This window comes from Polynucleobacter sp. AP-Sanab-80-C2, from assembly GCF_035012965.1.
GTDB lineage: Bacteria > Pseudomonadota > Gammaproteobacteria > Burkholderiales > Burkholderiaceae > Polynucleobacter.
The window spans coordinates 1-57,671 of sequence record NZ_JAYGQS010000006.1 but is presented as its reverse complement, the minus strand read 5'-3'; the positions used below and the strand labels follow the sequence as shown (position 1 = coordinate 57,671).

Below are 57,671 nucleotides of genomic sequence, written 5' to 3'. Positions count from 1 at the left end.
GGGCTCCATCACCACAACTACCCCGTGGACCAAGGGGCCAACAGAAGTCAAAGTCGACTTCGTTCACCATCTAGGTGGGCAAGCAGGAAATTGGCACGACTGGATTGGCACAATCACTTGGAATCTTACTGACCTAAATCTGAAGCAGATATCTCAAGAGTTCAAACTCGGCCTCCATACCTTAGAAGGGGTGCTGAGCTCAAAAGGAAGTCTCAAGATTGATAACGCCCAACCTGATGGTGGTGAATTTTTTGTCGCGGTTGATGACCTAGTGGTGCAATCTTCAAAAAGCGAAGATGCTATTGCACTAGGAAGACTCGAAGCCAATCTTCTACAAGAAACCAATGATGGCTTAATCGCCATCTCGACCAAAACATTCACTTGGCGCGATATGGATAGCCCAAAATCTGCACCCTTGGAAAATCTGAGTCCGATGACGTTTCGCTGGCGGCCTCCAGGTGCGGATGGAGAAATTAAAGAATTTGAATTTTCATCGCCAAAGATTTCAGTTGAAGATGTCGCATTATTTGCACTCAATTTACCGCTCTCTAAAAAAGTTCATCAATGGATTAAGACTTCTCAGGCTGAAGGAGATTTGGAAGATCTAAATATTCGTTGGTCAGAAAGCAAATCCCCTTTATCCGCTCTTAATATTCCTGGTGGCTGGTTTAAATCTAATAAATTAGACTTCACCGTGAGCGCCAAACTCATCAACCTCAGTTTTACTGGTATCAATAAATCGATACCTTCTGTTTCCAATTTATCCGGCTTTGTTACTGGCAACCAAAAAGAGGGGAGTTTTTCCTTAGATTCAAGTGATCTTGGTCTAGAGATTTATGACTTTCTGGAAGACCCCAAAATTCATTTGGAGCGTGCCAGCGGACAAATCAATTGGTCAAAGCAAAAAGGGCATTGGGTTGTTAATACCAAAAAGCTTACTTTGAGCAATTCAGAACTCACAACTAATCTGAGTCTGAACTATATCCTCGGCAATCCCAAAGAGGCTGACTTCATGACCATGGACATGGAGCTTGTCAAAGCCAATGCAAAAACTGCCTATCGCTATTTACCGCTTGGCATGGGTAAGGACGCTAGGGTATATCTCAGCAAAGCATTTGATGCAGGTGTCATTCAAAATGGGCAAGTGCATATCAAGGGGGATCCTAATCAAGTGCCCTTTCCCGATAAGCAACAGGGTGAGTTCAGCTTGACGCTTCCGATTGCAGGCGCAGCGTTTAGTCCAGTTCCGCTATTACCAAACAATCAAGGAACTTGGTCTACCTTCACGAATGTGAATGGTAGTGTCGCGATGACAAACTCAAACCTGACGGTGGACATTGCAAAAGCCAATTACAAACAAATTGCCCTGAATACATTTCACGCAGAAATTCCGAATGTCAGTGCAAAACAACTAACACTCTCAGTCACTGGTAAAGCAACCGGTGAAGCGCAACAGATGCTAGAGTATTTTTATGCTTCTCCTGTAGGCAAAAGACAGGCCAAAATGGAACAAAATCTCCGCGTCAGTGGTCCAGTAGATATAGGTCTTGGTCTCAAGGTTCCACTCTCTAACTCTGCCGATACTAATGTTGATCTCAAATTAACACTACCAGGCAATAAAGCCGAATGGGCTGGTATTCCACCTTTTGAAAACCTCAAGGGCAGTATTCGTATCACCGAAATCAATCCTGAATTTGAGGATGTATCAGCTAATTTCTTGGGTGGATCCATCAAAATTAGCAGTGCCGATCAAAATAGCAATAAGCAAAACTTCAAAATTGCTGGCGACATTCAAGCAAATTTTATAAAAGAATATTTTGCAAAATCTGCTCGTTCAGAGCTTAGCTCAATACTGAATGCCATGAATGGCTCAGTTAAATATGACGGCACTCTCAGCTTTAATAAACAAGGCAGTGACTCTAATATCCACTTTGATCTTCGGAACTGGTCCATGAATTTACCAGCACCAACTAGGAAATTAGCGGGTACTTCCATGGCTGGCGATATCAACGTTAAAACTTTCGCCAATGACAAAACAAATCCTAATCGACTGAGCTGGTCTGGAAAGATTGGCGATCTCTATACCATTCAAGGAGCGCTAGGTCGTGATGACGAATTGCGTTACAGCCTGGGAGTTGGCGCAGCGCCGAATCTACCTCAACAAGGGTTTAACTTAAATCTCGTTAGCAATGAACTCAATCTTGATGTCTGGCAAGATTTCTTGGGGGGTAAGAAGGGGTCACGTAGTCAAGAAGCAGAAATGAGTTCAAGCTTTCAAGTCACAGCGCAAGTTAAAAAACTGACCTTATTTGAACGTCTCTGGCAGGATGTGAATGTCCTTGCAAACAATAAAAAGAATGTTTGGGATATACGTCTTGAATCACAACAGGCTACTGGACAAATTCAGTACTATGAATCCGACAAGACTCATACTAGCGGCCTTGTTAGTGGGCGCTTTGCAAAGCTCAAAATCGCCGGGTCAATTCCACAGCCCCCTGCAAAAGCAAATGCTCCTGTCAAAAAGGCACTGAGTCCTGAATCCATTCCCAGTTTAGATATCAGTATCGATGACTTATCTTGGATGAAAGCCCAGCTTGGTCAAGTCAAAATCAAAACCAAAACAAGTGACAACACTCTAAAAATTGATTCCATCCAATCCAACAATCCCCAGGGCTCGAGCACTATCAACGGTCAATGGAATGGCGGCACGAAAAATACCATGAATCACAGCGTTCTCAGTATCGATATGAACGTAAAAGATGCTGGCCAAATTATTGCGCATTGGACCCCTCAAAAATCGATTGAAGGTGGACAAGGAAAAGTTACTGCCAATATGGAATGGGATGGTTCACCCTTCAGCCCGAAATTCGAAACACTTTCTGGCAAGGTAGGCATTAATCTTGAAAAGGGTCGATTGTTAGAGGTAAATACTAGTGGCGCCAAAATATTAGACGTACTTAGTCTGCAAAGTTTATTCCGCTTTGCTACGCTCGACCTGCAAGGCAGTCTTGGCAACATTGTGACCAAGGGGACACCCTTTAACTCGATTAACAGTAACTTCGATATCAGCAATGGTGTTGCACAAACTCAGCAATTCAATATGAATTTAGACCAAGCTCGTGTGGCGATGAGCGGTCAAATTAATATTCCAAAACAAACGCAAGATCTGCGGATCACAATCTTTCCAACGATTGATGCCACAGCTGGCTCACTGGCTGCTTTTGCAATCAACCCCATTGTTGGCTTAGGCGCTCTCGTTGGGCAATATCTCCTCACGAGCCAGATCAACCGTAGCCTGCAATCAGATTACTTAGTCCAAGGATCTTGGGATGACCCTGAAGTCATCCCCTTAGATCAAAAGGGTCAACCCATTGACACCAAAACACTCAATTCCATTCGCAGCAAAGAATTGCTGAAAGAGCAGAGCAAACCGAACTCCAATGCCACCCCAAACTCCCCACCCCAAAATAATTTGGGCAATCCTACTAAATCCTCCAATTAGATTCTTATGAGCACCTCAACGACACTGAAGATCGCATCTATTCAGATGGTCTCCTCTCCAGATCTTCAAGAAAATCTCAATACTGCGGGCAGACTCATTAGCGCAGCTACCCAAGATGGCGCACAACTCATCGTACTTCCGGAATACTTTTGCATGATGGGCCTGAAAGACACTGACAAAGTACGTGTTCGAGAGCCTTTTGGCAGCGGCCCTATTCAAGAGCAGCTTGCCAGCTTTGCCAAAGACAATCAAATTTATCTTGTTGCAGGCACAATCCCGCTGGAGTCCAAAGACCCAGGCAAGGTACTCAATACGATGCTCGCATTTGATACAGCAGGCCAACATATCGGACGCTACGACAAAATTCATTTATTTGGTTTTCAAACTAAAACCGAGCGCTATCAAGAATCCGAAACGATTGAAGCTGGTATTACGCCAGGGATTCTCATCATCACTCACAATCAGCAAGATTGGTCTTTTGGGCTGAGTATTTGTTATGACTTGCGATTTCCCGAACTATATCGAGCAATGGGTGCTGTCGATTGCCATATCATTCCTGCAGCCTTTACTTACACTACCGGTAAAGATCACTGGGAGATTCTCTTGCGCGCTCGCGCCATTGAAAATCAATGCTATGTTTTAGCTTCGGCACAAGGCGGTATTCATCTCAATCAACGACGTACATGGGGTCACAGTATGCTGATTGACCCTTGGGGCACCGTATTAGCCGACCTGCCCGAAGGAGAAGGCTTTATCTCAGGGGTTTTAAGCAAAGAAAAATTAAACGAGGTACGCTCTCAGTTACCAGCTCTTGCGCACCGCAAGCTTTAAAGAAAGATCTGCCGAATCACATGAATGCACCCGAAGCACTATTTCCAGCCAATTGGACAAAAACCAAAAAGCAGGCAGACCTCATCAAAGTAGCCAAATCCATCTTGCTTGAGCCAACCGGTTTATCAGAGCAAGATCTACATCGCACCTTTGGCAATATGTTTTCTCATCGGCTAGACGATGCTGACCTCTATTTTCAACATACTCGCAGTGAAAGCTGGAGCCTTGAAGAAGGAATTGTGAAGTCTGGCAGCTTCAACATTGACCAAGGTGTTGGGGTACGCGCTATCTATGGTGATAAAACTGCTTTTGCCTATTCTGATGAAATCAATTTAGAGGCTTTAAGCAAGGCTGCAAAAGCGACCCGCGTGATTGGCCCAGAGGGTGGCAAACAAGCGGTGGCAAGTAAGTTATTCAACCCCCTATCAAATAAGCTGTATTCCGATCTAAATCCCCTTGATTCATTACAACCTAAAGAAAAAATTGCTTTGCTCGAAAGCATTGAGCGTCGCGCCAAAGCTCGCGACCCTCGCATCATTCAAGTCATGGCTAGCCTTGCTGGTGAATTTGATGTCGTCTTAGTTGCAAGAGCGGATGGATTACTTGCAGCCGATATTCGCCCGCTAGTGCGTGTCTCTGTTCATGTCATTGCGGAACAAAATGGCCGACGTGAATCTGGCTCTTCGGGTGGTGGCGCTCGCCATGACTACCTCTACTTTAATACTGAGTTGATCAATCGTTATGTTGATGAGGCGGTCGATGGGGCGCTAGTCAATTTAGAATCGCGCCCTGCACCAGCTGGCCCAATGACAGTCGTTATGGGTCCAGGCTGGCCGGGCGTACTCTTACATGAAGCAGTAGGTCACGGTCTTGAGGGTGACTTTAATCGTAAGGGCTCCTCTGCATTTGCAGGACGCATTGGTCAACGCGTCGCAGCCAAGGGCGTCACTGTAGTGGATGATGGAACATTATCTGGGCGTAGAGGTTCTCTCAATATTGATGATGAAGGCACTCCGACGCAGTGCACTACATTGATTGAAGACGGTATTTTGAAGGCTTACATTCAGGATAGCCTCAATGCACGACTCATGAATATGCCTTTAACAGGTAATGGGCGCCGCGAAAGTTTTGCTTCCTTGCCCATGCCGCGCATGACGAATACCTATATGTTGGCCGGCAAAGATGATCCCCAAGAAATTGTGGCCAGCATTAAGCGAGGCCTATATGCAGTCAATTTTGGCGGTGGCCAAGTAGATATCACCAGCGGTAAATTTGTATTTTCAGCTTCAGAAGCCTACTGGGTAGAGAATGGAAAAATTCAATATCCCGTGAAAGGCGCCACTATCATCGGTAGCGGACCAGAGTCCTTAAAACAGGTCTCCATGATCGGTAATGACCTCAAATTAGATGGCGGCGTTGGGGTTTGTGGCAAAGAAGGTCAAAGTGTGCCAGTTGGGGTTGGACAGCCCACTTTAAGAATCGACAGCCTGACTGTTGGTGGCACTGCCTGATATTGGCAAATTACGGCTTAAAATAGCCAGATGAGCCAACAAAATACTAATCCCGCTAATTGGTACTCCGCCGTTGATAAAACGTCGGATACTGACGATCAACGCATTGATAACATCTCCGTTCTGCCACCTCCAGAACATCTGATTCGTTTTTTTCCGATCTCCGGAACGCCGACTGAAGCATTAATCAGTAAAACTCGGAAAAAGATTCGCGACATTATTCACGGTAAAGATGACCGCTTACTCGTCATCATTGGGCCTTGCTCGATTCATGATCCAAGGGCAGCATTGGAATATTGCCAACGACTCTTAGCCGAGCGTGAACGCTTTGCTGGTGAATTAGAAATCGTGATGCGGGTCTATTTTGAAAAACCTCGCACTACTGTTGGCTGGAAGGGTTTAATTAATGATCCCTACCTCGATGAGTCCTATCGCATTGAAGAAGGTCTCCGCCTTGCTCGCCAAGTACTCATGGAAATCAATCGTCTTGGCATGCCTGCTGGCAGCGAATTCTTGGATGTGATTTCTCCGCAATATATTGCTGACCTGATTTCTTGGGGCGCTATTGGTGCGCGTACAACCGAGAGCCAAGTACATCGTGAGCTCGCTTCCGGTTTATCTGCACCCATTGGGTTTAAAAATGGCACCGATGGCAACATCAAAATTGCAACAGATGCGATTCAAGCGGCAGGTCGTCCACACCACTTCTTGTCAGTTCATAAGAACGGTCAAGTCTCTGTTGTGGAAACTAAGGGCAATAAAGATTGCCACGTTATTTTGCGCGGTGGTAAAGAGCCTAATTATGAAGAAAAATATGTTCAGGCAGCCTGCTCTGAGCTAGCAGCTGGCAAGCTTCGCGGTAGTTTGATGGTTGATCTGTCTCATGCCAATTCTAGTAAACAGCATGAGCGTCAAATCCTGGTGGCAGATGACGTTGCCAAGCAAATTGAAGCTGGTTCTCAACAAGTTTTTGGTGTGATGATTGAAAGTCATCTCAACGATGGTGCTCAGAAATTTACCCCAGGAAAAGATGATCCTAGCAAGCTGGAATACGGCAAGAGTATTACGGATGCCTGTATTAATTGGGATGATTCAGTTCAAGTACTGGAGCGTCTTGCTGCGGCCGTAAAAAAACGCAGAAGTAAGAAAAAGTAATGCTTTAAAAAATAATTAGGGCAAGTAGAAGAGACTAATTTACTTAGTCTCTTTTTTTTCGTGCTTCCACAATACATCGGTACCGCCCGCAGCTCTATTGAGAATACGTGCGATGACAAACAAAAGATCTGATAAACGATTGACGTACTGTCGTGGCGCGTCATACAAAGGCCCTTCCCAACCTAAACGTACAATCGAGCGCTCCGCTCTTCTGCATACCGTGCGGCATACATGAGCTTGTGCAGCAGCACGAGTACCACCCGGCAGAATAAATTCTGTTAGCGGGGGTAATTGCTGGTTGTATTTCTCTAGCCAGATATCCAATTGAGCTACGTGCTCCGGATTGAGTAACTTGTAATTCGGAATGCAGAGTTCGCCGCCTAAATCAAACAAATCATGCTGTATTTGTAAAAAGAGGGGTTTTAACTCATTGGCAATGCTTTCTGGGATCTCTTCGGTCATCAAAACACCGATTTCGGAGTTGAGCTCATCGACATCACCCATAGCGCAAATACGTAAATGATCCTTTTCAACGCGACTGCCGTCTCCAAGGCCAGTCATGCCAGCATCGCCCGTTCTAGTAGCGATTTTTGATAGTCGATTTCCCATGAGCTTAATTATAGGTAAATGGCTAAAATGGTTGTCATGAATATGGTGACCCCGCCCCCCGATCTTGCTGCGATTAGCGCCCTTCAGTCCAAACTGGTTTCGGCTCTACGCCCAATCCTCCCAGAACATGCCCTCCTTTGGGAGCCTGAAGACACCATTCCCTATGAATGTGATGGTTTAGCAGCCTATCGGCGTATGCCCTTAGCTGTTGCCCTTCCAGAAACGGAAGCGCAAGTAGCCCAAATTCTGAAGATTTGCTCTGAGATGCAAATCCCAGTAGTACCTCGGGGATCTGGTACCGGTCTGTCTGGGGGAGCCATGCCGCTTTCTCAAGGTCTTGTACTTTCGCTAGCGAAGCTCAAAAAGATCATCAGCATTGATCCATTTACTCGAACTGCAGTGGTTCAGCCGGGCGTTCGTAATTTGGCAATCTCAGAAGCAGTAAGTCATTTAGGTTTGTATTACGCTCCAGATCCGTCATCTCAAATTGCTTGTTCAATTGGAGGCAATGTCAATGAGAACTCTGGGGGAGTGCACTGCCTTAAATATGGCTTGACTCTTCATAACGTCTTGCGTGTTCGTGGCGTACTCATGAATGGCGAGATCGTAGAGTTCGGTAGCTTGGCTCCAGATTCTCCTGGCTTAGATTTACTCGCGATTGTTCTGGGCAGTGAAGGCATGCTAGCGGTTGTCACGGAAGTCACTGTGAAGTTAGTTGCTAAACCAAAACTAGCCCGCGTGATCATGGCTAGCTTTGACGATATTGAAAAAGGTGGCAATGCTGTTGCGGCAATCATCGCTGCCGGCATTATTCCTGCCGGTCTTGAGATGATGGACAAAGCCACCACTCGTGCAGTAGAAGAATTTGTGCATGCAGGCTATGACCTAGAGGCTGAAGCCATTTTGCTTTGCGAATCTGATGGCACGCCTGAAGAAGTCACCGAAGAAATTGAACGCATGACTAAAGTGCTTGAGCAATCTGGTGCTAGTGGTATTAGGATCTCCAAAGATGAGACTGAACGCTTGAAGTTTTGGAGTGGTCGTAAGAACGCCTTTCCCGCTGCTGGTCGCATTGCTGCTGACTACTACTGTATGGATGGCACGATTCCGCGTCGTCACATTGCAACCTTGCTCAAGCGTATTCAAGGCATGGAAGCCAAATACGGTCTTGGCTGCTTAAACGTATTTCATGCGGGTGACGGCAATATGCACCCTCTCATTTTGTTTAATGGTGCAGATGCAGAAGAGTGGCATCGCGCAGAAGAATTCGGTACCGAAATATTAGAAGCTTGTGTTGAGCTCGGTGGCACAATTACAGGCGAACATGGTGTGGGCATTGAAAAAATTAATTCGATGTGCGTGCAGTTTGGCGAAGGTGAGCGCGAATCTTTCTGGGGTGTCAAAGCAGCATTTGATCCTAAAAAACTTCTGAATCCTGATAAGGGCATCCCAACACTGAGTCGCTGCGCTGAATATGGCCGCATGCGCATTAGTGGAGGCAAACTACCGCATCCGGAACTGGAGCGCTTCTAATGACCAGCTCCAACAGCCAGATTGATGCATTCCGCGAACAAGTCCTGAACGCAGCAAAAAATAAAGCGCAACTCTCCATTGAGGGCGGCGGTTCGAAAGCTTGGTACGGCAACCCAAATCAATTTACAAAATTAAATACGCGCAGCTATTCCGGTATTTTGGAATATCAGCCTGAAGAGTTGGTCATTACCGCTTGCGCTGGTACCCCTCTGCAAGAAATTGAAGCAGCTCTCGAGGAAAAAAATCAGGTACTCGCCTTTGAGCCACCTCACTTTGGTGAGTATGCTACTTTTGGCGGTGCGATTGCTGCAGGGCTCGCTGGGCCCGGTCGCATCAGTGCCGGTAATTTCCGCGACTTTGTTTTAGGCGCCCGCATTCTAGATGGCAAGGGACAAGATTTATCCTTCGGCGGCAAAGTCATGAAGAATGTTGCCGGGTATGACATTTCTCGTTTGCTACCTGGATCTATGGGTACATTTTCTTTGTTACTAGAAGCGTCAGTTAAGGTATTACCAAAACCTGCTGCAACAGCAACAATACGTTGCCAACTCTCTCAAGAGAAAGCGTTGAAAGTTCTAAATGAGTGGGCAGGACAACCCTTTCCTCTCTCAGCTAGCTGCTGGATTGGGAATAGCAAAGATGGCGATGGCGAACTGACGATTCGCCTAGCAGGCGCTGCAGCAGCAGTGAAAGCTGCCATTCCTTTAATGAGCTCTCTAGTGCTTGCCAAGGAAATGGATCCTGAAACAGCTGAGCTTTTTTGGAAAGATTTACGTGAGCAAAAACTTGCAGCATTTACCAATCTTGGCGTAGACCAAACTCTCTATCGCTTAGCGCTTCCAGCAGCCTGTGGCCCACTTGCACTACCCAACTCCAGCGATGATTTCGTGCTGGAGTGGCATGGGCAGCAACGCTGGATGAAAGCTGCTGGTGATGAAGCTACATTTACCGCTATTAAGCAATTGGCTAATAGTCATGGTGGTCATGCAACGCGCTTCAGGCAGGGTAGCAAGGTTAATCCCTCTTTTGAGCGCTTCACCTTGCTAAGCGAGCAAGCGTACTCTAAAGCTCTTGAAGCAGTACAAGCACGCCTGAGATCTGCATTTGATCCAGCTGGTGTATTTGCCACTAACCGTCTTCCATAAGTATTGCTATGTACACTCAACTTGCTCCTCAATTTGCCAATACACCAGAAGGTATAGAGGCAGCGCGCATTCTTGGTAATTGTGTTCACTGTGGTTTTTGTACTGCCACTTGCCCAACCTATCAAATACTGGGTGACGAACTCGATGGTCCTCGCGGTCGCATCTACCTCATCAAGCAAATGGCTGAAGGGCAAGCGCCAACTGAAAAGACCCGCTTACATTTGGATCGCTGCTTAACATGCCGTAACTGCGAAAGCACTTGTCCTAGTGGCGTGCAATATGGCAACTTGGTAGATATTGGTCGTAAATGGGCAGAAGAAAATACTCCCGAGCGCCCTTTAGGTGAGCGCCTTACTCGTTGGGCTCTCAAGGAAGGCTTAACGAAGCCAGCATTGTTTAATTCCGCGATGGCATTAGGTCGTTTAGTACGCCCCCTCATGCCAAGTAGCGTCAAACGCAAGATTCCACTCGCTAAAAATAAAGCCTTAGATCAAACAACTGATCCTTATGCAAGACCCAGCACACAACATACGCGCAAGATGCTGATTCTGGAGGGCTGCGTTCAACCTGGCATGCTACCCAACATCAATTCAGCAACAGCAAGAGTATTAGATGCACTCAAGATTCAACTCATCAGCGCTCCCAATGCAACTTGTTGTGGTGCGCTACGCTATCACCTAAATGATCAATCAGGTGGACTAGAGAATGCCAAGCAAAATATTGATGCTTGGTGGCCCCTCGTTGAGCAAGGCGTTGAAGCTATTGTGATGACTGCATCTGGATGTGGTGTGATGGTCAAAGATTATGGCCATCTCTTGGTGAACGATTCTTTATATGCTACCAAGGCAAAAAAGATTTCTGAGTTAACTAAAGATATTGCAGAGATTTTGCCCTCGTTACAAAATGAGCTAGTTCAACTCATTGGCTCGGATCAAAAACCAGACGTGGTCTATCACCCGCCTTGCACCTTGCAGCATGGCCAACAAATACGTGGCAAAGTTGAAGGCTTGCTTTCTGGCCTGGGAATTGGTGTGCGCTTGTGTAGTGACAGTCACCTTTGCTGTGGCTCGGCTGGAACCTACTCAGTCACTCAGCCAGAGCTCTCGGAACAATTACGCAAGAACAAACTGACCCACCTAAATGCAGCATGTGAAGAATCTGGTGCACAAGTCATTGTTTCTGGAAATATTGGGTGCATTGCCCACCTCCAACAAGACGACACACCAGTACTTCACTGGATTGAGATCGTAGATCAACTAATTAGTAAATCATCTAAGGCCCGATGAATTCAATTGTTGTTAATCTCATGCAGGTTCGGCAGCGTATTGAGCTTGCAGCCCTAGCTGCAAAACGTGAGCCTGAAGAGATTGAACTCTTGGCAGTTAGCAAAACCTTTCCAGCATCTGCTATTGAAGAAGCGATGCATGCAGGTCAATCGGCTTTTGGTGAAAATTATGTCCAAGAAGGCGTTGAAAAAATTATCCAGCTTGAAAAGCTACGTCCTTGGCTGGTGTGGCATTTTATTGGGCCACTCCAAAGCAATAAAACCAGGGAGGTCGCTGAGCATTTTGACTGGGTGCATAGCGTGGATCGACTCAAAATTGCAGAACGCCTATCAGCGCAGCGAGCAGAGTTTCCTCACTTGGCAGAATTACAAGTTTGCGTACAGGTCAATGTCAGCGAAGAAGATAGTAAAAGTGGTGTTCCGCTTGCAGATGCACAGGCTCTTTGCGACGCCATCAGCAAATTGCCGAACGTGATCCTGAGAGGCTTAATGGCCATCCCAGCACCCAACCCAGACCCCAAGATTCAGCGGGAGGCATTTGCTGCCGTCCGCGCTTGTTTTCAAAGTATTCAAGCGAGTCATTTGGTTGATCCAGGCTATCAATTCTTCGACACCTTATCCATGGGGATGTCCGATGATTTAGAGGCAGCCATAGCCGAAGGCAGCACCATGGTTCGTATTGGAACTGCTATTTTTGGGAAGCGCGATAAGATTAGCAAATGAGCCAACAAAAGAACCTGCAAAAGAATAGTAATGCACACATCACCTTTATTGGTGGTGGCAATATGGGTCGCGCCTTAATTAGCGGTCTATTGGCAAATGGGTTTGAATCTAAGCAAATTTCAGTGGTTGAAACAAATGCAAGCACTGCCTTAAAGCTATATGAAGATTTTGGTGTTCAAGGTATCGGTGCCCTGGAACAAATTGCATTCGATTTTTCAAAAAATAATGTAGTGGTTATGGCCATCAAGCCACAAGACTTTAATGTCGTTGCCAAGAACTTAGCCTCCAAACTCAAACATGCCAGCGCACCTGGCCCACTGATTCTGAGTATTGCTGCAGGCATTCGACTCAAAGATATGAGTCGCTGGCTCGACCATACGCGTTGCGTGCGCGCTATGCCCAACACGCCTGCTCTGATTGGTAAAGGCATCACAGGTTTATTTGCAGATGCTGCAGTCAATGAATCTGATCGCGACCTAGCAGAAACGATTTGTAATGCTGTTGGTCAAGCGGTTTGGGTTTCTGAAGAAAAATTAATGGATGCCGTAACAGCAGTCTCTGGTAGCGGCCCTGCTTATGTGTTTGCATTTTTAGAAGCCATGCAATCCGCTGGTGAAAAGCTGGGGCTTGACGCACAAACTGCTCGTCAATTAGCTTATGCGACCCTCGAAGGCGCTACCCAGCTAGCGCACAACTCTGATGAGCATGCTGGCATCTTACGTGAACGCGTCACCTCCAAAGGCGGTACAACCGCAGCTGCACTTGAGGTCATGCAGCAGCATGGCTGGCATGAGATCTTGGAAAAAGCGATTGATGCAGCAAGTCAGCGCGGCAAAACGATGGGCGATGAACTAGGTAAAAACTAGCTTAGTGAATACCGAGTCCCAACACAATTCCCAAGAATAAAAAACCGCCCAACCAATTGTTGTGACGGAAAGCCAAAAAACATTCTTCTCGTCCTCTAGTAGAGATGAGTTTAAGGTGATACATCGAGCAGCCTAAAGCTATAAACCATCCGACTAAAAAATAATTGCTTAAGTCCGCTAGTTGCGCCACCCAAAGTTGACTTACAAACAAGATGCCATAACTTACAGCGATTGCTAGCACGTCATACTTTCCGAAAGTAATCGCCGAAGTTCTCAGACCTAAACGCAGGTCATCATCTCGATCGACCATTGCGTATGCCGTGTCATAGGCAATGGCCCAAAAAATATTCCCCACAAACAAGACCCACGCTTCCAAAGGAATGAAATTCAAAATCGCTGCATAAGCCATGGGAATCCCAAAACCAAATGCAATCCCTAGCACAGCCTGCGGCATGGCAAAGAAGCGTTTGGTGAATGGATAAACAAAGGCTACCAATAAGGCGAGTACTGAGAGTTGCTTAGTAAAAGTATTGAGGGGTTGAATCAGCAAAAAAGCAATTAGGGCCAAGCTAGCCGCTACAGCAACTGCTTCTTTCCCAGAAATTTTTCCACTAGTGACAGGGCGCCCTTTCGTTCTCTCTACATAACGGTCAAAGCCACGATCTGCATAATCGTTGATGGCGCACCCCGCACTACGCATCAGAAACGTACCGACTATAAAAATAAACAAAATAGTCAAATCCGGAATGCCCGAGCTTGCCAACCACAGCGCCCATAAAGTGGGCCATAAGAGCAAGAGCGTACCAATCGGCTTATCTAGGCGGATTAAGTAGGCGTAAGCTTTCAGACGTTCAGTGAGTGGCATAGCTAGAATTATGCCTTCAGAAACTCTGCTCGAGAGCCTAGCCAACGCTCTAAATGACGCTCAACGATATCAGCATGGTCCGCCAGCAAACGTTCTGCTGCCTGCTGAGCCAACTCAATCAGCCAAGCATCCCGTTGCAAGTCTACAAAGCGCAACATGGCATCACCAGATTGCTTTGCACCCAATAGCTCACCAGGACCCCGAAGGGATAAGTCGCGCTCGGCAATCACAAAACCATCAGAGGTCTCGCGTAGAGTTTGTAGGCGCTCTTTAGCTGCTAAAGACAAAGGTTCTGCATACATCAAAATACATACTGAATCCGCAGAACCTCGGCCTACGCGCCCGCGCAACTGATGAATCTGGGCATAACCAAATCGTTCAGCGTGCTCAATCACCATTAAGGCCGCATTAGGAACATCAACACCCACTTCAATCACGGTGGTTGCTACTAGCAATTGGATTGCATTGGCTTTAAATGCTGCCATCACTGCTGCTTTTTCTTCTGACTTTAAACGTCCATGCACTAGACCGACTTTAAATTCTGGCAAGGCCTGAGTTAGCTGCTCAAAACTTTCCACAGCTGTTTGTAATTGCAAAGCTTCTGATTCTTCAATTAAGGGGCAAACCCAATAAGCTTGCAAACCTTTAGAGAGCCAGCTTTGTAGACCACCAATCACTTCATCACGACGGGTAACCTTCACAACTTTGGTAGTAATTGGCTTACGCCCTGGCGGCAACTCATCAATTACGGATACATCTAAATCAGCGTAATAGGTCATTGCTAAAGTACGAGGAATGGGTGTGGCAGACATCATCAACTGATGGCAGTAAAATAATTCAGAGCCTACCCGTTGCTGAATTTCTAAACGCTGACGCACTCCAAAACGATGTTGCTCATCTATCACCGCTAAACCTAATTTAGCAAAACTCACATTCTCCTGAATCAGTGCATGCGTACCAATAATGAGTTGAGCGCCACCACTCTCAATCATTTCTTGCGCTAATCTTTTTTCTTTTGCCTTTAAGCTACCTGATAACCAGGCAACTTGAACTCCCAAAGGCTCAAACCACTCTTTCATCTTCAGATAATGTTGCTCAGCTAATATCTCCGTAGGCGCCATCACTGCTGCTTGATAGCCATGATCTATGACACGCGCTGCTGCTAAGGCGGCCACGACTGTCTTACCACTACCAACGTCGCCCTGAAGAAGGCGATTCATCGGAAATGATTTGGATAAGTCATGACCAATTTCATCCCACACACGTGTTTGGGCAGTAGTTAATTCAAATGGCAAAGCCTTCAGCAATCCTACTTCAAGACTCTGAGTCTTTTCAGCTTGTTTAAAGCTCGGTGCATGACGCTCTTGACGTATGGCATGTGCACGCTTTAAAGAAATTTGTTGGGCAAGGAGTTCTTCAAACTGTACGCGGCGCCATGCAGAATGAGTCCGCTCTAGTAAAGCCTGTGTATCAGCATCTGCTGGTGGTTGATGCAAATAGGTGATTGCAGACTGTAAGTTAGGCCAATCGTTACTGGGCAGTAATTCAGCCATCAGTTTTTGAGGTAAAAACTCGGCCAAACTCTCATGCAAACTTGGATCACGTAATGCCTGAGTGACCGCCTTACGAATTGCAGCTTGTGATACTCCAGCGCTTGCTGGATAGACTGGCGTCAAACTGGTCGGCAGTGGTGTATCTGGAGTGACCGCTCGCACAGTTGGATGAACTATCTCGAGACCTTGAAAGCCCTCGCGCACCTCTCCTCGCACACGAATATGAGTGCCTACTGCCATTTGCTTTTGCTGACTTGGATAAAAATTCAAAAACCGTAGCTGCAAAGTTGCAGAGTCATCTTCAATAGTGACAAGCATCTGCCGTCTAGGTCGAAAAAGGACCTGATTTCTAATCACTACGCCCTGAGTTTGTACCGAGTGAAAGCGCCCTTGAATCAAGCCTTCTTCGATAGTGCATAACTCTGTCTCATCCTCATAACGAGATGGAAGATGCAAAGCAAGGGCCATTGGGCTGTCTAAACCCATTTTTTGGAGTATGTTTGGCGCTGGCTTAGTGGTCATCGTTAAAATCCAATACCTGATGGTAATGCTATGCAACTCTCCGACTTCAATTACGAACTCCCAGCCGAACTAATCGCCCAACATCCCTTGGCGAATAGAACCGACAGCCGCCTGCTTGAGCTCAAGCTTGATGGGGGAAATCATGTCCATTTAATAGATCGTCAGTTTAAGGACATTCTGAGCCTATTTAAGCCAGGGGACTTATTAGTATTTAACGATACCAAGGTCATTCCAGCTCGACTACACGGCAAAAAAGAGACGGGGGGTAATGTCGAACTCCTGATCGAGCGTATTAGCGGTGATAAACAAGCCTGGGTCCAGATCAGGGCATCCAAAGTTCCCAAGACTGGATCTATTGTTCATATCCATAATCAGGCTGGAGAGAGCTTTCCTGTTGAAATGATTGGCTACGACGGACGCTTTTATGAAGTTCGCTTTCCAGAGAATGTATTTGGATTGCTTGAGCGTTTTGGTGAACTCCCCTTACCGCCTTATATTGAGCATGAGCCCGACGGGGAGGATGTTCAGCGCTATCAAACTGTCCTTGCTAAAAATCCGGGTGCAGTTGCAGCGCCCACAGCAGGTCTGCACTTTGACGAAGATATTCTGCAGCAATTAAATGATCTGGGAGTTGAGCAGGCTACAGTTACCTTGCATGTTGGTGCCGGTACCTTTACCCCAGTTCGTGAAGAAGACCTCTCTAAACATAAGATGCACTATGAGTGGTTCTCCATTCCAGAGAAGACTTCACAAGCCATTGCAAAAACTAAGCGTCATGGTGGACGAGTCATTGCAGTTGGCACTACCAGCCTGCGCGCCCTAGAGAGCCAAGCTTTGAATGGTCAAAGCAGTGATGAAACCAATTTATTTATTACCCCGGGTTTTCAATTTAGGGTCGTAGATTGTTTGCTAACTAACTTTCATCTGCCAAAATCTACCTTATTGATGTTGGTTAGCGCCTTTGCAGGTATGAATCATATTCGTGCTGCATACCAACACGCTATTCATCAGAAATATCGTTTCTTCAGTTATGGAGATGCCATGTTTCTGTGTCGACTTGAGAATATAAAGCCATGACCAAACCTGTTCACTTTAATATTTTGGCGCGCGACTCCCAAAGTCCTGCGCGTCTTGGTCAGCTTGACCTGCCCCATGGCAGTGTGCAAACCCCCATCTTTATGCCGGTCGGAACCTATGGCACTGTAAAGGCGATGACTCCGCGTGACCTCAATGAAGCCAAAGCACAAATCATTTTAGGAAATACTTTTCATCTTTGGTTGAGACCAGGTTTAGATGTCATCAAAAAACATGGTGGCTTGCATCGCTTCATGGCCTGGGATAAGCCCATCCTGACTGACTCAGGTGGCTTTCAAGTATTTAGCTTAGGCGCATTGCGCAAGATCTCTGAAGAAGGCGTGACCTTTGCCTCCCCAATTAATGGTGACAAGCTGTTTATGTCTCCAGAAGTTTCAATGGAGATTCAGGCGGTTTTAAATAGTGATATTGCGATGCAATTTGATGAATGCACACCTTATGAAATCAAGGGTCAGCCTACCTCTGAGAAAACAGCGCGTGCCTCACTCGAAATGTCACTGCGTTGGGGAGATCGCTCACTCAAACGTTTTAGAGAACTTAATACAGGTAATGGGCTCTTTGGAATCGTGCAAGGTGGCATGTTTGAAAATTTGCGGGAATTTTCTTTAGACGCTGTCAGTCAGCAAGGTTTTGATGGCATTGCCATTGGTGGTTTATCTGTTGGAGAGCCAAAGCCTGAGTTTGAAAGAATTCTCAATTTCACAGCACCCAAATTGCCGGAACATATGCCTCACTACCTCATGGGGGTAGGAACTCCTGAAGATCTCATCTTGGGCGTAAGCCTAGGAATTGATATGTTCGATTGCGTCATGCCTACACGCAATGCTCGTAATGGCTGGCTATTCACGCGTTTTGGTGACCTTAAATTACGCAATTCTGGCTATAAGGACGATGATCGCCCGCTTGACCCCACATGCGCTTGCTATACCTGCCAAAACTTCACTCGCTCCTACTTAAATCATCTACAAAAAGCGAATGAAATTTTAGGCTCACAGCTTAATACCATCCATAACCTCACTTATTACCTTCAACTGATGACCGAGGTTAGGGAAGCCCTCAGCAAGGATCGTTTTAGCGCTTATCGCGAGGAATTCCATGCCAATCGCCAGCGGGGCGTCGAGCCTGGGCAGGATTAATCACCCTAAGAGGGGTATTGACCCCTTCAAATCACCTCTAAAGCCCCATACCGTTTAGAATTGCGGGTTTACGGCTTCTTTTTAAGGTCTAAAAATAAAGCAGTTTCCAATTGGTAATTAACGGAGGTTTTGTATGTGGATTAGTAATGCTTTTGCTCAGGCTCCAGCCGCGGGCGCAGATGCTGGTGGCTTAATGAGCTTCCTTCCTTTGGTGTTGATGTTTGCAGTGTTGTACTTCATCATGATTCGCCCACAAATGAAGCGTCAAAAAGAAACCAAGGCAATGCTTGAGGCTCTAGCAGTTGGCGATGAAGTGCTCACTGTTGGCGGCATTTTTGGCAAAGTAACGGCGCTAAAGGATGATGCAGTCACTGTTGAGATTGCTACTGGCACACAAGTGCAAATGCAAAAAGGCGCTATCACCACCGTCTTGCCTAAAGGCACTCTGAAGTCTGCTTAATACGTTTGTTTAAAAGTATCTCGATATGAATCGCTACCCTCTTTGGAAATATATAGTTATCGCTGTTGCATTACTGATTGGCGGACTGTACTCATTACCTAATTTCTATGGTGAGGCGCCAGCGGTTCAAGTCTCGTCCGCCAAACCAACCATTAAGGTTGATTTGGCGACACAGTCTCGAGTTGAAAAGATCCTGACTGATGCTGATATCAAGAGCACTGGGATATTTTTTGAGAGCACTGGTAATGTAGGCTCTATCAAAATTCGCTTTAACAATACCGATATTCAATTACGTGCACGAGATCTCTTGCAGCAAAAATTGAATCTTGATCAAAATGATCCTAATTACACAGTTGCATTAAACCTCCTATCCAATACACCTGGCTGGTTAAATGCAATTAACGCCCTTCCAATGCCGCTAGGCCTAGACTTGCGCGGTGGCGTCTATTTCCTTCTTCAAGTGGATATGAAGGGTGCAGTACAGAAGAAAGTGACTTCTTTAGCGACCGATATTCGCAGTCAATTGCGAGATAAAAATATCCGTCACCAAGGCATTGATCGCGGCCCAGATTCTATCTCCATTAATTTTGGCAGCACTGCAGATGCCGATGCTGCGCGTTCGATCTTGATGACTTCTCAACCAGAGCTCATTTGGCAAGTGAAACCAACTGGGCTTTCACCAAAATTGGTTGGTGAATTTAAACCAACAGCCTTAAAAGAAATTCAAGATAGCGCGGTTAAGCAAAATATTATTACCTTGAACAAGCGTGTCAATGAGTTAGCAGTAAAAGAGCCGGTCATTCAACAGCAAGGTGCTGAGCGTATCGTGGTACAGCTCCCGGGCGTTCAAGATACCGCACGTGCCAAAGATATTATTGGTCGTACAGCAACCTTAGAATCTCGCCTTGCCGATCCAATCGTTTCTTCGATTGGTCTTGGCGAAACGCCTCCTCCAGGTATGGATACCTTCCGCTTTGGTGAGAACCGCTTAGGTGTATTTAAAAAATCCGTGATTTTTAGCGGTGATCGTATTACTGACGCTAGCGCTGGCTTTGATCAAAACCAACGCCCTGCGGTCAACATCTCCTTGGATGCTGCTGGTGGTCGCGTGATGCAAGAAGTCACTCGTGAAAATATCGGCAAACCCATGGGCATGATTTTGTTTGAGAAGGGTAAGGGTGAAGTTCTCACGATTGCAACTATTCAAGGTGAATTCGGTTCTAAATTCCAAATTACCGGTCAACCGACTACAGAGAGCGCTAATGATTTGGCCCTGCTTCTGCGCGCTGGCTCTTTAGCAGCTCCAATGGAAATTATTGAAGAGCGCACTATTGGACCAAGCTTAGGCGCTGAAAATATTGAGAAGGGCTTCAAGTCTCTCTTAATTGGATTTGCTGCAATCGCGATTTTCATGATGGCTTACTACTTATTATTTGGCACTTTCTCAGTCCTTGCTTTGGCTGTGAACTTGCTATTGTTGATTTCTGTACTGTCGATGCTGCAAGCCACTCTCACCTTGCCGGGTATTGCAGCGATGGCATTGGCACTCGGTATGGCTATTGACTCCAACGTGTTAATTAACGAACGTATTCGTGAGGAGTTGCGTAACGGCGCACCTCCACAAACTGCGATTGCCGTTGGCTTTGATAAGGCTTGGGCAACCATCTTGGACTCTAACGTGACCACCTTGATCGCTGGCTTAGCGCTCCTTGCCTTTGGTTCTGGCCCCATCAAAGGCTTTGCAGTAGTTCACTGCTTAGGCATTCTGACTTCAATGTTCTCAGCTGTCTTCTTCTCGCGCGGTCTTGTCAATCTTTGGTACGGCAGAAACAAGAAAACTCAAAAACTCGCGATCGGCCAAGTTTGGCGTCCACAGGGGAAATAAGCCATGGAATTTTTTCGAATCAAAAAAGATATTCCATTCATGCGCCATGCATTGGTGCTCAATGCAATATCTTTGATTACCTTCTTAGCAGCAGTTTTTTTCCTTTGGCAAAACGGCCTTCATCTTTCGATTGAATTTACCGGCGGTACGGTAATGGAAGTTGCCTATCCTCAAACTGCTCCGCTAGAGTCCATTCGCTCTAAAGTCGAAAAACTGGGATATGCAGATAGCCAAATTCAGAACTTTGGTAGTTCACGTGATGTGATGATTCGCTTGCCTTTGCAAAAAGATGCTGAGGGCAAACTGATTTCCTCTGCAGACCAAAGTAATGCTGTGATGCAAGCGCTTGACCCAGCGACTTCTGGAGTGAAGCTGCAGCGTGTTGAATTCGTTGGTCCGCAAGTTGGTCAAGAGTTAGCGATTGATGGCTTAAAAGCCTTGATATTTGTGATTATTGGCATCGTGCTATATCTCTCCTTCCGCTTTGAGTGGAAGTTTGCTCTTGCCGGCATCATTGCAAACTTACATGATGTGGTGATCATTTTGGGCTTCTTTGCTTTCTTCCACTGGGAGTTCTCGCTCTCCGTATTAGCAGCTGTCCTCGCAGTTCTAGGCTACTCCGTAAATGAGTCTGTGGTGATCTTTGACCGAATTCGTGAGAACTTCCGCAAATATCGCAAGATGAATACCCGTGAAATTATTGATAACGCTATTACCAGCACCATCAGTCGGACCGTCATTACTCACGGCAGCACCGAGATGATGGTACTTGCTATGCTCATCTTTGGCGGACCAACACTGTTCTACTTTGCCTTGGCGCTGACTATCGGTATTTTGTTTGGTATTTACTCTTCAGTCTTCGTTGCTGCTGCATTAGCGATGTGGCTTGGTGTCACTCGGGAAGATTTGGTGAAGGGCGATAAAAAGCCAGATGACAATGCTCGCAATGATGACCCGAACTTCGGAGCACGGGTTTAAGCGAAACTAGCTTTAAGCAATTTTTTATTAATCAAGAGCAGCGAAGATTCTTTTGCTTGCCCCTTGATGCTCAATTGAGTACGTCTTCGCAGCCTCACTCATCTTGGTAAGTTCTGAGGAGTTTAAGAGCAAGCTCTTTAAAGACTCCACTAAAGCAGTCGTATCTCCCAAGAGCACATCACCCTTGATTCGCTTTGCAGCGCCAACCGCAATTGCATCTAAAGCAGCTTGCTGAAAGTTATAGGTATGCTCACCAAGCAATACTGGGCAACCAGCTGCACAAGCTTCAATGAGGTTCTGGCCGCCGAAGGGCAATAGGCTTCCACCCATCACCACTAAATCAGATGCGCTGTAGTACAGGGGCATCTCACCCATAGAATCGCCTAGGATCACATCTAATCCTGCACTATCTTTTGGTAAGCCAGACCACTCAGAACGGCGGCGAAACTTGAGATCAGCAGCATGAATTTGATTAGCCACTTCGGCAAAGCGTTCTGGGTGACGGGGCACTAACAGAAGTAAAGGCTGTGCTTCAAAAGCATTGCTCAGGAGCAAATCTTTCCAGGCATTGAGAATAAGCCCTTCTTCGCCATCACGCGTACTAGCAGCACATACCATGAGGCGCTTAGTAGCACGCAAATCATGTTGCCACTCTTTTCCTTTAGCAACTAGCTGAGGATCAAGGGGCACATCAAATTTCAAATTACCAGTGATGAGAACATTCTTTACGCCAAGGCTGCGATAACGCTGCGCATCAAATTCGGTTTGTGCCAGAACGCCTGCAAATGCCTGGAATAAAGCACGTCCGGCCTTACCAAAGCGCTTGATTCGACGAGCACTTCTTTCTGATAAACGGGCATTAACTAAAAATAAAGGCAAGTCAATTTCGGCACAACGAAATACTACGGTTGGCCAAGCCTCGGTTTCCATAAAGAGACCAAACTTGGGCTTGAATGTTTTTAAGAAATGTTCTACACACCAACAGAGGTCATAAGGCAAATACACCTGACGAATTTGTCCTGCGGCAATCGCTTTAGCAAAGAGTTGCTTACCAGTACGACGACCATTTAAAGTCATGTGCGTGAGCAAAATAGATTCGCCCCTCGCAAGGTAGGCATCAATCAATGGTTGAGCTGCGCGAGTCTCACCAACAGAAACTGCATGAATCCAAATCGAGTCTTTGGTAATTGGTTTGTCATAACCAAAACCAAGACGCTCTGGGATGTGATGCAGATAGGCAAATGAATGGCGTGCGCGCCAAGCTAAACGGACAAAAGCCAATGGCAGCAAGAGATGCCAGAGCAGTTGATAAACAGCAAACCAGAATAGAGGACGCGCCCCATATTCTGAATGGGAAGTCACACTCACTTTTTGAGACGTTCGGTCAATTCAACCGCCTTGCCTAGATAAGAAGATGGTGTCATCTCTAGTAAGCGCGCTTTTGCATCATCTGGAATCTTCAAACCACGAATGAAGTTTTGCAAATCTGCTTGATTAATCCCTTTACCACGAGTCAATTCTTTTAATTGTTCATAGGGATTCTCAATGCCAAAGCGACGCATCACGGTTTGTACTGGCTCAGCCAATACCTCCCAACATCCATCTAAATCAGCTGCAATTGCAGCATGATTAACTTCCAATTTGCCAAGACCGCGCAGTGCGCTGTCATAAGCCAATACGCTGTGACCAAATGCAGGGCCTAGATTACGCAAAACCGTTGAGTCGGTGAGGTCGCGCTGCCAACGAGAAATCGGTAACTTCTCCGCCAAGTGACGCAACAACGCATTAGCAACACCTAAGTTACCTTCAGAATTTTCAAAGTCGATAGGGTTAACTTTATGTGGCATGGTGGATGAACCAATCTCACCCGCTTTAGTGCGCTGCTTAAAGTAACCGACAGAAATATATGCCCAAAAATCACGATCCATGTCCAAGAGAATCGTATTCGCACGCGCAATCGCATCAAACAATTGCGCCATACCATCATGCGGCTCTATTTGAATCGTGTAGGGATTGAAAGTTAAACCGAGGCGCCTCTCAACAACGCTCTTGGAGAAATTCTCCCAATCAAAATCAGGGTAAGCAGACAAATGTGCGTTGTAGTTACCAACGGCGCCATTCATTTTGCCAAGTAATGGGGCTGCGACAATGGATTCAATTGCGCGCTCTAGACGCTTGGCAATATTAGCAATCTCTTTACCCAGAGTACTTGGTGAAGCGGGTTGCCCATGTGTGCGCGAGAGTAATGGCACCTTGGCATGCTCAATAGCCAAATCAGTCAATACTGAAAGTACTTTGCGAAGCTGTGGCAAAAGTACTTCGTCACGCGCACCACGCAACATCAAACCATGTGAGGTATTGTTGATATCTTCAGATGTGCAGGCGAAATGAATGAACTCGCTCGCTTTTAATAAATCAGGGCGACCAGCTACTTTTTCTTTTAAGAAATATTCAACCGCCTTAACGTCATGATTGGTTACTGCTTCAATATCTTTAATACGCTGTGCATCAGCATCAGAAAAGTTTTCCGGCAAGGAAAGCAAAAAGGCTTCATCAGCGGCATTGATTTTAGGTACATCTAGGAGGCCCGCCCCCGCCAAAGCCAGCAACCAATGAATCTCCACAAAAACGCGCTGGCGCATGAAAGCAGCTTCAGATAGCCATGGACGTAAAGCGTCTAGTTTTCCAGCATAGCGGCCATCTAGAGGGGAAAGGGCATTGAGGGTAGAAAGCGGCTGACTCACGAATATTGCCTTTGCATTGGATATTTCAATAAAACCTGATTTTAATGCGTTCTGTGCCCGGGTAAACCTGAGTTTGCTTGGCTATACTGTGCCCTATGAAACTGATCGGATCCCTTACCAGCCCCTACGTACGTAAAGTACGTATCGTTTTCTTGGAAAAAAAGCTTGATGTAGACCTTGAATTAGAGAATGTTTGGGCTGCAGACACCAAAATTACCAATTCCAACCCTTTGGGGAAGGTTCCGTGCCTGATTCCAGATGATGGCGAGCCAATCTATGACTCCCGCGTGATTGCAGAATATGCCGACGCCTTAAGCCCCGTCAGCAAGCTCATTCCTGCGAATAATCGTGAATGTGCGGCGGTTAAAACTTGGGAAGCCCTTGCTGACGGCGTGATGGATGCCGGTATTTTGGCTCGCCTAGAGCGCACTTGGCGCCCAGCGGACCAACAAAGCTCTGCTTGGGTTGATCGTCAAATGGGCAAAATTCAAAACTCGCTACGCCAAATGTCCGAGAAACTCGGTGGGAATGCATGGTGCCATGGCAATCAAATGACCTTGGCTGATGTTGCTGTTGGATGCGCAGTTGGCTATTTGTTACTGCGTTTCCCAGATATCAAATGGCAAGCACAATATCCAAACTTAGACCGCTTGTATCAAAAATTATTACAACGCCCTTCGTTTATTGAAACTGAACCACCCGTTGCGTAAATTCTATTTTTACAATTAGGCGGAAATAATACCGCCGCCTAAACAGATATCGCCGTCGTATAAGACAGCAGATTGTCCAGGCGTTACTGCCCATTGAGCCTCTGAAAAATTCAAACTGAAATTCAAGGACTCAGCGCCTGGATTCAAAGTGCAAGCTGAATCCGCTTGACGATAGCGTGTCTTTGCAGAGTAATTTCCAGGAGAGGGTGCAGTGCCCGCAATCCAAGTAGCATCGATGGCCTCAAGCCGATTGGCCAATAGCCACGGGTGCTCATGACCCTGAACGACATACAAGGTGTTATTGACTATATCTTTGCGCGCGACATACCAAGCATCTCCGTTGCCATCTTGGCTCCCGCCTAGTCCAATACCCTTACGCTGGCCGAGCGTAAAAAACGCTAAACCCATATGTTCACCCACTATTTTTTCTTCGGGAGTTTTAATGGGACCCGGCACGCGCGGTAAGTAGCGATTTAAAAATTCTCTGAATGGTCTCTCGCCAATAAAACATATTCCAGTCGAATCTTTTTTGCGGGCGTTGTGTAAACCAATTTTTTCTGCAATCGTGCGCACTTCAGTTTTTGGAATTTCCCCCAAAGGGAATAAAACATTGGCTAACTGCTGCTGAGTTAAGCGATGCAAAAAATAGCTTTGATCTTTGGTGGCGTCCAAGGCCTTCAATAATTGCACCCTGCCGCCCTCATGACGTACTCTTGCATAGTGACCTGTAGCAATCGCATCTGCGCCCAAGCTCATGGCGTGATCTAAGAAGGCCTTGAACTTAATTTCAGCATTACAAAGTACATCGGGATTAGGGGTTCGCCCTGCAGCATATTCGCGCAAAAACTCGGCAAATACCCGCTCACGATACTCGGCGGCAAAATTGACCGCCTCAACATCAATGCCGATCAAATCCGCTACAGAAACGACATCTAACCAATCCTGGCGGGCGGAACAATATTCATCGTTATCGTCATCCTCCCAATTCTTCATAAAAAGGCCAATAACCTCATAGCCTTGCTCCTTCAGCATCCAAGCAGCAACTGACGAATCTACCCCTCCAGACATGCCTATGACGACTTTCTTGGGCTTTTTAAGGGGGGTTTCAGAAGAATTAGGCTGGCTCATCAAAAAAATGCGAAAATGCTTTATAGACAGATAAACCCCATTGTAGAAGTCTCAACCAGACTTCTCATGATTTTAGGCAAAACCATAGCCGGCAGACCTGGGGTCCCAATAGATAGGTAAAACCTTCCCTGTTTATCTATAAAATAGATACTTTATAAATTTTGCTTTTGGAGACATGCCATGCGCATAGGAGTGCCGCTGGAAACTAAATCTGGGGAAACGCGGGTTGCTGCCACACCAGAAACTGTTAAAAAATTAATTGCTCAAGGCCATACTGTTGTCATCCAAAAAGATGCTGGTGTCCAAGCAAGCCAACCTGACTCTGCTTATGTAGCCGTTGGTGCATCTATCGGTAGCGCAGCAGATGCCTTTGGCGCGGAAATTGTTCTCAAGGTGCGCGCTCCCGAAGCTGCAGAGCTGAAGCAAATGAAGTCTGGCAGCGTGCTCATTGGCATGCTCGATCCATTTGATAACGACAACATTGCTGCAATGGCTGCGCAAGGCATTACTAGCTTCTCATTAGAAGCTGCGCCACGTACAACTCGCGCACAAAGTATGGACGTCTTGTCATCTCAAGCAAATATCGCTGGCTACAAAGCCGTGATGGTTGCTGCCAATGAATATCAACGTTTCATGCCAATGCTAATGACAGCTGCTGGCACTGTTAAGGCAGCGCGTATATTGATCTTGGGTGCTGGCGTTGCTGGTTTACAAGCAATTGCAACAGCAAAACGTCTGGGTGCTGTGATTGAAGCATCTGATGTTCGTCCTGCGGCGAAAGAACAAATTGAATCTTTAGGCGCCAAGTTTGTTGATGTTCCGTATGAGACCGATGAAGAACGTGAAATTGCTAAAGGTGTTGGTGGCTATGCTCGCCCAATGCCAGAAGCTTGGATGAAGCGTCAAGCAGCATTGGTTGCAGAGCGTGCACAACAAGCTGATATTGTTATTGCCACTGCCTTGATCCCAGGTCGTAAACCGCCTGTTCTCTTGCATAGTGATACGGTTGCCAATATGAAACCAGGCTCAATTGTGATCGACTTGGCTGCTGGTAAAGGAGATAACGGTTCAGGTAACTGCCCTCTCACTCAAGCAGACAAAGTAGTTGACGTTAATGGCGTGAAAATTGTCGGCTATACCAATCTAGCAAGCATGGTGGCTGCTGATGCCTCTGCACTCTATGCACGCAACTTACTTGACTTTATGAAACTCATCGTCGACAAAGAAGCGAAGTTAGTGATCCCAAGTGATGACGACATCGTGACTGCCTGCTTAATGTGTCGTGATGGTCAAGCCATCCGCAAAAACTAATAGAACATTCATACTAAGGAAACATCATGGATCTCGCTGCTTTTCAAAGCATCCTCACTGTTCAAAACATCACTGTGTTTGTATTGGCCATTTTTGTTGGCTACCACGTGGTTTGGAACGTCACTCCTGCGCTACACACACCTTTGATGGCTGTTACTAATGCTATTTCTGGAATTATCATTGTTGGCGCACTCTTGCAGACGGAAGTCATCGGCGGCGATGAAATTACCCTCACTAGCGTGATTGGTGCCGTTGCGGTTTTCTTAGCCTCAATTAATATTTTCGGTGGCTTTATGGTTACCCGTCGCATGCTAGAGATGTTTAAGAAAAAAGCACCTAAAGCAAATGCGGCTGATGTAGCCAAATAAATAGAACAAGATCTATAGAGACCAAAATAATGTCAAACATAACTGCTATTTCTTATCTCATTTCGTCGGTGTTATTCATCCTCGCATTGCGTGGCTTGTCATCACCAACTACCTCACGCCAAGGCAATACCTTCGGTATGGTTGGTATGTTGCTCGCCGTCATTACTACTTTCTTCATTCCGGACTTTAAGCCAGTCTTTTCGCTCATCATTGGCGCCGTTGTCGGTGGTGCCATTATTGGTACGATCGCAGCTAAACGTGTGCAAATGACCAAGATGCCTGAGCTCGTAGCATTGATGCACTCCTTTGTTGGTTTATCAGCAGTATTGATCGCGATTGCAGCAGTCTTTAATCCAGCACAAGACCATACTGGCGCGCAAAAGATTGAACTCTTTATTGGCGCATTTATTGGTGCCATCACCTTTACTGCATCGGTGATTGCTTTCGGTAAATTATCAGGCAAGGTCAGCGGTAAGCCGGTGACCTTCTCTGGTCAGCACTTACTCAACTTAGTCTTAGCTATTGCGATGGTTGGCGCTGGCATCGCTTATTACATGGGCGATAGCCATGCCGCTTTCTTGGCAATGTGCGCGATTGCCTTGGTATTAGGGGTGACCTTAATTATTCCTATCGGTGGCGCTGATATGCCAGTAGTGGTCTCCATGCTCAACAGCTACTCTGGTTGGGCAGCGGCAGGCATCGGCTTTACCTTGAACAACCCAGTATTGATCATTGCAGGCGCTTGCGTAGGTTCTTCAGGCGCAATTCTGTCTTACATTATGTGTAAAGCAATGAACCGCTCTATTGTTGCGGTATTGCTTGGTGGCTTTGGCGCTGAAGCAGCCGCTGGTGGCGGCGATGATGGTGGTCCTAAGAACTACAAAACTGGCTCCCCAGAAGATGCGGCTTTCCTAATGGAGAATGCGGATACTGTCATCATCGTTCCTGGTTATGGTCTCGCAGTTGCGCGCGCTCAACACGCCTTAAAAGAATTAACTGAGAAATTAACTCACCATGGTGTGACAGTGAAATATGCGATTCACCCAGTGGCAGGTCGTATGCCTGGTCATATGAACGTTCTTTTAGCAGAAGCTGAAGTGCCATACGATCAAGTATTTGAAATGGAAGATATCAACAGCGACTTTGGACAGGCTGACGTTGTCTTAGTACTAGGTGCAAACGACGTGGTGAACCCTGCTGCTCGCACACCCGGTAGCCCCATTTTTGGCATGCCGATTTTGGAAGCCTTTAAAGCTAAAACAATTATTGTGAATAAACGCTCTATGGCTGCTGGCTACGCCGGTTTGGATAATGAACTCTTCTATATGGATAAAACCATGATGGTCTTCGGTGATGCGAAGAAGGTCGTAGAGGATATGGTCAAGGCTGTTGAGTAAGAGTAAACAATGAGTAACTTCATAAACCGCCTACGGGCGGTTTTTTAATGCGCTAAGATACAGCAAAGAAGTGTCAACAGAATGCTTCATCACTTTATGAGTCGAGACAATATGCAAATCAAGTCAGCATTACGAGCTTTACTCTTTTCCATATGTAATCTATTGTGGATTGGGTTCGCACACGCACAAACCAACTATCCCACTCGTACTATCCAAACCATCATGCCACTTCAAGCTGGTAGCGGTGTTGATATCTTGATGCGCCCGATTGCGCAGAAAATGAGTGAGGGCTTGGGTCAAGCAATCACCATCGAGAATATTCCTGGAGGTGCAGGGTTAATTGGAACAGCCAAGGTCGCACAAAGTCCAGCTGATGGTTATGTTTTAGGTGCATTTAATGACAGCATCCTATCCATGTTGCCGAATCTTTATAAAAAAATTGATTACGATCCCGTACAAAGTTTTGCACCAATATCTGAAGTTGCTGCAATTACCTTTGTGATGGTTGCCAATCCGTCCTTTCCTGGCAACACTGCAGCAGACTTAGTGCGCATTGCCAAAGAGAAACCCGGCAAGATTGACTATGCCTCTGGAGGCAATGGCTCGCCACAACATATCGGCATGGAAATCTTCCGTCAATATACGGGCGCTCCCATTGTGCATATTCCTTATCGTGGTGCGGCTGCTGCAGTCACTGACGTCATGGCTGGCCAAGTGCCCGTAATGATTAGCGCCCTGTCTGTAGTACTTCCCCATATTCGCGCCGGGAAGCTAAAGGTATTAGGAGTTGCCAGTAAAGCACGGTCTCCATTGCTACCCAACACACCAACAATCAACGAAAGTGTGAAAGGGTATGAGTTCTCAACCTGGGGCGCTCTGCTAGCACCCAAAGGTACTTCACCAGTCATGATTGAAAAACTAAATGAGTCTTTAGCTACCGCTCTAAAGGACCCGAAAATACGGGAACAACTCATTCAGCAAGGCTTTGAATTTGTCCCGCTTGGCCCTGATCATCTAAAAGAAATGATTGCACAGGGATTGGTGAGGATGAAAAAGGTCATCAAGGATGGCGGCATTCAGCCTGATTAATAAAGAAGAGTAAGCAATAAAAAACGCCTGGTCTTTTGAACCAAGCGTTTTTACTTCAACGATCAGATGACCGCAGAAATGAATAGCTATTACATCATGCCGCCCATGCCACCCATACCGCCCATGCCACCCATATCAGGCATACCGCCACCAGCAGACTCATCTTTTGGTGCTTCGGAGATTGCGCAGTCAGTAGTCAACAACAAACCAGCCACAGAAGCTGCATTTACCAATGCTGTCTTAGTCACCTTAGTTGGGTCGATCACACCTTGTGCAACGAGGTCACCGTATTCACCGGTAGCTGCGTTGTAGCCATTATTGCCTTTGCTTTCTTGTACGGCATTCACAACTACACCAGCATCTTCACCGGCATTGCTGACGATAGTACGAAGTGGCTCTTGCATGGCGCGCAATACGATACTGATACCAGCGTCTTGATCAGCGTTATCGCCTTTCAAGCCCTTGATGCCTTGCATCGCGCGAATCAAAGCCACACCACCGCCAGGAACAATACCTTCTTCAACTGCGGCACGAGTTGCATGCAATGCATCATCAACACGTGCTTTCTTCTCTTTCATCTCTACTTCAGTAGCTGCACCAACACGAATCACTGCAACACCGCCTGCCAACTTCGCAACGCGCTCTTGCAATTTTTCCTTGTCGTAGTCGCTAGTCGCTTCGTCGATCTGAACACGAATATTTTTCACACGAGCTTCAATCGCTTTAGCATCGCCAGCACCGTCAATAATGATGGTGTTTTCTTTGCCTACTTCGATACGCTTTGCTTGACCTAAGTGCTCAAGAGTTGTCTTCTCAAGCGTCAGGCCAATTTCTTCAGCAATAACAGTACCGCCAGTCAATATAGCGATGTCTTCTAACATTGCCTTACGACGATCACCGAAACCAGGAGCCTTAACAGCACAAGTTTTGATAATGCCGCGAATATTGTTTACAACCAAAGTTGCCAAGGCTTCACCTTCAACATCTTCAGCGATAATCAACAATGGGCGACCAGACTTAGCCACTTGCTCGAGCACTGGGAGCAAATCACGGATGTTGGCAATTTTCTTGTCAAACAAGAGAACGTATGGAGATTCCAATACCGCTACTTGTTTTTCTGGTTGATTAATGAAGTATGGAGAGAGGTAGCCACGGTCAAACTGCATACCTTCAACTACTTCAAGCTCATCTTCTAAAGACTTGCCATCTTCAACGGTGATAACACCCTCTTTACCTACCTTTTCCATTGCTTCTGCAATGCGCTGACCAATGCTATGGTCGCTGTTTGCAGAAATAGAACCTACCTGAGCAATTTCTTTAGTAGTAGTGCAAGGCTTGCTAATTTTTGCGAGCTCACCGATTGCGGCTGTCACTGCCTTGTCGATACCACGCTTCAAGTCCATTGGGTTATGACCTGAAACTACATACTTCATACCTTCGCGAACGATAGATTGCGCTAAAACAGTCGCTGTCGTTGTTCCGTCACCAGCGATATCTGCAGTTTTAGAAGCAACTTCCTTCACCATCTGCGCGCCCATGTTTTGAAGCTTGTCTTTGAGTTCGATTTCTTTTGCGACAGTTACACCATCTTTAGTGATGGTTGGACCACCGAATGAACGTTCAATAACTACGTTACGACCTTTTGGCCCCAAAGTAGTTTTTACTGCGTTCGCCAGAATATTGACGCCTTCGACCATCTTGGTGCGAGCGTTATCTCCAAATACAACGTCTTTTGCTGCCATGATTAAATTCCTCTCTTAAATACCGAAATTACTTCTGTACAACAGCCATGATGTCGTCTTCACGCATCACGATGAGTTCGTCGCCATCGACCTTAACGGTTTGACCAGCATATTTGCCAAACAACACGCGCTCGCCAACTTTGACGTCGAGTGCATTTAACTTGCCAGTTTCATCGCGCTTTCCTGGGCCAACTGCCAATACTTCACCTTGATCAGGCTTTTCTGCAGCCGCGTCAGGAATGATGATTCCAGATGCAGTTTTTGATTCTTGATCTAAACGCTTGATGATTACGCGATCATGTAAGGGACGCAAATTCATCTCTTCTCCTATGTTAGTAAGTGTTAACTCATTAAAAATCTATATAAATCAATGCTTTATAATCTCCCACAAACAAACTAAAGCTAATTTACTGGAAAACCAGCTTTTTAGCACTCGCGTGTAGGGAGTGCTGATTATATAGGTCTGATTGCCAAGATTTCAAGGGCAGATCTCCATAAATTCTTTAAGGATTTAACTCTTCCCTATACTTTGGACAGGCTGGTAGGACTATTCCTACAGATAAATCAGCCCAAAGCCCTTACCGCTCCAATCCGTCCTGCCTAGACTGGACAGTCACCGATTGGAGAATGCTGATGAGCCCGAAATCCCGGCTGTACACGCTTGTAAAGGCATGGAAGAACAAACCCTTCCAAGAAGTACGCGACGCCTGTGGCGCACCCTGGCTTGGCCTAAGTGGCCAAGCTCTTGAAGAACACCAATCCTGGTCCAAGCGACAAGCGATTAGTCATGAACCCATTTTTAACTGCAAGGGAACAAAACTGACCAGCTCTTTATTTAGACCATTGCTCGCAGCCTCCGATATGCAATTACTGCGTTTATTTATGGAGGGCTTAGATACGATTTCTTACTGGTATCGAAGTGGCCGTTTTATTCCTGGCATTTTGCCGATCCCAACGCACGTCATTGCTTCGAGTGCTTATGTGGATGCTCTGAGCGACCTCATTCTCAATTCACGACTGCCAGTAGGTCTAGTGACTCTGGGTATGCAAACACTTCCAACACCAGAACTTGTGGATGGCTGTAAAGAAGGCTTGCTGCGCATGCGTCGACTTGGCGTCTTACTGCACTACCTTCAATTCACAGGAAGTGGAGATCAGCTGCATTGGGTTGAAGAGATGCAGATGGAGGGAGTCCATTTAGACATGAGCGTTCTTCGCGAGCAAACACTCTCACATGATGCGCTCGCAAAAATCAGACGCTCACCATATTCACCAACACAAATTTATGCAAGCAATATAGGACTCGTTAAAGATTTAGAGAATGCCTCAGATTGGCAAATGGATCACTGCTATGGCGGCCTTATGATGGCGCCAATAAGCCGACATCAAATGCTCCAGATCAACGATAGCCGCATAGCAAAAGCCATTTTTTCGCTGCACCCTCATCAACACCTAAACCTAAACGGAGACAAGTAATGAGAAAACGCGTGATGTTGGTAGATGACCATCCAGCAATGCTGATGGCTCTTAAAAGTATGTTGCAAGACCAGTTGCTATTCGAGGTAGTGGGCCAAGCCCAGAATGGCGAGGAGTGCCTTCGATCCATTAAAGAGGTCAATCCAAATATGGTAATTCTAGATCTGGATATGCCCAAAACAGATGGGTTTGATGTTATTCGACGCATTGGTCTTATGTACCCGGATGTGCGCATGTTGATTTTGTCCAGCATGGATGAAGCAGTTTATGGCGGTAGAGTGCGATCTTTAGGCGGTCATGGCTTTGTCAATAAAACGGCTGGTGCTGATGTAATCTTGGCAGCTTGTGTTGCAATCTCTCAGGGTTATAACTTTTTCACCCACGGGAAAAATGGTAATAGCTCTTTAACTGATAACGACAAACTTGCCCTGATCTCAGACCGAGAATTACAAGTCATGAAATACCTTGGTAAAGGTAATACCAACCAACAAATTTCTGACATGCTTCACATCAGCAATAAAACGGTGGCTACTTACAAGACACGAGTCTTTGACAAGCTTGGTATTAATAATATTGCGGATTTGATTTTGTTCTGCCGAATGAACAATATTATCGAAAGCTAAACAGTATGCATCGATTCATCATTCGCTCTATTGTTATGTCTGGCTTAATTTCTAGTGGTGCATTACACGCCATGAACTTGAGCCCTGTAGAGCAACGGTGGATCGATGCCCATCCAGTAGTGCACTTTAGTATTCATGAAAAATATGCCCCATATCTTGAAAATCAACCAGGCCGGGGAACAGCTGGAGTTTTCAATGGATTACTCCAAAAGCTTGGGAACTTTACCCAGCAAGAATTTCGTCCAAAGTGGAGACGATCAGAGCAGGAAGGATTAAAGCAACTCTCTAGCGGTGAAGTTGACTTCATGATTGATCCACCCACCATGAATGATGACTACCTTCGCTTTGGCTCCTTATCAGAAGCTATCTTTTGGGGGCAGGATGCAGTTGTTACTAGAACAGATAGAGCAAGTAGCATGATTTCTCCAGCAAACATTGCTTACTTTGATCGCGGCTATGAAAACTCACCAATAGGATCTGACCCACAAGCCCGCGTTTCAAATCATGCAGAAAAACTCATGGTTGATCTCTTAAAAAATGATATCGAGGCATTAGTACTTCCCATTCGTTTGGCACAACAACTCATTGAGAGGCTGGATAAACCACAAGTACAGATTGATGGCTTATATCAGCGCGAGCCTTTTGCCTATCGATGGTTGGTTTCGCATGAAGATGCTGCGCTTCATGCAGTGCTCGATCGATTTCTAGATAACCTTGACCCCATAGAGTCACGTCAACTCTTTGCGCTAGAGATCAACAAGCCAGAATTCAGAAGCAATTACTGGAAGACGCTACCCTGGCTATCGACCTTAGCAATATTTTTAGGTGGAAGCTTGCTGCTATGGCAGATGCGTAAAAGACAGTTACTTCAAGAGCAAGAGGCTGCGACGCTACTCTCCTCAAAAGAACTAGCTGAAAAAGCAAACGCCGCCAAGTCCTCCTTCTTAGCAACCATGAGCCATGAAATTCGTACGCCGATGAACGCCATTCTTGGGGTACAAGAACTGCTCTTAAATAGCCAACAATTTCCTCCGCATGAAAAATCTTTACTAAAGAGCGCCCATACTTCTGCCGAATCCCTTTTAGGGATTCTCAATCAAGTATTAGATCTTTCTAAAATTGAAGCAGGTAAGCTGATCTTGAACCCAGAACCCTGCTGCCTCAATAGTTTGATCGACAATATTGATCATGCGTTCTCGGCGGTCGCTCAAAAACAAAATCTCAGACTCCATACCTCCAAGGATCCTCGGATTGCTGAAGTGCTCATGATTGATTCATTGCGCCTGCGTCAAACCTTACAAAACCTCATCAGCAATGCCATTAAATTTACCGATCATGGTGAAATTTACTTCTCCATAAGTGTTTTAGCGGATGATCATGCGGGTCAACTCATTGAATTTCGTGTAATTGATACTGGCGTAGGCATGGGTGCAGAAGAAATTCATCTTGCTCTACAAGCCTTTGAACAGATTCCAGGCAAAGGTGATCAAGAGAATGGCACTGGTCTTGGTCTAACGATTACCAATCATCTTGTCACCTCCATGAACAGCCAACTTTACTTTGAGAGCGCTCCTGGTTTTGGAAGTAATATCCATTTTTGCGTAGCCTTCCCACGTACGAGCATTGCACCATCAAAAAATCAATGTCCTACAGGTTTAACCTCTAGAAAACTCGTCTCAAAAAATCCTCGGGAGAAAGATCGGGAACTATTTGCCTTGGTGGTCGAGGATCATCCTGCAAGCAGGCAGATTATCTCCCTGCAGCTTCAAGCGCTTGGCATCCAAGTATCCGTCTGTGATAACGCCAACACAGCACTTAAGATGATTACTGAAGATGACTTTGATCTTTTAATCACAGATCAATCGATCCCGGGTATGCAGGGCTCTGAATTAGCACAAAAAATTCGAGCACTGGGTCTTAAGAATCTTGTCATCATTGGGGTAACGGCAGATATCTACGCCCTTGAATCTCGCTACCAGTTTCTAGCAGCGGGTATGAATGGTGTACTCATTAAACCCCTCAGCCTTATGAGTCTTGAAAATGAGCTCGCACGTTATTTTGACTCCAAAGAGGTAGTTCAATATGGATCGCCTTCTGAGGGAGATTACCGGTTTGATGCCTTCTCCAATCTTCTGAAAAATAATCCTGCACATATACTCGTCATACTGGATGAGATTAAAAAAGTGCATGACGAAGCTCTACTAGCGATTGACTCTGAGGCCCTCGATGAAGCGACCGTATCAAGCCTCATTCATAAGGTGAAGGGTGGCGCACAATTGCTTAATGCAAAGAAATTTATTCAATCCTGTGAATCTTTAGAAAAAGATCAGGATCTTCAAAATAAGATCTCTTCTTTCCAAAAGCTTCTTGAGGAACAAAACCAAGTAATCAAGCGTTACCAAACAAAGTATGCTGCCCCCTAAACCTGGGGAGATTTATATTCTGGCTCTCTAGGTTTATTCTATGGTGAATGAAACAAGCCATTCACCGATTAGCTTACCTATTTTTAGCAATCCTTTGGATTGGTAACCCCCTCATCGCTCATGCTGCGAAATCGGGAAATCCTGTAATCCCTCCTGCTATTGCAGGCAGCTTAGAGCGCAATCAGATCCCACTAGATGCTATTAGCATTTCAGTAACCGAAATTGAGCAGAGTAAGTCTGGCAAGTACGAAGCCAAAACTATCCTAGACTGGCGCGCTACTGAGGCCATGAATCCCGCCTCAACCATGAAGGTGCTTACAACGCTGGCTGGCCTGGATATTCTTGGGCCACAGTATCGCTGGCGTACCAAAGTATTTACTGATGGGTTTATTCGTAAGGGCACACTTAAAGGCAATCTCTATTTGCAAGGTAGTGGCGATCCTAAAATGATCCCCGAAGAGCTTGCCAAGCTCATGAAGAACTTGCAAGCACTGGGTATCCAAAAAATTGATGGTAATTTATTGTTTGATCGAAGCGCCTTTGCTCCCAACGTCATGGAACACAATACGATTGATGGCGAATCACTGCGTGCGTATAACGTGCCGCCAGACCCCTTGCTATACGCGTTTAGAACGCTGTCCTTTCAAATAGGCAAATCACGCACGGCTGACTTCATCGATCTTAGCTATACACCTGCATTATCCCAACTCAAGGTTGTAAACCAAATGCAATTGGTTGACCGTTCCTGTGATAGCTGGAAAAGTAATATTCGCTTTAGCCTAGAACCAGAAACAGGGATCAATACAGATCGATTACTGACTGCTCAGTTCTCAGGCCCCTTTCCTAGTGGATGCAAGGGGGTTGATTACAACGTGGTCGCTCTTGATGCCAATACCTTTCTAACACAAGGATTTACTGCAGCCTGGGAATTAGCTGGTGGCACTTGGGCAAAGCCCCCTACCGGCAAAGATGCCCTAGTCCCAATAGCTGCGAGACTTTTGCTGCAGTTCGAAGGCATCAACTTGGCCGAAGATGTACAGGATATTAATAAATACTCCAACAATGTGATGGCGCGCCAACTCTTACTCACACTAGCACTAGAAAAAATGGGTAAACCAGCAACCACTAGTAATGGGGAGCTTGTCATACAAGGTTGGCTCAAACAAAATAGTTTGGAGTTCCCTGGCTTAGTGATCGAGAATGGCTCTGGTCTATCTCGCAATGAAGCTATTTCTGCAGGGCAAATGAATCAACTATTACTAACTGCCCACAACCTACCAATTAAAGAGGTGTTTTATAACAGTCTGCCAATTGCTGGGGCAGATGGCACTATGCGCAATCGCTTAATGACGAAACTCCGTAAATTTTTACATCTTAAGAAAAAGCCTGAGGCCAGAATTAAAACGGGATCACTTGCTGATGTACGCGCAATTGCTGGCTACGTAGTGAGTAAATCTGGAAAGATGTATGCAGTAAGCTCTTTTATTAACCATCCTAATGCATGGCGTGGCTTAGATGCCCACGATCAATTGCTGTCGTGGTTATTAGAAGGTGGCCCTGAACCAAAACAAGCACGCTGAAGTCGATCTCTAACGCCATCCCATTCCTCACCAGCAGGAGGCTCCGGGAATAAAATGAGATCCCAACCCTGCTGATCCAGATCCCTGAGCGTACGATAAAGACGGCTAGCAAAAGTAGCGGCATCACTAGATACAATTATTTCCTCAACATCAATTGAGGGATGGTCTTCCAAAACCAAGGAAGACTCTGAGTCCCACACCGCTACCGCCACTCGTGACTTAGTATCTGGGAACTCACTGAGCGCATCTAGCACTCGCCCTGGAGCATACAAGCGCAATGGAGTTGTTGGCGCGTAGTGCGCCTTGAGGTTACCTGATACTCTGGGTAGACTATGAAGGTCTTTCAATGCTTCACCGACTTGATAGACCTTGATCCCCGTCTTAGCAAAAATTGCTTTCGGAGTAATCAATCCTGGGCGAAGTAAGACCGCATGATCGCCACTTGATAAATCAATAATGGTCGACTCGATCCCCACTTCACAATCGCCACCATCAAGCACCATCAATCCTAATTCACCCTCAAACTCACTGCGAACATCAGCTGCGCTAGTGGGAGATACCTTACCAAAACGATTTGCTGAGGGCGCTACAACACCGCCCTTAAATTTTCGCAATAACTCTTGAGCCACCGGATGGGCTGGTGCACGAATCGCAACGGTGTCTTGACCTCCAGTAAGATCGCTCAGAACACTCTTATCTTTTTTGAATACCAGCGTTAATGGTCCAGGCCAAAATGCATTCATGAGTTTGAGCGCATGCTCAGATAAATCTCTTACCCATGGCGCTAAGACTAGGACCCAATCCACTTGAGTTTGGTCAAATTTATCTGGTGCTGCTAAATGCACAATTAAAGGATGGTTTGAAGGTCTACCTTTCATTGTGAAGATCTTTTTGATGGCTTCAGGATTTCTGGCATCTGCCCCTAAGCCATATACCGTCTCAGTAGGGAATGCGACTAATCCGCCATTACGCAAGGTTTGAACCGCTTCATGAATCACTGCAGAAGATTGCAGTGGTGCACTGTCCGATGTATCCCTAGACATTTCTAGGGCTCGATACCTAATTCAGTAGCAACAGCTGCACAATTTTGGCGTGCTTCATTTAAAACTTCACCTAAGCAATTAATGTGTCCCATTTTTCTGCCAATACGGGGAGCTGATTTTCCATAGAGGTGCAACTTCACATCGGGATGCGCAAGCACTTTATCCCAGGCAGGTTCTTTTGCCTGATCTTCACTACCCTCGAACCAAAGATCGCCTAGAAGATTTAACATCGAAACTGGCGCCAATTGACGAGTGTCACCCAATGGCAAGCGAGCCATAGCTCTGACTTGCTGCTCAAATTGACTACTCACACAAGCATCCATGGTGTAGTGACCGGAGTTATGGGGGCGTGGTGCGATCTCATTAGCAACGATGTCTCCATTCTTCAGAATGAAAAATTCAATACACAGTACGCCTACATAATCAATCTTCCGAATCAGCGCTTTGGCCGCTTCAATAATTTTCTTTTCTTGAGCAGGCTTTAAGGATGGTGCTGGCACCGTAGAGGTATGCAAAATACCATCGCGATGAATATTTTGAGAGACGGGATAAGCAACTACCGTATCGTCATAGCCCCGCACCACCAAAGCAGAGACCTCAAAATCCAATTCCATACGTTTTTCTAATACGCAAGGCACTTTACCTAGCTCCGCCCAAGCAGCGGGCAAGTCAGCAGCAGCAAGGACGGTGATTTGACCCTTACCGTCATAACCCATGCGAGCTGTTTTCAAAATCCCAGGGAACAGTTCTCCTGGCGTATGCGCAATATCAGCATCGTGCTCAATGACAAAGTTTGGAGCTGGCCCAATATTAGTTTCAGACTTCCAGGTAGCCAAGAAATTTTTTTCAGCAATCCGGTTCTGCGCCAAAGAAACACAGCTACTACGAGGAGCAACAAAAACGCCTAAAGATTCCAACTCATCCAATGCTTGTGCAGGAACATTTTCAAACTCAGTACTCACAGATGAGCAAAGAGATGCCATTTCCTTTAAAGCTGCAGAGTTGGTGTAATCAGCTTGGATAAATTTTTCAGCAATCGAGCCTGCGGGACTATCAGAGCCCGGATCTAGAACGCAAACTTTGTAGCCCATCGCTTGAGCAGCCTGAGTAAACATCCGCCCCAATTGACCGCCACCTAATATTCCTAAATACGAACCCGGCAAAATGGGCTCCATGCGATCTGCCATGTAATTAATATCCCGGCAAGTTCATAGAACGCGCGGTATCTGATTGCTTCACGCGGAACTCTTCAAGACGCTTAGCCAAATCAGCATCATGCAAAGCTAAGCCTGCAATAACATGCAAAGCCGCGTTTGCTGCACCAGCTTCGCCAATCGCAAAGGTTGCTACAGGAACACCCTTTGGCATTTGTACGATCGAATATAAAGAGTCTTCACCACGCAAATATTTACTGGCGACTGGAACACCATAAATCGGAATAATTGTTTTAGAGGCCAGCATACCTGGTAAGTGAGCTGCTCCACCTGCACCAGCAATGATGGCTTGCAAGCCATTAGCTTGGGCGTTTTCAGCATACTGAAACATATCATCGGGCATGCGGTGTGCGGAGAGTACTTTTGCTTCGTGAGCAATACCAAATTGCTCAAGCATCTGAGCGGCGTGCTGCATGGTATCCCAATCTGAATTGGAACCCATCACTATTCCGACTATTGGCTTCTTGCTCATTTACCTCTCCAAATACCCTAACTATCGAGTCAATATCTATTAAGGACTCTATTATCCCTGAGTTAGGCCTACTCAGTTAAGCGACTCAGGGCTTCACGATACTTTTGAGCGGTCTTTTCAATCACTTCAGCAGGCAATTGTGGCGCAGGCGCTGTCTTAGGCCATAGCTGGCCATTTACCTGAGCAGTTTCCAGCCAATCACGTACAAACTGCTTGTCATAAGACGGTGGGTTTGAGCCCACGTAATAGGTCTCAGCTGGCCAAAAACGTGAAGAATCTGCCGTGAGAATCTCATCCATTAAAACCAATTGACCGGCATCATCCAGGCCAAACTCAAACTTCGTATCAGCAATGATGATTCCGCGAGTAGCAGCATATTCAGAAGCTTCTTGATAAAGACGAATGCTGACTTCACGAATTTGATTAGCTAATTTTTCGCCAATCAACTCAATAACCTTTTCAAAGGAAATATTTTCATCATGCTCACCAACTTCAGCTTTAGCGGCAGGAGTGAAAATAGGTTTGGGCAATTTTTGGGCGTTCTCTAATCCAGCGGGCAATGCAATGCCACAAACTTTACCGGTGTCTTTGTAATCCTTCCAACCGCTACCAGCAAGATAGCCTCGTACCACTGCCTCAACCAATATAGGCTTTAAACGCTTCGCAACTACTGCGCGCCCCTTAACTTGCTCCACTTCATCAGCTGCGACGACAGTTACAGGATCGATACCAGTCAAATGGTTTGGGATTACCTTGCTTAACTTATTAAACCAAAAGTTAGCCATTTGATTGAGGACAATACCTTTTTCTGGAATAGGCTCGCCCATCACTACATCAAACGCAGATAAGCGATCCGTTGTAATCATGAGAAGCTTGTCATCGCCCAGTGCATAGACATCACGTACCTTGCCTTTGGACAGCAAAGGCAATGACTTAATCGAAGTTGCGTATAGAGCGGGCATATTTAAATCACTTGACGATCTGAGCTAACTTGCCGCTCTTATACAGCTCAGCCATTTTTTCCAAAGGAATCGGTTTAATTTTAGAAGCTTGGCCAGCAGAACCAAATGCTTGGAAACGCGCAATACAAACTTTCTTAGCTGCTTCACGGGCTGGCTTCAGATAATCACGTGGATCAAATTTGCTTGGGTTCTCAAATAGATAACGACGGATAGCACCCGTCATCGCCAAACGAATATCGGTATCAATGTTGATCTTACGAACACCATTCTTGATGCCCTCTTGAATCTCTTCAACTGGCACACCGTAGGTTTCTTTCATATCACCACCAAACTCACGAATCTCAGCGAGCAACTCTTGTGGCACGCTAGAGGAGCCATGCATTACCAGGTGGGTATTCGGAATACGCGCATGAATTTCTTTAATACGATCAATTGCCAAAATATCGCCCGTAGGTTTTTTGGTGAATTTATAGGCCCCATGACTGGTACCAATCGCAATAGCCAAGGCATCACACTGAGTTGCCTTCACAAAGTCCGCAGCCTGCTCCACATCCGTTAACAATTGCTCGCGAGTCATCTTGCCATCAGCACCATGGCCATCTTCTTTGTCGCCCTGCATAGTTTCTAAAGAACCTAATACGCCAAGCTCAGCTTCAACGGTAACGCCAATAGAGTGAGAGAACTTCACGACTTCTCTAGAAACATTTACGTTGTATTCATAACTTGCAACGGATTTGCCATCAGCCTCTAGGGAGCCATCCATCATAACGCTCGTAAACCCACTCTTGATAGCAGCCATACAGACTGCTGGGCTTTGACCATGGTCTTGATGCATCACTACTGGGATGTGGGGGTAAGCCTCAACCGCTGCAGATATCAGATGACGCAAGAAGGCTTCACCAGCATATTTACGAGCGCCAGCGGATGCTTGCATGATCACTGGAGAATCAGCCTCATTTGCAGCTTCCATAATCGCAGTCACTTGCTCTAAGTTATTGACGTTGAAAGCTGGTAAGCCATAGCCATTTTCGGCAGCATGATCCAAGAGTTGTCGTAAAGATACTAAAGCCATGATGTTCTCTTAATGTGTATTGAGTAAATAGTTAAATTTGATGAGTGGTGAATTACTTCACATGAATGATCTTGAGAGTATTGGTACCACCGGGCTCACCCATTGGCTCACCAGAAGTTAATACCACCGTATCGCCTTTTTTGACTGCCCCTAATTTCTTTAAGCATGCCTCTACTTCTTGCAAGGCAGTGTCACGATCCTTGGTGTAATCCAAGCCAATTGGCGTGACATTACGGTAAGTACTTAAGGCACGTTGAGTGGCAATCTTAGAGGTCAATGCAAAGATGGGCACATGAATATTGTGACGACTCATCCAAATTGCCGTTGAACCTGAATCAGTCAAAGCAGCAATCGCGTTTGCATTGAGGTGATGAGCGGTAAATAAAGCGCCTAAGGCAATCGTTTGATCAATCCGCGTAAAGGTTTGATCCAAGAAATCGGTATCTATTTTCACGCGATCTGACTTCTCTGCCTCCACACAGATCTCTGCCATCGCTTTGATGGTTTGAACTGGATACATGCCAGCGGCAGATTCAGCGGAAAGCATAACGGCATCAGTACCATCTAGCACTGCGTTTGCCACGTCGCTGACTTCTGCACGCGTTGGCACTGGAGCATTAATCATGGACTCCATCATTTGGGTGGCAGTGATTGTGAATTTATCGGCTTCAAGAGCCCATGCAATCATGCGTTTTTGCAAAGCTGGTACTGCGGCATTGCCAACTTCAATCGCTAGGTCACCACGGGCAACCATGATGCCATCGCTTTCAGCAATAATGCTTTTTAATGCTTCAGGCTCAATCGCTTCTGCACGCTCTACTTTAGCAATTGTTCTTACCTTACCAACGCCATACTTAGCGCTAGCAGCATCTGCTAACTTGCGCGCGTAAGCCATATCAGCACCATCTTTAGGGAAGCTGATCGCTAAAAAATCAACGCCCATTGCAATGGCTGCATCCAAGTCAGCAATATCTTTTTCAGTCAAAGCGGGTGCGGTTAAGCCACCGCCAGCACGGTTAATGCCTTTATTATTTGAGAGCGGGCCACCTTGCTCCACGAGCGTGAAAATTTCTCCGCCCTTAACGCTTTCAACACGGAGCACAACTAGACCGTCATTTAATAAAAGGCGATCGCCCGACTTCACATCGCTAGGCAGTTCTTTATAGTCGAGGCCAACACGTTCTTGATTGCCAAGCTCACAAGCCACATCGAGAATAAATTTCTCACCCTCTTTCAGCAAAATTTTACTGTCCACAAATTTGCCAACACGAATCTTTGGTCCTTGCAGATCGGCCATGATACCAACTTCTCTGCCGACCTCAGCAGAAATGCTGCGGACTAAATCGTGACGTGCCTTGTGATCTGCCACGGTGCCATGTGAAAAATTCATGCGGACCACATCAACACCCGCACGAATCATGTCGCGTAAAACTTCAGGCTTTTCTGATGCTGGCCCTAAGGTTGCAATAATTTTGGTCGCTCTAAGCATAATTAGTCTTTCGCCCTTTCGGCAAGCACTGCAAAGGCTGGGAGGGTTTTGCCTTCGAGAAATTCCAAGAAAGCGCCCCCGCCAGTTGAGATGTAATCCACTTGATTTTCAATACCATACTTGGCAATCGCTGCCAAAGTATCGCCACCACCTGCAATCGAGAATGCAGGTGAATGAGCAATTGCTGCAGCCAACATTTTCGTACCACCACCAAACTGATCAATCTCAAATACACCGAGAGGACCATTCCAAACGATCGTGCCAGCATGCGCAAGCATGATCGATAAACGTGCCGCCGTTTTAGGGCCAATATCCAAAATCATGTCATCTTCTGCAACTTGATCTGCAGGTACACGGTTTGCGCGAGCTAGTGGCGAGAGTTCATTCGCGACCACGACATCTTCCGGAATGGGCACATGTGCGCCACGCTTTTCCATGAGATCCATGATTTCTCGAGCCTCATTAACCAAGTCTGGCTCAGCAAGAGACTTCCCAATTGACAAGCCCTTCGCCAACATAAATGTATTCGCAATACCACCACCAACAATCAACTCATCTACTTTTTCAGAGAGTGCTTTAAGAATGGTCAACTTAGAAGATACTTTAGAGCCTGCCACAATCGCTATGAGCGGGCGCTTCGGACTTGCTAACGCACGACTCAAAGCATCTAACTCAGCCGCCATTAGTGGCCCAGCACAAGCAATCGGTGCAAACTTCGCCACCCCATTCGTGGTTGCTTCAGCACGATGTGCTGTGCCAAAGGCATCATTTACATATACATCACACAGAGCAGCAATTTTTTTTGCTAACTCATCATTATTCTTTTTTTCGCCAACATTTAAACGGCAATTTTCGAGGAGAACTATTTCACCTGGATTGACTTCAAAGCCGCCGTCTACCCAATTACTAATTAGAGGTACTTTACGATTGAGTAAAGTGGCAATGCGATCCGCTACCGGAGCCAAACTATCTTCAGGCTTAAATTCACCTTCAGTGGGTCGACCTAAATGTGAAGTGACCATCACCGCTGCGCCAGCATCCAAACACATTTGTACCGCTGGCATGGATGCCCGAATACGAGTGTCTTCGGTAATATTTCCAGCCTCGTCTTGCGGCACATTGAGGTCAGCGCGAATGAAGACCCGTTTTCCCTTTAATTGGCCTGATTGGGCTAATTCGCTTAAACGCTTAACTTTAAATAAGGATTCCGGCATGAAGATGGCTAAATATGGTGATTTATGGGAAAACTCCATTCTAAATCCTCTAGCCCTGCCACACCGAAGGACCCAAGCATCCGACTGGGCAGCCTGCTCTACAATAGAGGTTTGGACGCACTTTGAGTCAAAAGGCCTAAAACCCCCTGACCTGGCATCCCGATTAATCCGCTATTACATATAGCCTATAGACATAAAAGGTAGAGAAAATGTCGATGTCCGACCGCGATGGCTTTATTTGGTCCGATGGGAAGCTAATTCCTTGGCGTGAGGCCAATATTCACGTTCTAACCCATAGCCTACATTACGGCATGGGCGTATTTGAAGGTATTCGTGCCTATAAAACCCCCCAAGGTACCGCGATTTTCCGCCTCCCAGAGCACGTTAAACGTCTCTTTAATGGCACCAAGATCTTCCAAATGAACATGCCTTATAGCCAGGAAGAGATCACTAAAGGCATTATTGACGTAGTGAACAGCAATAAGCTGGAATCCTGCTATATCCGCCCCATCATCTTTATTGGCTCCCAAAAACTGGGCATCTCCCCTAAAGGCAATAGTATTCATACTGCCATCGCCGCATGGGAATGGGGTGCTTATTTAGGTGAAGATGGCCTCAATAAAGGCATTCGCGTTAAAACCTCTTCCTTTACCCGCCACTTCGTGAATTCTTCACTCGTGCGCGCCAAAGCATCTGGCTATTACATCAACTCCATTCTGGCTAATCAAGAAGTCACCGCCAATGGATACGACGAAGCGTTATTGCTTGATACCGAGGGTTATGTTTCTGAAGGCTCCGGCGAGAATATTTTTATGATCAGTAATGGCATTATTTACACGCCTGACTTAGCCTCCTGTCTTGACGGCATCACCCGTGGCTCGATCATTCAGATTGTGAAAGACATGGGACTTGAGTTGCGTGAAAAACGTATCACTCGCGATGAGATCTACTCTGCTGATGAAGCCTTCTTTACTGGCACCGCCGCAGAAGTGACGCCAATTCGTGAACTTGATGACCGGACGATTGGTGACGGTAAGCGCGGCCCTATCACTGAAAAAATTCAGAAGATCTATTTCGATGCGGTCTATGGCAGAAGCGACAAGTACAAATCCTGGCTCACTTACGTTAAATAAGTTAAATCAAATTTAGCTAAAAGGAAGCAGAACATGACTCAAGCTCAAGCAATGATGGTAGATGGTAAAGATCTACCATTGCATTGCCCTACCAATAAAACGCCGGCATGGAATTCTCATCCACGGGTATTTTTGGATATCACCAAAACCGGGGAAGCAAAGTGTCCGTATTGCGGCGCTGAGTACAAACTCATTCCTGGCACAGAGCCACACGGACACTAAGCCTTATCAGCACCTCCGGCTAACTCGGGGTGCTGAGTCGGGATACATCACATGCAAGGTATTCTGATCATCGCCCCTAACTGGATTGGGGATGCTGTCATGACACAGCCTTTATTGACAAGGCTCAAGGCGCAATATCCAGAATCAAAAATAGATGTACTTGCGAGCACCTGGGTTGCGCCTATTTATCGTGCCTGTCATGAAGTGAGCGAAGTCATTGAAGCAAAATTTGAGCATCAGCAATTACAGTGGAGATTGCGCAAGCAGTTAGCAAGAGATCTTCAATCCAAAAACTATCAAGCCTGCTTTGTTTTGCCGAATAGCTTTAAATCCGCACTCATTCCCTGGTTGGCGAACATTCCATTCCGCATTGGGTATCGCGGTGAACTTCGTTATGGCTTAATTAATTTATCACTGGATAACCCAAGCAAAGTCAATCGCCCGCCGATGGTAGAGCACTACCTCGCCCTTAGTCAGCTCTTACGAGATAAAGAAGAAAATTCATCATCCGCAGTAAGACCAACACTTAATGTTTCATCTCTTGCAAAGCGGTCCGTAGAGCAAAAATTGGCAGGGGCCAACATCAACCCCAAGTCTCTTTTTGTATTCTGCCCAGGCGCTGAATATGGTCCCACAAAGCGCTGGCCCACCAAGCATTTCGCCCAGCTTGCAAAAAATATTCTTGAAGGGGATGCAAACGCCCAAATCATTCTTTTGGGTGGTAAAGGTGATCAAGAAATTGCACAAAATATTCAAGCAGAAACCGGCCTTCACTCGAACATACATAACTGGTGTGGCAGTACTTCTTTGGATGAAGCGATTGCTCTGATTGGCATAGCTAAGGCCGTAGTGAGCAATGACTCTGGATTAATGCATATTGCAGCAGCACTGAAAACTCCTCAGGTAGCCATTTTTGGGTCTAGCGATCCTGCTCACACCCCACCCTTGTCTGATAAGTCTAAAGTGCTTTGGCTTAATCTTCCCTGTAGCCCTTGTCACCAAAAGATCTGTCCATTAGGTCACTTACGGTGCCTCAATGACATCCTCCCGCAGCAAGTTTTGGCTACACTGAATACCTTGCAATAAATTCCCAGGAAGTATGAACCATGACCAAACTAGCCAGACTCTTTCACAATGCAGATGAGGTGGTTGAGGCTTGGCGTGATGCTCTGCGTCATCGAGACGTTAAAGGTGCGTTAGACATTTGGTTAGATGATGACTCCATCACTTGCGTACTTCCTGAGGGACATCGTCTCAGTGGTCACGCAGAAATTCGTGAAGGTTTAGAAAGACTGTTATCTAAACAAGCCTTTTTTTTAGAGCCGATTGCTTGCATTAGCCACTCTATTCTTGGAGCGGCGGTGTATGACACTACAGAAGCCGTTCACCTAAGAGCAGATCAAGTCGAGGCTGAATTTTTTCTCAACATCACTTTAGTACTGTTACAAGATAGTCAAGGTTGGCGTATTGCTCACCTGCATGCTAGTCGTTCAACGGATGATACGTTTGATGCACCCTCTACTCCACACGGCTTGCATTAATTAATATGGACGAGCAAGTACTGCGCTCGCTCATTAAATGGCCCAATGTGCCAGATTGTTTTGGCTGGTTAGCCTTAGATCGCCGTGGTCAATGGCGGATGGTTGACGAATTTGCACAACAAAATAAATTACCAGGTCAGGTCATTCAGCATATTGCTTTAAATGAATTCATCACCCGCAATTACGCGAGCGACCAATTAGGAAGATTCTTTTTCCAGAATGGTCCGCAACGGGTTTTCATTAGTCTAGCGGCAACGCCTTGGATTGTCCGGATCATCCCTAGCGAACAAGGCCAGCAACTCATGACCCAATGTCAAACGCAAATGAAACCAAGCGCTGCGCTTAGTGATGAGAATGGCAGTATCTATATTCTTGGATCGATTAAGCAAGCAATTTATCAAGACCTTAAGACCCAACAGTTTGAAGTCGAAGAACACGATAGCATCGGTCTCTTACATGATCACGATTTAGATCAATTTTCCGAGCTAGCCCAGCTTCGCGAAGAGGCCTGTAGTTTCGGTGGGTCTTGGAATTGGCATGGCGAACAATTACCTCTAGACCCAATACATTCTGAAGAGCTAGCTAAGCGATTTGGTTTCGTGAAACAACCAAAGCCTTAACTCCAAAAACCTAAACCTACCCAGGAAGTTGTTTACCCTGCTCTTTGAGCTCATCTTGGTATTGCCTTTGCATTTCACGAAGACGCGCATCAATGCTCGAACCTTGGTAAAAATCTGAGCTACCGGCACTGCGAGCAATTTTGAGTTGCTCAATTGCAGATGGCCAAGCACCCTCAAGCGCATATTTCTCACCCAAAGCATAGTGACGCATAGGCACATTATTTGCCTGATCATACGCATTTGATAGCATGCTCCACCAAACAATTTCATTTGGCTGGGATCTGGTGCGAGACTTTAGCCAAGCAATTGCATCATTAGTGCGACCCGTCTTGAGCTCGGCATTCACCATAGCTGCTCCAGCAGCGTAAGACTGAGGATAAGCACGCAATACAGCCTGTGCAATCTGTAAAGCTTCTTCTTTTTTACCCTTAGCCAAAGCAAGCTCTGAGGCGGTAATCTCAAGAGATAGACTTTGACGCTGAATCGGCGAGCCCGGTGCACTAGCCTTTTGCGCTAAATTTCGAGCCTGTTGTAAATCGACTTCTGCCTGATCCCATTTACCCTGACGCTGAGCGATGAGTGAAAGCCCATAAAAGCCTTCGATCTGTTTACCAATTGGTTGCTGCTTACTGAGACTATCAAAAGTATTTTTTAAGTCGTAGAGCCCACTCGAGCTACCAGCCTGCTCCATTCGAGCGCGCGCCTTAATAAAATAAAACTCAACAGCAGTTGGTACATTGCGAGAAGGAACAGTACGTGCGCGATCCTGCATATCAGCAATACGATCAGTAGTTAATGGGTGGGTGCGCACATATGCTGGTACGCCCTTATCCATAATGCCAGTCGCTTTTTGCAAGCGCTGAAAAAAACCAGGGGCACCATTCACATCATATCCACTAGCATCTAAGATCTGAAAGCCAATACGATCCGCCTCACGCTCTGCATCCCTTGAATAAGACAGTTGATTATTGATTGCTGCGGCTTGACCACCCTGCATTAAGCCAGCGGCGGCCTGAGGATTACGCGACATCGCCAATGCTCCTAATACCATGCCAGCAATCGCAATCATGGTGTTTGTTGTCTGTTTATCCATTTGTCTGGCTAGGTGGCGCTGCAAGACGTGACCTGTTTCATGACCCATGACTGAAGCAACTTCAGAGTCCGACTCTGCACTGACTATCAAACCAGTATGAAAACCAATAAAGCCGCCCGGTAAGGCAAATGCATTAATGCTGCTATCTTTGACCGCAAATACTTCAAAGTTATAGGCACCGCTACCTTGTTCGTTGGCACCGCCAAGTTGTAATTTTTTAGCCGCTTGTAATAAGCGACGCTCCATTTGATTGAGATAGTCATATATAGGTAAATCATTTGAATAATCTGCGTCAGGCCTAATTTGGCGCATGATCAACTCACCATATCTTCGCTCATCCACCCGACTTAAAGCATCACCGCCTGGATCACCCATGTCGGGCAAAATAATCGTTGGCTGACCTTGAAGAGTACTGCGTGTTGGAGCATTAGCAGGACGGGCATCTGGAGACTGCATCGCCCGACCAATATTTTGGATGGCGGCAGAATTTCCCTCTACAGAAACATCCCCAGTAGCAGGTGCGGCATACAGAGGAGTAGTCCCAGTACAAGCTAGCCCCAGAACGAGGTGCATCGCTAAAAGACGCTGCCAAACCGAAATATTTTTAACCGACTTTATATCTTGCATCCCTATATGGTAAAACTTATCCCATGAACAAACTAACTCATTTTGATGCCAGTGGCCAAGCCCACATGGTTAATGTTGGCAATAAGCCCAATACTCACCGCATAGCAATTGCTACCGGGACTATTACGATGCTTCCGGAGACCTTTAAAATGGTTGGGGCTGGCACCCATAAAAAGGGTGATGTTTTAGGAATTGCTCGTATTGCAGGTATTCAGGCATCCAAAAGAACTTCGGATCTAATTCCCCTGTGTCATCCACTGGCACTCACTCACGTTAGCCTCGAATTTCAACTGGATCAAAAAACGAGCAGCATCACCTGCCAAGTAAGAGCAGAAACTACGGGGCCAACAGGCGTAGAAATGGAAGCCCTCACCGCAGTCCAAGTGGCCCTTCTCACAATTTATGATATGTGCAAAGCAGTAGACCGGGGCATGGTGATGAGTGATGTCAAGCTGTTGGAAAAAAGTGGCGGTAAATCTGGGGAATGGAAGGCTGAGTAATAACAGCTCATTAAAAAGCCACCCGAAGGTGGCTTACCCATCAATAGTTACAAAAGAAGAAATCTTTATTTACTAATTCTGCACTCAGAAGGCAGTAACTGAGAAATCAGATTGGTCTCAGTCGATCTGCATGACCAACCTCCAGCCCAAGTTGAGCCCTCAGGTTTTGACAAATCAATTGGCTTAGGCGAGTTTGCATCTGGCTCATTGGTGGGAACAAGGTGCAATGTATTTTTACCTTCAGGCGCCACACTAATTTGGTAATCAATCGCAATTGCCCCTGATGGGGTAACTTCAATCAATTTAACGCTTCGTGTTGGCGTAAAGGTGAAAGACCCACTTGTAGCTTCATCCATAGGCACAGTTCCACGACTAGCAAATGCTTCTGTGACGGCAAGCTTTGCGCTGGAGGAAAGATTCATGCCTTCAATAACTCGGCTACGAGCAATGTAGTCCTGATACTGAGGCACTGCCACTGCAACCAAAATTCCAATGATCGCCACTACCACCATGACTTCTATCAGCGTAAAGCCAGACTCTTGATGAGTCTCTTGTTGTCCCTGCTTGTCCTGATTTTTACTTTGCATATCTTCTAGCTCCTGAGGTGAAATACCTCATCATCCAGTCTATACCTCTTGAACTCAATGAGGCTAAGAAGTAAAAAAGCCGGCTTTCAAGGCCGGCTTTTCTGATTACCTGGAAAGAAATTTACGCTTCTTTGTGAGCATTCTTTTTCTTTAAATAGGTTCCAACCAAAATAACAATTGCGACACCAATCACCTCAAAGGCGAGCTTTGCATCACCTAATGCCTCTTGGATACTATCTTTAATAGCTGGATCATCAACCAACATACCACCAGCTAGAAGGCCTAATAAACCAGCACCCAAAGTAATAATGATTGGGAAACGCTCCATCACCTTTAACAACATGGCGCTGCCAAAAATGATTAATGGGATAGACATTCCAAGTCCAATAATCAGAAGCAATAAACGAGTTTCTTCTGGACCCTTTTGTGCGGCCGCGGCTACAGCTAAAACGTTATCCAAACTCATGACTAAGTCTGCAATCAAGATTGTACGTATGGCCGCCCAAATACTTGTCTTAGCCTCCATATGCTCTTCCCCGCCGCTATCAGACAATAACTGAATACCGATATACAACAGCAATAAACCGCCGACGATTTTTAGATAAGGCAAGGTTAGCAAGGCTACTGCAGTAATGGTTAGTACTACACGCAAAATAATTGCTGCTGCGCTACCCCAAAAAATGGCTTTCTTTTGCTGGGCTGGCGGTAGGTTACGTGATGCTAAAGCAATCACTACTGCGTTATCACCCGATAACAAAATATTCGCAACAATGATTGATAAGAGTGCCGCCCAAAAAGTAGCGTCAGAAAATGCCGAAAAATCCATGATGTCTCCTACGTTTTTATGTTTTAACTACTGATTACTACGAAAAAGGATACTGAATATTCAGCATCCTTTTTTGACTGCTCATTACAACATAGCTTTTAACAATGCAGCCATTTCCGATGGGTTCTTTGTCACCTTGAAACCACACTCTTCCATCACAGCAAGCTTAGCGTCAGCTGTATCTGCGCCCCCAGAAATCAACGCGCCTGCATGACCCATCCGCTTACCCGGAGGGGCAGTAACGCCTGCAATAAAGCCAACTATTGGCTTCTTCATATTATCTTTACACCAGCGAGCTGCCTCAGCCTCATCAGGCCCACCGATTTCACCAATCATGATGACAGCGTCTGTTTCTGGATCTTCATTAAACATGCGCATCACATCGATGTGCTTCAAACCATTAATCGGGTCGCCACCAATACCTACTGCAGTAGATTGACCTAAGCCAATTGCGGTCAATTGACCAACCGCTTCGTATGTCAAAGTACCAGAGCGACTCACAACACCAATACGACCTTTCTTGTGAATATGGCCAGGCATGATACCGATCTTGATTTCATCAGGAGTAATAATTCCTGGGCAGTTAGGGCCAAGTAACAAAGTTTTCTTGCCGCCCTTAGCTTCTTTAGCTTTCATCTTGTTACGCACTTCCAGCATGTCGCGTACTGGAATACCTTCTGTAATACAGATCACGAAATCAAGGTCAGCTTCAACTGCTTCCCAGATTGCAGCGGCTGCGCCTGGAGGTGGAACATAAATGACAGAAGTAGTTGCACCAGTTTGGGCGGCAGCCTCTTTAACAGTCGCATAAATTGGAATATTAAAAATAGACTCGCCAGCCTTTTTAGGATTTACGCCAGCAACGAAACAGTTTTTACCGTTTGCGTATTCCTGACATTTTTCAGTATGGAACTGACCGGTCTTACCAGTAATACCCTGTGTAATGACTTTGGTGTTTTTATTGATCAAAATAGACATATTGAAATTCCTGAATTATTTGTTTTTGGCAACAGCGGCAACTACCTTAGTAGCGGCTTCAGCCATTGAGTCGGCGCTAATGATTGGCAAACCAGAGTCCACAAGAATTTTCTTGCCTAACTCTTCATTAGTGCCCTTCATGCGCACTACCAAAGGAACTGTGAGGTTTACTGCCTTACAAGCAGTAACAACACCGTCAGCGATCACATCGCAACGCATAATCCCGCCGAAGATGTTGACCAAAATGGCTTCAACACTCTTATTCTTGAGCATGATCTTGAATGCTTCGGTCACTTTTTCTGCAGTAGCACCCCCGCCAACGTCTAAGAAGTTTGCAGGCTCGCCACCGAATAACTTAATCGTATCCATGGTTGCCATTGCTAAACCAGCGCCGTTTACGAGACAGCCAATATTGCCATCTAAGGAGATGTAAGCCAGATCAAATTTAGAAGCTTCAATCTCAGCAGCATCTTCTTCATCGATATCGCGGTAAGCAACGATTTCTGGATGACGGAATAATGCGTTTGGATCAAAGTTGAACTTAGCGTCCAAAGCCTTGATCTTGCCATTACCTTCAAGAATCAATGGGTTAATTTCAACCAATGAAGCATCGGTATCCCAATAGGTTTTGTACAAGTTTTTGAATACATCACGAGCCATCGGAATAGAGGCTTCAGGAACACCGATACCTTTTGCGACGATATCGCAGTCAGAATCTGTCATTCCAATCAATGGATCAACAAATACTTTGATAATTTTTTCTGGATGAGATGCAGCGACTTCCTCAATATCCATGCCGCCTTCGCTAGAAGCCATGATCACATTTTTTTGTGTCGCGCGGTCTGTAACGATACTGAAGTAATACTCTTTTTTGATATCTGCACCGTCTTCAATTAGAAGACGATTGACTTTTTGACCTTCTGGGCCGGTCTGGTGAGTCTTGAGTTGCATACCCAAAATTTCGGATGCGTACTTCTTTACGTCATCCATACTTCTCGCCAACTTCACACCACCGCCTTTGCCACGACCACCAGCATGAATTTGAGCCTTCACAACCCATACTGGACCGCCGAGCTTTTCAGCAGCCTTCATAGCTTCATCTACACTAAATGCAGGAATGCCATTTGGAACAGGCACATTAAATTGGCGCAGAAGTTCTTTGCCCTGGTACTCGTGAATTTTCATAATTACTCCGAAACGGTATCTTTTGTAGCAAGCGATGAGGATTAGTAAAACCGATATTGCCTTGATCCCATACTTACTCGAGAAATAGCTAAATTAGCCAAATTTGAATAAATGCGAACGGCTTGACCGACTTCATAAGTCTATCATGTTGCAATGCCGCAAATGGCAATTTTTGATCCGTAATTGCCCTAATCAGGGCTTTGGCCGCCAATTATTCTAGCCACCACATCTGAACTAAAACCCTTAGACGCTAAAAACCGATATTGCCTTGCGCGTTCTTTTTGATCTTGGGCTTTTTCCCCGTATTTTCTTGCCCAAAGATCATATGCCCGCTGAAATTCAGTTTCCTTTAAAACTCCAAGGAGCTTGGCTGATTGCTCCGAACCCACCCCCGCCCTCTCTAGCTCATCAGCAATTTTTCGAGTCCCATATCGCTCACTACGCCTTCGCACCAAGGCTTCCGCAAATCGCTCGTCGGATAACCAACCACGAGTCTCAAAATCATCCAAAACAGCCTCAATACTAAGAGTGGTAGCTTGCGAGGTTTGCTTCAGTTGCTCAGCGCCCAACCTTGCCCATCTAGCCTCTGATTCGGCCAACTTGGCGGCTAAAGTTTTGCGACTATATTCTCGGAGCGATAAAAGACGCAAAGCCCGAGCTTTGAGACTCGGGCTTTGTTTAGGTTTTTTGCTGCCTAACTCTGACATTGAATTATTCAACGCGGTTATTCGACTTCCTCTTCCTCGCTGAGGACATCGGTCACAACTGCAGAACCAGATTTGACGCCTAGTTTCTCGCGAATTTTTGCTTCGATATCTTTAGCAATCGCTGGATTCTCTTTCAAGAAATCGCGCACATTGTCTTTACCCTGACCAATACGATCGCCGTTATAGCTATACCAAGAGCCAGACTTTTCAACGATATCGGCTTCAACACCCATATCAATGATTTCACCTTCTCTTGAAATACCGGCACCGTACATGATGTCAAAAATGGCCTCGCGGAATGGAGGAGAAACTTTGTTCTTCACAACCTTCACACGGGTTTCATTACCAACGACTTCGTCACCCTTCTTAATGCTACCAATACGGCGAATATCTAAGCGCATAGAAGCGTAGAACTTCAGTGCATTACCACCAGTAGTAGTCTCTGGCGAACCAAACATCACACCAATCTTCATGCGAATTTGATTAATAAAGATCACGGTGGTGTTAGTACGCTTGATAGCGCCAGTCAATTTACGTAATGCTTGACTCATCAAGCGAGCTTGCAAGCCGGGCAATGAGTCGCCCATATCGCCTTCAATCTCAGCCTTAGGAACCAAAGCTGCAACGGAGTCAATGACGATCAAATCGATTGAGCCGGAGCGCACTAGAGCATCTGCGATTTCTAAAGCTTGCTCACCAGTATCTGGTTGAGAAATCAATAAATTATTCACATCCACACCTAAGCGGGATGCGTACTGAACATCTAAAGCATGTTCAGCGTCGATAAATGCGCAAGTACCACCAAGCTTTTGCATTTCTGCAATCGCATGCAAAGTTAAGGTTGTTTTACCGGATGATTCTGGACCGTAGATTTCAATCACACGACCACGTGCTAGACCGCCAACTCCCAAGGCAATATCCAAGCCAAGTGAGCCACTCGATACCACTTGAATATCTTGGCTAATTTCAGCATCGCCCAATCTCATGATCGAGCCTTTGCCAAATTGTTTCTCAATTTGCGCTAAGGCTGCTGTTAACGCCTTTTGTTTATCTCCACTCATCCCCTCAAATTCTGAGGAAGCTGATTTTCTTTTGTCATCCAAGGCCATTTTTTATTCCTTTTTCACTGTGTATTGGGCTTTTTCCCGAAGTTTCATCTACTGTTTAACAACTTAGGATTTACTGTATATAAAAACAGTATTATTTGCAAGCGACTTTTCAAGGGAATTTACAGATTTTTTACTAGTCCCTGCTCGATTGGGGTGCGGCCCCAATAGAAAAAGAGAGGCATTGCAATCGCCCATACGACGCCAACTAGGATAAAACCCGTGATTTGACCTCCGGGACCCCATCCTCCAGCCCCTAATCGAATGCCAGCCTCATAGGAAAGGGGGCCAGAAATAGCGCCCAATACGGCTGCCCAGATGGGTCTACCTCGCAACCAAGATAAGGAACCGTTTACGGTAGTGGCCACTAACACCCAAAGAGTCCACATCCATAAAGGGGATAGAAAGGGAGAAGGCCAATCATCTCGGAAATCCAAGTAGCCTAAATACATGATGAGGGAGTCAGTACAAATTCCAAAGAAGAGGGCTTTTAATAGGAGGCTCAATTCGGCTCTAGGGGATGGAGAGCGCCATGCATGAAACGCTATATAGGCTAAAGTACCAATTACCGGCCATAGCACCTGCTGATTAGCTGCACCCAATACACAAGCAAACCAACCAGCTTGAAAAAAGACAAAGTTCCAAAATTTAGCCATATATGAATTCTAGCCAGCCTAAGAAAAAAGCCACTGCCGGTGGGCAATGGCCTGTGTACGACTCGACACATAGTTAACACTTTATACCGGACACATACTTTACAGTTTTTGGCATAGGAGGGACCACTCTATGCCGTGGAATGAAAGTACGAAGATGGATGAAAAGCTCAAATTTGTGT

Annotated in this window: 52 protein-coding genes (1 of these 52 running past the window's edge); 29 read left to right on the top strand and 23 right to left on the bottom strand. The window is 45.9% G+C overall.

Translation table 11 applies throughout. From position 1 onward, the window contains the following. The 4 genes in view from VC178_RS09945 to VC178_RS09930 are tightly spaced (at most 30 nt apart) and all read left to right on the top strand, a layout consistent with a single transcriptional unit that may run on beyond the window. On the top strand, positions 1–3,502 hold the 3' portion of the coding sequence (locus VC178_RS09945; protein ID WP_323482423.1) for a YhdP family protein. The gene continues 629 nt to the left of window position 1, outside the view; 3,502 of the gene's 4,131 nt are visible here — the last part of the coding sequence; the start codon falls outside the window, past its left edge; it ends in the stop codon at positions 3,500–3,502. A 6-nt stretch (positions 3,503–3,508) separates the two neighbouring features. Then, a complete protein-coding gene (locus VC178_RS09940; RefSeq protein WP_323482422.1) occupies positions 3,509–4,333 on the top strand; it encodes a carbon-nitrogen hydrolase family protein in 825 nt (274 codons plus the stop codon). A 20-nt stretch (positions 4,334–4,353) separates the two neighbouring features. Continuing rightward, complete coding sequence (tldD, locus tag VC178_RS09935; RefSeq protein WP_251372043.1) at positions 4,354–5,844, top strand: metalloprotease TldD; 1,491 nt, start codon at positions 4,354–4,356, stop codon at positions 5,842–5,844. Positions 5,845–5,874: 30 nt separating this feature from the next. Next, positions 5,875–6,999, top strand: coding sequence for a 3-deoxy-7-phosphoheptulonate synthase (locus VC178_RS09930; RefSeq protein ID WP_215295760.1), 1,125 nt, complete (start codon positions 5,875–5,877; stop codon positions 6,997–6,999). Positions 7,000–7,038: 39 nt separating this feature from the next. Here VC178_RS09930 and VC178_RS09925 read toward each other — a convergent pair whose 3' ends face one another. Continuing rightward, positions 7,039–7,608 carry a cob(I)yrinic acid a,c-diamide adenosyltransferase gene (locus tag VC178_RS09925; RefSeq protein ID WP_323482421.1) on the bottom strand — a complete coding sequence of 190 codons (570 nt, stop codon included), beginning with the start codon at positions 7,606–7,608 and terminating at the stop codon, positions 7,039–7,041. Positions 7,609–7,635: 27 nt separating this feature from the next. Here VC178_RS09925 and VC178_RS09920 point away from each other — a divergent pair, with 27 nt between their 5' ends. The 5 genes from VC178_RS09920 to proC are packed head-to-tail and all read left to right on the top strand — an operon-like array spanning position 7,636 to position 13,160. Then, positions 7,636–9,141 carry an FAD-linked oxidase C-terminal domain-containing protein gene (locus VC178_RS09920; protein ID WP_323482466.1) on the top strand — a complete coding sequence of 502 codons (1,506 nt, stop codon included), beginning with the start codon at positions 7,636–7,638 and terminating at the stop codon, positions 9,139–9,141. Beyond that, entirely contained in the window at positions 9,141–10,286 is a 1,146-nt protein-coding gene (glcE, locus tag VC178_RS09915; protein ID WP_323482420.1) for a glycolate oxidase subunit GlcE, read from the top strand. The genes VC178_RS09920 and glcE overlap by 1 nt, the downstream gene beginning before the upstream one ends. 8 nt (positions 10,287–10,294) lie before the next feature. Continuing rightward, the gene (gene glcF, locus VC178_RS09910; protein WP_323482419.1) at positions 10,295–11,572 is read left to right on the top strand and encodes a glycolate oxidase subunit GlcF; all 1,278 of its coding nucleotides are present in this window, start codon (positions 10,295–10,297) and stop codon (positions 11,570–11,572) included. Then, positions 11,569–12,294 carry a YggS family pyridoxal phosphate-dependent enzyme gene (locus VC178_RS09905; protein WP_323482418.1) on the top strand — a complete coding sequence of 242 codons (726 nt, stop codon included), beginning with the start codon at positions 11,569–11,571 and terminating at the stop codon, positions 12,292–12,294. Before glcF ends, VC178_RS09905 begins: the two co-directional genes overlap by 4 nt. Continuing rightward, entirely contained in the window at positions 12,291–13,160 is an 870-nt protein-coding gene (gene proC / locus VC178_RS09900; protein ID WP_215295765.1) for a pyrroline-5-carboxylate reductase, read from the top strand. Before VC178_RS09905 ends, proC begins: the two co-directional genes overlap by 4 nt. A gap of 1 nt (position 13,161) precedes the next feature. Here proC and ubiA read toward each other — a convergent pair whose 3' ends face one another. Beyond that, positions 13,162–14,025: a 4-hydroxybenzoate octaprenyltransferase gene (gene ubiA, locus VC178_RS09895; RefSeq protein WP_323482417.1), complete on the bottom strand. Its 864-nt coding sequence runs from the start codon at positions 14,023–14,025 to the stop codon at positions 13,162–13,164. A gap of 8 nt (positions 14,026–14,033) precedes the next feature. Continuing rightward, the gene (gene recG, locus VC178_RS09890; protein WP_323482416.1) at positions 14,034–16,100 is read right to left on the bottom strand and encodes an ATP-dependent DNA helicase RecG; all 2,067 of its coding nucleotides are present in this window, start codon (positions 16,098–16,100) and stop codon (positions 14,034–14,036) included. A 30-nt stretch (positions 16,101–16,130) separates the two neighbouring features. On the opposite strand from recG, the gene queA reads away from it, so the two are divergent. The 5 genes from queA to secF all read left to right on the top strand — a co-directional run bounded on the left by queA (position 16,131) and on the right by secF (position 21,654). Further along, positions 16,131–17,177 (top strand): tRNA preQ1(34) S-adenosylmethionine ribosyltransferase-isomerase QueA, encoded by a 1,047-nt coding sequence (queA, locus tag VC178_RS09885; protein ID WP_323482415.1) that lies wholly within the window; start codon positions 16,131–16,133, stop codon positions 17,175–17,177. After that, positions 17,174–18,331 carry a tRNA guanosine(34) transglycosylase Tgt gene (tgt, locus tag VC178_RS09880; protein ID WP_215295769.1) on the top strand — a complete coding sequence of 386 codons (1,158 nt, stop codon included), beginning with the start codon at positions 17,174–17,176 and terminating at the stop codon, positions 18,329–18,331. Before queA ends, tgt begins: the two co-directional genes overlap by 4 nt. A gap of 133 nt (positions 18,332–18,464) precedes the next feature. Further along, positions 18,465–18,791 (top strand): preprotein translocase subunit YajC, encoded by a 327-nt coding sequence (gene yajC / locus VC178_RS09875; RefSeq protein ID WP_215318895.1) that lies wholly within the window; start codon positions 18,465–18,467, stop codon positions 18,789–18,791. A gap of 25 nt (positions 18,792–18,816) precedes the next feature. Further along, positions 18,817–20,676, top strand: a complete 1,860-nt coding sequence (gene secD / locus VC178_RS09870) for a protein translocase subunit SecD (protein WP_215295771.1) — start codon at positions 18,817–18,819, stop codon at positions 20,674–20,676. Positions 20,677–20,679: 3 nt separating this feature from the next. Beyond that, positions 20,680–21,654: a protein translocase subunit SecF gene (secF, locus tag VC178_RS09865; RefSeq protein WP_215295772.1), complete on the top strand. Its 975-nt coding sequence runs from the start codon at positions 20,680–20,682 to the stop codon at positions 21,652–21,654. Positions 21,655–21,681: 27 nt separating this feature from the next. Here secF and VC178_RS09860 read toward each other — a convergent pair whose 3' ends face one another. Continuing rightward, positions 21,682–23,022, bottom strand: coding sequence for a 3-deoxy-D-manno-octulosonic acid transferase (locus VC178_RS09860; protein ID WP_323482414.1), 1,341 nt, complete (start codon positions 23,020–23,022; stop codon positions 21,682–21,684). After that, entirely contained in the window at positions 23,019–24,398 is a 1,380-nt protein-coding gene (purB, locus tag VC178_RS09855; protein ID WP_323482413.1) for an adenylosuccinate lyase, read from the bottom strand. Before purB ends, VC178_RS09860 begins: the two co-directional genes overlap by 4 nt. Positions 24,399–24,493: 95 nt before the next feature. Here purB and VC178_RS09850 point away from each other — a divergent pair, with 95 nt between their 5' ends. Beyond that, positions 24,494–25,108 (top strand): glutathione S-transferase, encoded by a 615-nt coding sequence (locus VC178_RS09850; RefSeq protein ID WP_323482412.1) that lies wholly within the window; start codon positions 24,494–24,496, stop codon positions 25,106–25,108. A gap of 15 nt (positions 25,109–25,123) precedes the next feature. Here VC178_RS09850 and mnmA read toward each other — a convergent pair whose 3' ends face one another. Further along, positions 25,124–26,236: a tRNA 2-thiouridine(34) synthase MnmA gene (gene mnmA / locus VC178_RS09845; RefSeq protein ID WP_323482411.1), complete on the bottom strand. Its 1,113-nt coding sequence runs from the start codon at positions 26,234–26,236 to the stop codon at positions 25,124–25,126. A 180-nt stretch (positions 26,237–26,416) separates the two neighbouring features. Between mnmA and VC178_RS09840 the strand changes: the two genes are divergently transcribed. From VC178_RS09840 to VC178_RS09825, 4 genes are all read left to right on the top strand, one after another. Next, entirely contained in the window at positions 26,417–27,547 is a 1,131-nt protein-coding gene (locus VC178_RS09840) for a Re/Si-specific NAD(P)(+) transhydrogenase subunit alpha (RefSeq protein WP_323482410.1), read from the top strand. Between the two features lie 26 nt (positions 27,548–27,573). Then, positions 27,574–27,915: a proton-translocating transhydrogenase family protein gene (locus VC178_RS09835; RefSeq protein ID WP_216178363.1), complete on the top strand. Its 342-nt coding sequence runs from the start codon at positions 27,574–27,576 to the stop codon at positions 27,913–27,915. 29 nt (positions 27,916–27,944) lie between these two features. Then, on the top strand, positions 27,945–29,312 hold the full coding sequence (locus VC178_RS09830) for an NAD(P)(+) transhydrogenase (Re/Si-specific) subunit beta (RefSeq protein WP_215295778.1): 1,368 nt from the start codon (positions 27,945–27,947) through the stop codon (positions 29,310–29,312). Between the two features lie 96 nt (positions 29,313–29,408). Next, on the top strand, positions 29,409–30,401 hold the full coding sequence (locus tag VC178_RS09825) for a tripartite tricarboxylate transporter substrate binding protein (RefSeq protein WP_323482409.1): 993 nt from the start codon (positions 29,409–29,411) through the stop codon (positions 30,399–30,401). An 89-nt stretch (positions 30,402–30,490) separates the two neighbouring features. Here VC178_RS09825 and groL read toward each other — a convergent pair whose 3' ends face one another. Both groL and VC178_RS09815 read right to left on the bottom strand, forming a co-directional pair. Further along, a complete protein-coding gene (gene groL, locus VC178_RS09820) occupies positions 30,491–32,143 on the bottom strand; it encodes a chaperonin GroEL (RefSeq protein ID WP_215295780.1) in 1,653 nt (550 codons plus the stop codon). A gap of 28 nt (positions 32,144–32,171) precedes the next feature. Then, positions 32,172–32,462, bottom strand: a complete 291-nt coding sequence (locus tag VC178_RS09815; protein ID WP_215295781.1) for a co-chaperone GroES — start codon at positions 32,460–32,462, stop codon at positions 32,172–32,174. A gap of 314 nt (positions 32,463–32,776) precedes the next feature. Between VC178_RS09815 and VC178_RS09810 the strand changes: the two genes are divergently transcribed. Genes VC178_RS09810 through dacB form a run of 4 tightly spaced genes read left to right on the top strand, consistent with a single transcriptional unit; the run spans position 32,777 to position 38,245 of the window. Further along, positions 32,777–33,619, top strand: coding sequence for a diguanylate phosphodiesterase (locus VC178_RS09810; RefSeq protein WP_323482408.1), 843 nt, complete (start codon positions 32,777–32,779; stop codon positions 33,617–33,619). Next, a complete protein-coding gene (locus VC178_RS09805; protein WP_215318914.1) occupies positions 33,619–34,242 on the top strand; it encodes a response regulator transcription factor in 624 nt (207 codons plus the stop codon). The genes VC178_RS09810 and VC178_RS09805 overlap by 1 nt, the downstream gene beginning before the upstream one ends. A gap of 5 nt (positions 34,243–34,247) precedes the next feature. Next, positions 34,248–36,665, top strand: a complete 2,418-nt coding sequence (locus VC178_RS09800; RefSeq protein ID WP_323482407.1) for a response regulator — start codon at positions 34,248–34,250, stop codon at positions 36,663–36,665. A gap of 47 nt (positions 36,666–36,712) precedes the next feature. After that, the gene (dacB, locus tag VC178_RS09795) at positions 36,713–38,245 is read left to right on the top strand and encodes a D-alanyl-D-alanine carboxypeptidase/D-alanyl-D-alanine-endopeptidase (protein ID WP_323482406.1); all 1,533 of its coding nucleotides are present in this window, start codon (positions 36,713–36,715) and stop codon (positions 38,243–38,245) included. Here the strand turns inward: dacB and VC178_RS09790 are convergent. From VC178_RS09790 to VC178_RS09760, 7 genes are all read right to left on the bottom strand, one after another. Then, positions 38,191–39,288, bottom strand: a complete 1,098-nt coding sequence (locus tag VC178_RS09790) for an L-threonylcarbamoyladenylate synthase (RefSeq protein WP_323482405.1) — start codon at positions 39,286–39,288, stop codon at positions 38,191–38,193. The two genes, dacB and VC178_RS09790, sit on opposite strands and share 55 nt — an antisense overlap. 2 nt (positions 39,289–39,290) lie before the next feature. Further along, the gene (locus VC178_RS09785) at positions 39,291–40,475 is read right to left on the bottom strand and encodes a 5-(carboxyamino)imidazole ribonucleotide synthase (RefSeq protein WP_215295787.1); all 1,185 of its coding nucleotides are present in this window, start codon (positions 40,473–40,475) and stop codon (positions 39,291–39,293) included. 4 nt (positions 40,476–40,479) lie between these two features. Further along, a complete protein-coding gene (purE, locus tag VC178_RS09780) occupies positions 40,480–40,974 on the bottom strand; it encodes a 5-(carboxyamino)imidazole ribonucleotide mutase (RefSeq protein WP_215318924.1) in 495 nt (164 codons plus the stop codon). Between the two features lie 68 nt (positions 40,975–41,042). Further along, positions 41,043–41,936 (bottom strand): phosphoribosylaminoimidazolesuccinocarboxamide synthase, encoded by an 894-nt coding sequence (locus VC178_RS09775; protein ID WP_323482404.1) that lies wholly within the window; start codon positions 41,934–41,936, stop codon positions 41,043–41,045. Between the two features lie 7 nt (positions 41,937–41,943). Continuing rightward, complete coding sequence (gene fba / locus VC178_RS09770) at positions 41,944–43,008, bottom strand: class II fructose-bisphosphate aldolase (protein WP_323482403.1); 1,065 nt, start codon at positions 43,006–43,008, stop codon at positions 41,944–41,946. Between the two features lie 52 nt (positions 43,009–43,060). Continuing rightward, positions 43,061–44,497, bottom strand: a complete 1,437-nt coding sequence (pyk, locus tag VC178_RS09765) for a pyruvate kinase (RefSeq protein ID WP_215295791.1) — start codon at positions 44,495–44,497, stop codon at positions 43,061–43,063. A 2-nt stretch (positions 44,498–44,499) separates the two neighbouring features. Then, positions 44,500–45,711, bottom strand: coding sequence for a phosphoglycerate kinase (locus VC178_RS09760; protein WP_323482465.1), 1,212 nt, complete (start codon positions 45,709–45,711; stop codon positions 44,500–44,502). Between the two features lie 209 nt (positions 45,712–45,920). Between VC178_RS09760 and VC178_RS09755 the strand changes: the two genes are divergently transcribed. The 5 genes from VC178_RS09755 to VC178_RS09735 are packed head-to-tail and all read left to right on the top strand — an operon-like array spanning position 45,921 to position 49,227. Then, a complete protein-coding gene (locus VC178_RS09755) occupies positions 45,921–46,844 on the top strand; it encodes a branched-chain amino acid transaminase (protein WP_323482402.1) in 924 nt (307 codons plus the stop codon). A 33-nt stretch (positions 46,845–46,877) separates the two neighbouring features. Then, positions 46,878–47,066, top strand: coding sequence for a zinc-finger domain-containing protein (locus tag VC178_RS09750; RefSeq protein ID WP_215295793.1), 189 nt, complete (start codon positions 46,878–46,880; stop codon positions 47,064–47,066). A gap of 51 nt (positions 47,067–47,117) precedes the next feature. Beyond that, positions 47,118–48,152, top strand: coding sequence for a lipopolysaccharide heptosyltransferase II (gene waaF / locus VC178_RS09745; protein ID WP_323482401.1), 1,035 nt, complete (start codon positions 47,118–47,120; stop codon positions 48,150–48,152). Between the two features lie 20 nt (positions 48,153–48,172). Next, the gene (locus VC178_RS09740; RefSeq protein WP_323482400.1) at positions 48,173–48,607 is read left to right on the top strand and encodes a nuclear transport factor 2 family protein; all 435 of its coding nucleotides are present in this window, start codon (positions 48,173–48,175) and stop codon (positions 48,605–48,607) included. Between the two features lie 5 nt (positions 48,608–48,612). Beyond that, positions 48,613–49,227 carry a DUF2946 family protein gene (locus tag VC178_RS09735; protein WP_323482399.1) on the top strand — a complete coding sequence of 205 codons (615 nt, stop codon included), beginning with the start codon at positions 48,613–48,615 and terminating at the stop codon, positions 49,225–49,227. Positions 49,228–49,243: 16 nt separating this feature from the next. Here VC178_RS09735 and VC178_RS09730 read toward each other — a convergent pair whose 3' ends face one another. Beyond that, a complete protein-coding gene (locus VC178_RS09730; RefSeq protein ID WP_323482398.1) occupies positions 49,244–50,947 on the bottom strand; it encodes a M48 family metalloprotease in 1,704 nt (567 codons plus the stop codon). 23 nt (positions 50,948–50,970) lie between these two features. Between VC178_RS09730 and moaC the strand changes: the two genes are divergently transcribed. Then, a complete protein-coding gene (gene moaC, locus VC178_RS09725; protein ID WP_323482397.1) occupies positions 50,971–51,447 on the top strand; it encodes a cyclic pyranopterin monophosphate synthase MoaC in 477 nt (158 codons plus the stop codon). A gap of 65 nt (positions 51,448–51,512) precedes the next feature. On the opposite strand, the gene VC178_RS09720 is transcribed toward moaC, so the two are convergent. From VC178_RS09720 to VC178_RS09690, 7 genes are all read right to left on the bottom strand, one after another. Next, a complete protein-coding gene (locus VC178_RS09720) occupies positions 51,513–52,034 on the bottom strand; it encodes a pilin (protein ID WP_323482396.1) in 522 nt (173 codons plus the stop codon). 121 nt (positions 52,035–52,155) lie between these two features. Further along, positions 52,156–52,860: a TerC family protein gene (locus VC178_RS09715; protein WP_215318939.1), complete on the bottom strand. Its 705-nt coding sequence runs from the start codon at positions 52,858–52,860 to the stop codon at positions 52,156–52,158. Between the two features lie 84 nt (positions 52,861–52,944). Further along, positions 52,945–53,838 carry a succinate--CoA ligase subunit alpha gene (gene sucD, locus VC178_RS09710; protein ID WP_215295801.1) on the bottom strand — a complete coding sequence of 298 codons (894 nt, stop codon included), beginning with the start codon at positions 53,836–53,838 and terminating at the stop codon, positions 52,945–52,947. Positions 53,839–53,853: 15 nt separating this feature from the next. Continuing rightward, entirely contained in the window at positions 53,854–55,023 is a 1,170-nt protein-coding gene (gene sucC / locus VC178_RS09705) for an ADP-forming succinate--CoA ligase subunit beta (protein WP_323482395.1), read from the bottom strand. 188 nt (positions 55,024–55,211) lie between these two features. Further along, positions 55,212–55,730: a recombination regulator RecX gene (gene recX, locus VC178_RS09700; protein ID WP_323482394.1), complete on the bottom strand. Its 519-nt coding sequence runs from the start codon at positions 55,728–55,730 to the stop codon at positions 55,212–55,214. Between the two features lie 17 nt (positions 55,731–55,747). Then, positions 55,748–56,839 carry a recombinase RecA gene (gene recA, locus VC178_RS09695; protein WP_215295804.1) on the bottom strand — a complete coding sequence of 364 codons (1,092 nt, stop codon included), beginning with the start codon at positions 56,837–56,839 and terminating at the stop codon, positions 55,748–55,750. Between the two features lie 119 nt (positions 56,840–56,958). Then, entirely contained in the window at positions 56,959–57,492 is a 534-nt protein-coding gene (locus VC178_RS09690; RefSeq protein WP_323482393.1) for a DUF2878 domain-containing protein, read from the bottom strand. Positions 57,493–57,671: the final 179 nt, after the last annotated feature.

Bases quoted from the DNA above. Each gene is read 5' to 3' on its own strand.
- VC178_RS09940 (WP_323482422.1), top strand. From the start codon at position 3,509: ATGAGCACCTCAACGACACTGAAGATCGCATCTATTCAGATGGTCTCC.
- tldD (WP_251372043.1), top strand. From the start codon at position 4,354: ATGAATGCACCCGAAGCACTATTTCCAGCCAATTGGACAAAAACCAAA.
- VC178_RS09930 (WP_215295760.1), top strand. From the start codon at position 5,875: ATGAGCCAACAAAATACTAATCCCGCTAATTGGTACTCCGCCGTTGAT.
- VC178_RS09925 (WP_323482421.1), bottom strand. From the start codon at position 7,608: ATGGGAAATCGACTATCAAAAATCGCTACTAGAACGGGCGATGCTGGC.
- VC178_RS09920 (WP_323482466.1), top strand. From the start codon at position 7,636: ATGGTTGTCATGAATATGGTGACCCCGCCCCCCGATCTTGCTGCGATT.
- glcE (WP_323482420.1), top strand. From the start codon at position 9,141: ATGACCAGCTCCAACAGCCAGATTGATGCATTCCGCGAACAAGTCCTG.
- glcF (WP_323482419.1), top strand. From the start codon at position 10,295: ATGTACACTCAACTTGCTCCTCAATTTGCCAATACACCAGAAGGTATA.
- VC178_RS09905 (WP_323482418.1), top strand. From the start codon at position 11,569: ATGAATTCAATTGTTGTTAATCTCATGCAGGTTCGGCAGCGTATTGAG.
- proC (WP_215295765.1), top strand. From the start codon at position 12,291: ATGAGCCAACAAAAGAACCTGCAAAAGAATAGTAATGCACACATCACC.
- ubiA (WP_323482417.1), bottom strand. From the start codon at position 14,025: ATGCCACTCACTGAACGTCTGAAAGCTTACGCCTACTTAATCCGCCTA.
- recG (WP_323482416.1), bottom strand. From the start codon at position 16,100: ATGACCACTAAGCCAGCGCCAAACATACTCCAAAAAATGGGTTTAGAC.
- queA (WP_323482415.1), top strand. From the start codon at position 16,131: ATGCAACTCTCCGACTTCAATTACGAACTCCCAGCCGAACTAATCGCC.
- tgt (WP_215295769.1), top strand. From the start codon at position 17,174: ATGACCAAACCTGTTCACTTTAATATTTTGGCGCGCGACTCCCAAAGT.
- yajC (WP_215318895.1), top strand. From the start codon at position 18,465: ATGTGGATTAGTAATGCTTTTGCTCAGGCTCCAGCCGCGGGCGCAGAT.
- secD (WP_215295771.1), top strand. From the start codon at position 18,817: ATGAATCGCTACCCTCTTTGGAAATATATAGTTATCGCTGTTGCATTA.
- secF (WP_215295772.1), top strand. From the start codon at position 20,680: ATGGAATTTTTTCGAATCAAAAAAGATATTCCATTCATGCGCCATGCA.
- VC178_RS09850 (WP_323482412.1), top strand. From the start codon at position 24,494: ATGAAACTGATCGGATCCCTTACCAGCCCCTACGTACGTAAAGTACGT.
- mnmA (WP_323482411.1), bottom strand. From the start codon at position 26,236: ATGAGCCAGCCTAATTCTTCTGAAACCCCCCTTAAAAAGCCCAAGAAA.
- VC178_RS09840 (WP_323482410.1), top strand. From the start codon at position 26,417: ATGCGCATAGGAGTGCCGCTGGAAACTAAATCTGGGGAAACGCGGGTT.
- VC178_RS09835 (WP_216178363.1), top strand. From the start codon at position 27,574: ATGGATCTCGCTGCTTTTCAAAGCATCCTCACTGTTCAAAACATCACT.
- VC178_RS09830 (WP_215295778.1), top strand. From the start codon at position 27,945: ATGTCAAACATAACTGCTATTTCTTATCTCATTTCGTCGGTGTTATTC.
- VC178_RS09825 (WP_323482409.1), top strand. From the start codon at position 29,409: ATGAGTCGAGACAATATGCAAATCAAGTCAGCATTACGAGCTTTACTC.
- groL (WP_215295780.1), bottom strand. From the start codon at position 32,143: ATGGCAGCAAAAGACGTTGTATTTGGAGATAACGCTCGCACCAAGATG.
- VC178_RS09815 (WP_215295781.1), bottom strand. From the start codon at position 32,462: ATGAATTTGCGTCCCTTACATGATCGCGTAATCATCAAGCGTTTAGAT.
- VC178_RS09810 (WP_323482408.1), top strand. From the start codon at position 32,777: ATGAGCCCGAAATCCCGGCTGTACACGCTTGTAAAGGCATGGAAGAAC.
- VC178_RS09805 (WP_215318914.1), top strand. From the start codon at position 33,619: ATGAGAAAACGCGTGATGTTGGTAGATGACCATCCAGCAATGCTGATG.
- VC178_RS09800 (WP_323482407.1), top strand. From the start codon at position 34,248: ATGCATCGATTCATCATTCGCTCTATTGTTATGTCTGGCTTAATTTCT.
- dacB (WP_323482406.1), top strand. From the start codon at position 36,713: ATGAAACAAGCCATTCACCGATTAGCTTACCTATTTTTAGCAATCCTT.
- VC178_RS09790 (WP_323482405.1), bottom strand. From the start codon at position 39,288: ATGTCTAGGGATACATCGGACAGTGCACCACTGCAATCTTCTGCAGTG.
- VC178_RS09785 (WP_215295787.1), bottom strand. From the start codon at position 40,475: ATGGCAGATCGCATGGAGCCCATTTTGCCGGGTTCGTATTTAGGAATA.
- purE (WP_215318924.1), bottom strand. From the start codon at position 40,974: ATGAGCAAGAAGCCAATAGTCGGAATAGTGATGGGTTCCAATTCAGAT.
- VC178_RS09775 (WP_323482404.1), bottom strand. From the start codon at position 41,936: ATGCCCGCTCTATACGCAACTTCGATTAAGTCATTGCCTTTGCTGTCC.
- fba (WP_323482403.1), bottom strand. From the start codon at position 43,008: ATGGCTTTAGTATCTTTACGACAACTCTTGGATCATGCTGCCGAAAAT.
- pyk (WP_215295791.1), bottom strand. From the start codon at position 44,497: ATGCTTAGAGCGACCAAAATTATTGCAACCTTAGGGCCAGCATCAGAA.
- VC178_RS09760 (WP_323482465.1), bottom strand. From the start codon at position 45,711: ATGCCGGAATCCTTATTTAAAGTTAAGCGTTTAAGCGAATTAGCCCAA.
- VC178_RS09755 (WP_323482402.1), top strand. From the start codon at position 45,921: ATGTCGATGTCCGACCGCGATGGCTTTATTTGGTCCGATGGGAAGCTA.
- VC178_RS09750 (WP_215295793.1), top strand. From the start codon at position 46,878: ATGACTCAAGCTCAAGCAATGATGGTAGATGGTAAAGATCTACCATTG.
- waaF (WP_323482401.1), top strand. From the start codon at position 47,118: ATGCAAGGTATTCTGATCATCGCCCCTAACTGGATTGGGGATGCTGTC.
- VC178_RS09740 (WP_323482400.1), top strand. From the start codon at position 48,173: ATGACCAAACTAGCCAGACTCTTTCACAATGCAGATGAGGTGGTTGAG.
- VC178_RS09735 (WP_323482399.1), top strand. From the start codon at position 48,613: ATGGACGAGCAAGTACTGCGCTCGCTCATTAAATGGCCCAATGTGCCA.
- VC178_RS09730 (WP_323482398.1), bottom strand. From the start codon at position 50,947: ATGCAAGATATAAAGTCGGTTAAAAATATTTCGGTTTGGCAGCGTCTT.
- moaC (WP_323482397.1), top strand. From the start codon at position 50,971: ATGAACAAACTAACTCATTTTGATGCCAGTGGCCAAGCCCACATGGTT.
- VC178_RS09720 (WP_323482396.1), bottom strand. From the start codon at position 52,034: ATGCAAAGTAAAAATCAGGACAAGCAGGGACAACAAGAGACTCATCAA.
- VC178_RS09715 (WP_215318939.1), bottom strand. From the start codon at position 52,860: ATGGATTTTTCGGCATTTTCTGACGCTACTTTTTGGGCGGCACTCTTA.
- sucD (WP_215295801.1), bottom strand. From the start codon at position 53,838: ATGTCTATTTTGATCAATAAAAACACCAAAGTCATTACACAGGGTATT.
- sucC (WP_323482395.1), bottom strand. From the start codon at position 55,023: ATGAAAATTCACGAGTACCAGGGCAAAGAACTTCTGCGCCAATTTAAT.
- recX (WP_323482394.1), bottom strand. From the start codon at position 55,730: ATGTCAGAGTTAGGCAGCAAAAAACCTAAACAAAGCCCGAGTCTCAAA.
- recA (WP_215295804.1), bottom strand. From the start codon at position 56,839: ATGGCCTTGGATGACAAAAGAAAATCAGCTTCCTCAGAATTTGAGGGG.
- VC178_RS09690 (WP_323482393.1), bottom strand. From the start codon at position 57,492: ATGGCTAAATTTTGGAACTTTGTCTTTTTTCAAGCTGGTTGGTTTGCT.